General features: G+C 67.8%; 55 protein-coding genes and 2 tRNA genes (1 of these 57 cut by a window edge). 31 read left to right on the top strand and 26 right to left on the bottom strand.

Features of this window, described 5'->3' with window-relative positions:
- Positions 1-444, bottom strand: the 5' portion of a protein-coding gene (locus tag A5698_RS23950; protein ID WP_068302042.1) for an FAD-binding domain. It extends 756 nt beyond the left edge of the window; only the first 444 of its 1,200 coding nucleotides appear in the window; its start codon is at positions 442-444; its stop codon lies beyond the left edge, outside the window.
- A gap of 131 nt (positions 445-575) precedes the next feature.
- On the opposite strand from A5698_RS23950, the gene A5698_RS23945 reads away from it, so the two are divergent.
- From A5698_RS23945 to A5698_RS23935, 3 genes are all read left to right on the top strand, one after another.
- On the top strand, positions 576-1,358 hold the full coding sequence (locus A5698_RS23945; RefSeq protein ID WP_068302038.1) for an alpha/beta fold hydrolase: 783 nt from the start codon (positions 576-578) through the stop codon (positions 1,356-1,358).
- 2 nt (positions 1,359-1,360) lie between these two features.
- Positions 1,361-2,986, top strand: coding sequence for a 2-succinyl-5-enolpyruvyl-6-hydroxy-3-cyclohexene-1-carboxylic-acid synthase (gene menD / locus A5698_RS23940; RefSeq protein ID WP_068302074.1), 1,626 nt, complete (start codon positions 1,361-1,363; stop codon positions 2,984-2,986).
- Between the two features lie 77 nt (positions 2,987-3,063).
- Positions 3,064-3,621, top strand: a complete 558-nt coding sequence (locus tag A5698_RS23935) for a DUF3592 domain-containing protein (protein WP_068302034.1) — start codon at positions 3,064-3,066, stop codon at positions 3,619-3,621.
- On the opposite strand, the gene A5698_RS23930 is transcribed toward A5698_RS23935, so the two are convergent.
- Positions 3,608-4,279 carry a DsbA family protein gene (locus tag A5698_RS23930; RefSeq protein WP_068302031.1) on the bottom strand — a complete coding sequence of 224 codons (672 nt, stop codon included), beginning with the start codon at positions 4,277-4,279 and terminating at the stop codon, positions 3,608-3,610. The genes A5698_RS23935 and A5698_RS23930 overlap by 14 nt on opposite strands.
- Before the next feature lie 133 nt (positions 4,280-4,412).
- Here A5698_RS23930 and A5698_RS23925 point away from each other — a divergent pair, with 133 nt between their 5' ends.
- On the top strand, positions 4,413-5,540 hold the full coding sequence (locus A5698_RS23925; RefSeq protein ID WP_068302028.1) for a glycosyltransferase family 4 protein: 1,128 nt from the start codon (positions 4,413-4,415) through the stop codon (positions 5,538-5,540).
- Between the two features lie 111 nt (positions 5,541-5,651).
- On the opposite strand, the gene A5698_RS23920 is transcribed toward A5698_RS23925, so the two are convergent.
- On the bottom strand, positions 5,652-6,476 hold the full coding sequence (locus tag A5698_RS23920; protein WP_068302025.1) for an SDR family oxidoreductase: 825 nt from the start codon (positions 6,474-6,476) through the stop codon (positions 5,652-5,654).
- A gap of 68 nt (positions 6,477-6,544) precedes the next feature.
- Here A5698_RS23920 and A5698_RS23915 point away from each other — a divergent pair, with 68 nt between their 5' ends.
- Both A5698_RS23915 and A5698_RS23910 read left to right on the top strand, forming a co-directional pair.
- A complete protein-coding gene (locus A5698_RS23915; protein WP_068302072.1) occupies positions 6,545-7,237 on the top strand; it encodes a demethylmenaquinone methyltransferase in 693 nt (230 codons plus the stop codon).
- 40 nt (positions 7,238-7,277) lie between these two features.
- The gene (locus A5698_RS23910; protein ID WP_068302022.1) at positions 7,278-8,333 is read left to right on the top strand and encodes an alpha/beta hydrolase fold domain-containing protein; all 1,056 of its coding nucleotides are present in this window, start codon (positions 7,278-7,280) and stop codon (positions 8,331-8,333) included.
- On the opposite strand, the gene A5698_RS23905 is transcribed toward A5698_RS23910, so the two are convergent.
- Together A5698_RS23905 and A5698_RS23900 are read right to left on the bottom strand one after the other, a co-directional pair.
- The gene (locus tag A5698_RS23905; RefSeq protein ID WP_068302020.1) at positions 8,330-8,587 is read right to left on the bottom strand and encodes a hypothetical protein; all 258 of its coding nucleotides are present in this window, start codon (positions 8,585-8,587) and stop codon (positions 8,330-8,332) included. The two genes, A5698_RS23910 and A5698_RS23905, sit on opposite strands and share 4 nt — an antisense overlap.
- A gap of 106 nt (positions 8,588-8,693) precedes the next feature.
- The gene (locus A5698_RS23900; protein WP_068302014.1) at positions 8,694-9,134 is read right to left on the bottom strand and encodes a hypothetical protein; all 441 of its coding nucleotides are present in this window, start codon (positions 9,132-9,134) and stop codon (positions 8,694-8,696) included.
- Positions 9,135-9,155: 21 nt separating this feature from the next.
- Here A5698_RS23900 and A5698_RS23895 point away from each other — a divergent pair, with 21 nt between their 5' ends.
- On the top strand, positions 9,156-9,401 hold the full coding sequence (locus A5698_RS23895) for a hypothetical protein (RefSeq protein WP_068302011.1): 246 nt from the start codon (positions 9,156-9,158) through the stop codon (positions 9,399-9,401).
- Here the strand turns inward: A5698_RS23895 and menJ are convergent.
- The gene (menJ, locus tag A5698_RS23890) at positions 9,398-10,612 is read right to left on the bottom strand and encodes a menaquinone reductase MenJ (protein ID WP_068302006.1); all 1,215 of its coding nucleotides are present in this window, start codon (positions 10,610-10,612) and stop codon (positions 9,398-9,400) included. The two genes, A5698_RS23895 and menJ, sit on opposite strands and share 4 nt — an antisense overlap.
- A gap of 101 nt (positions 10,613-10,713) precedes the next feature.
- Between menJ and grcC1 the strand changes: the two genes are divergently transcribed.
- The 3 genes from grcC1 to A5698_RS23875 all read left to right on the top strand — a co-directional run bounded on the left by grcC1 (position 10,714) and on the right by A5698_RS23875 (position 13,349).
- Positions 10,714-11,721: a nonaprenyl/(2E,6E)-farnesyl/geranylgeranyl diphosphat synthase gene (gene grcC1 / locus A5698_RS23885; RefSeq protein WP_197506877.1), complete on the top strand. Its 1,008-nt coding sequence runs from the start codon at positions 10,714-10,716 to the stop codon at positions 11,719-11,721.
- A gap of 69 nt (positions 11,722-11,790) precedes the next feature.
- On the top strand, positions 11,791-12,672 hold the full coding sequence (gene htpX, locus A5698_RS23880; protein ID WP_068301997.1) for a zinc metalloprotease HtpX: 882 nt from the start codon (positions 11,791-11,793) through the stop codon (positions 12,670-12,672).
- 140 nt (positions 12,673-12,812) lie between these two features.
- Positions 12,813-13,349 (top strand): hypothetical protein, encoded by a 537-nt coding sequence (locus A5698_RS23875; RefSeq protein ID WP_068302065.1) that lies wholly within the window; start codon positions 12,813-12,815, stop codon positions 13,347-13,349.
- Positions 13,350-13,371: 22 nt separating this feature from the next.
- Here A5698_RS23875 and A5698_RS23870 read toward each other — a convergent pair whose 3' ends face one another.
- Both A5698_RS23870 and A5698_RS23865 read right to left on the bottom strand, forming a co-directional pair.
- Entirely contained in the window at positions 13,372-14,397 is a 1,026-nt protein-coding gene (locus A5698_RS23870; RefSeq protein WP_068301995.1) for an NAD(P)H-dependent glycerol-3-phosphate dehydrogenase, read from the bottom strand.
- 54 nt (positions 14,398-14,451) lie between these two features.
- A complete protein-coding gene (locus tag A5698_RS23865; RefSeq protein ID WP_068302063.1) occupies positions 14,452-15,249 on the bottom strand; it encodes a lysophospholipid acyltransferase family protein in 798 nt (265 codons plus the stop codon).
- Between the two features lie 235 nt (positions 15,250-15,484).
- On the opposite strand from A5698_RS23865, the gene A5698_RS23860 reads away from it, so the two are divergent.
- Both A5698_RS23860 and A5698_RS23855 read left to right on the top strand, forming a co-directional pair.
- Positions 15,485-16,282 carry an MlaE family ABC transporter permease gene (locus A5698_RS23860; RefSeq protein WP_068301992.1) on the top strand — a complete coding sequence of 266 codons (798 nt, stop codon included), beginning with the start codon at positions 15,485-15,487 and terminating at the stop codon, positions 16,280-16,282.
- A gap of 13 nt (positions 16,283-16,295) precedes the next feature.
- Complete coding sequence (locus A5698_RS23855) at positions 16,296-17,147, top strand: MlaE family ABC transporter permease (protein ID WP_068301989.1); 852 nt, start codon at positions 16,296-16,298, stop codon at positions 17,145-17,147.
- A 38-nt stretch (positions 17,148-17,185) separates the two neighbouring features.
- Here A5698_RS23855 and A5698_RS23850 read toward each other — a convergent pair whose 3' ends face one another.
- On the bottom strand, positions 17,186-17,677 hold the full coding sequence (locus A5698_RS23850; protein ID WP_068301984.1) for a YajQ family cyclic di-GMP-binding protein: 492 nt from the start codon (positions 17,675-17,677) through the stop codon (positions 17,186-17,188).
- Between the two features lie 106 nt (positions 17,678-17,783).
- Between A5698_RS23850 and A5698_RS23845 the strand changes: the two genes are divergently transcribed.
- Positions 17,784-17,869: transfer RNA gene (locus A5698_RS23845), tRNA-Tyr, on the top strand.
- Between the two features lie 538 nt (positions 17,870-18,407).
- On the opposite strand, the gene A5698_RS23840 is transcribed toward A5698_RS23845, so the two are convergent.
- Positions 18,408-18,980: a TetR/AcrR family transcriptional regulator gene (locus tag A5698_RS23840; protein ID WP_084792599.1), complete on the bottom strand. Its 573-nt coding sequence runs from the start codon at positions 18,978-18,980 to the stop codon at positions 18,408-18,410.
- A gap of 82 nt (positions 18,981-19,062) precedes the next feature.
- Here A5698_RS23840 and A5698_RS23835 point away from each other — a divergent pair, with 82 nt between their 5' ends.
- Together A5698_RS23835 and A5698_RS23830 are read left to right on the top strand one after the other, a co-directional pair.
- Positions 19,063-20,577 (top strand): carotenoid oxygenase family protein, encoded by a 1,515-nt coding sequence (locus A5698_RS23835; protein WP_231967511.1) that lies wholly within the window; start codon positions 19,063-19,065, stop codon positions 20,575-20,577.
- 166 nt (positions 20,578-20,743) lie between these two features.
- On the top strand, positions 20,744-21,598 hold the full coding sequence (locus A5698_RS23830; RefSeq protein WP_068301968.1) for a phytanoyl-CoA dioxygenase family protein: 855 nt from the start codon (positions 20,744-20,746) through the stop codon (positions 21,596-21,598).
- Between the two features lie 15 nt (positions 21,599-21,613).
- Here A5698_RS23830 and A5698_RS23825 read toward each other — a convergent pair whose 3' ends face one another.
- Complete coding sequence (locus A5698_RS23825; protein ID WP_068301963.1) at positions 21,614-22,096, bottom strand: hypothetical protein; 483 nt, start codon at positions 22,094-22,096, stop codon at positions 21,614-21,616.
- Positions 22,097-22,149: 53 nt separating this feature from the next.
- Entirely contained in the window at positions 22,150-22,536 is a 387-nt protein-coding gene (locus A5698_RS23820; protein WP_068301960.1) for a DUF2237 family protein, read from the bottom strand.
- 81 nt (positions 22,537-22,617) lie between these two features.
- Between A5698_RS23820 and A5698_RS23815 the strand changes: the two genes are divergently transcribed.
- On the top strand, positions 22,618-23,868 hold the full coding sequence (locus A5698_RS23815; protein ID WP_068301957.1) for a KasA/KasB family beta-ketoacyl-ACP synthase: 1,251 nt from the start codon (positions 22,618-22,620) through the stop codon (positions 23,866-23,868).
- A gap of 52 nt (positions 23,869-23,920) precedes the next feature.
- Here A5698_RS23815 and A5698_RS23810 read toward each other — a convergent pair whose 3' ends face one another.
- From A5698_RS23810 to A5698_RS23790, 5 genes are all read right to left on the bottom strand, one after another.
- A complete protein-coding gene (locus tag A5698_RS23810; RefSeq protein ID WP_067086410.1) occupies positions 23,921-24,772 on the bottom strand; it encodes a cyclopropane mycolic acid synthase family methyltransferase in 852 nt (283 codons plus the stop codon).
- 107 nt (positions 24,773-24,879) lie between these two features.
- Positions 24,880-25,824, bottom strand: a complete 945-nt coding sequence (locus tag A5698_RS23805; RefSeq protein WP_068301956.1) for a cyclopropane mycolic acid synthase family methyltransferase — start codon at positions 25,822-25,824, stop codon at positions 24,880-24,882.
- 124 nt (positions 25,825-25,948) lie between these two features.
- Positions 25,949-28,324, bottom strand: a complete 2,376-nt coding sequence (locus tag A5698_RS23800; protein WP_068301952.1) for a lysylphosphatidylglycerol synthase transmembrane domain-containing protein — start codon at positions 28,322-28,324, stop codon at positions 25,949-25,951.
- Between the two features lie 106 nt (positions 28,325-28,430).
- Positions 28,431-29,888, bottom strand: a complete 1,458-nt coding sequence (locus A5698_RS23795) for an aldehyde dehydrogenase family protein (RefSeq protein WP_068301949.1) — start codon at positions 29,886-29,888, stop codon at positions 28,431-28,433.
- Complete coding sequence (locus A5698_RS23790; RefSeq protein WP_068301947.1) at positions 29,885-30,802, bottom strand: quinone oxidoreductase family protein; 918 nt, start codon at positions 30,800-30,802, stop codon at positions 29,885-29,887. Before A5698_RS23790 ends, A5698_RS23795 begins: the two co-directional genes overlap by 4 nt.
- Before the next feature lie 126 nt (positions 30,803-30,928).
- Between A5698_RS23790 and A5698_RS23785 the strand changes: the two genes are divergently transcribed.
- The gene (locus tag A5698_RS23785; protein WP_068301945.1) at positions 30,929-32,314 is read left to right on the top strand and encodes a cytochrome P450; all 1,386 of its coding nucleotides are present in this window, start codon (positions 30,929-30,931) and stop codon (positions 32,312-32,314) included.
- On the opposite strand, the gene A5698_RS23780 is transcribed toward A5698_RS23785, so the two are convergent.
- Together A5698_RS23780 and A5698_RS23775 are read right to left on the bottom strand one after the other, a co-directional pair.
- Positions 32,315-32,809 (bottom strand): hypothetical protein, encoded by a 495-nt coding sequence (locus A5698_RS23780; RefSeq protein ID WP_068301942.1) that lies wholly within the window; start codon positions 32,807-32,809, stop codon positions 32,315-32,317. It abuts the gene before it with no gap.
- Between the two features lie 67 nt (positions 32,810-32,876).
- On the bottom strand, positions 32,877-33,464 hold the full coding sequence (locus tag A5698_RS23775; protein WP_068301940.1) for an Rv1733c family protein: 588 nt from the start codon (positions 33,462-33,464) through the stop codon (positions 32,877-32,879).
- Between the two features lie 331 nt (positions 33,465-33,795).
- Here A5698_RS23775 and stpK7 point away from each other — a divergent pair, with 331 nt between their 5' ends.
- The 3 genes from stpK7 to A5698_RS23765 all read left to right on the top strand — a co-directional run bounded on the left by stpK7 (position 33,796) and on the right by A5698_RS23765 (position 36,351).
- Entirely contained in the window at positions 33,796-35,598 is a 1,803-nt protein-coding gene (stpK7, locus tag A5698_RS23770; RefSeq protein WP_068301939.1) for a serine/threonine protein kinase StpK7, read from the top strand.
- A gap of 145 nt (positions 35,599-35,743) precedes the next feature.
- Positions 35,744-35,878 (top strand): hypothetical protein, encoded by a 135-nt coding sequence (locus A5698_RS29775; protein WP_286144614.1) that lies wholly within the window; start codon positions 35,744-35,746, stop codon positions 35,876-35,878.
- Entirely contained in the window at positions 35,875-36,351 is a 477-nt protein-coding gene (locus tag A5698_RS23765; RefSeq protein ID WP_068301937.1) for a DUF5994 family protein, read from the top strand. Before A5698_RS29775 ends, A5698_RS23765 begins: the two co-directional genes overlap by 4 nt.
- Positions 36,352-36,354: 3 nt before the next feature.
- On the opposite strand, the gene selD is transcribed toward A5698_RS23765, so the two are convergent.
- Positions 36,355-37,347: a selenide, water dikinase SelD gene (selD, locus tag A5698_RS23760; RefSeq protein WP_068302060.1), complete on the bottom strand. Its 993-nt coding sequence runs from the start codon at positions 37,345-37,347 to the stop codon at positions 36,355-36,357.
- A 51-nt stretch (positions 37,348-37,398) separates the two neighbouring features.
- On the opposite strand from selD, the gene A5698_RS23755 reads away from it, so the two are divergent.
- A tRNA-Sec gene (locus tag A5698_RS23755) sits at positions 37,399-37,493 on the top strand.
- Between the two features lie 13 nt (positions 37,494-37,506).
- Here A5698_RS23755 and A5698_RS23750 read toward each other — a convergent pair.
- The gene (locus A5698_RS23750) at positions 37,507-38,028 is read right to left on the bottom strand and encodes a DUF488 domain-containing protein (protein ID WP_068301933.1); all 522 of its coding nucleotides are present in this window, start codon (positions 38,026-38,028) and stop codon (positions 37,507-37,509) included.
- An 86-nt stretch (positions 38,029-38,114) separates the two neighbouring features.
- Between A5698_RS23750 and selA the strand changes: the two genes are divergently transcribed.
- The 3 genes from selA (at position 38,115) to A5698_RS23735 (ending at position 41,766) form a co-directional block, all read left to right on the top strand.
- Positions 38,115-39,395 (top strand): L-seryl-tRNA(Sec) selenium transferase, encoded by a 1,281-nt coding sequence (selA, locus tag A5698_RS23745; protein ID WP_068302058.1) that lies wholly within the window; start codon positions 38,115-38,117, stop codon positions 39,393-39,395.
- Complete coding sequence (locus A5698_RS23740) at positions 39,383-41,071, top strand: selenocysteine-specific translation elongation factor (RefSeq protein ID WP_068301931.1); 1,689 nt, start codon at positions 39,383-39,385, stop codon at positions 41,069-41,071. The genes selA and A5698_RS23740 overlap by 13 nt, the downstream gene beginning before the upstream one ends.
- A gap of 137 nt (positions 41,072-41,208) precedes the next feature.
- Positions 41,209-41,766, top strand: a complete 558-nt coding sequence (locus tag A5698_RS23735; RefSeq protein WP_068301929.1) for a hemerythrin domain-containing protein — start codon at positions 41,209-41,211, stop codon at positions 41,764-41,766.
- 18 nt (positions 41,767-41,784) lie between these two features.
- On the opposite strand, the gene A5698_RS23730 is transcribed toward A5698_RS23735, so the two are convergent.
- Genes A5698_RS23730 through A5698_RS23720 form a run of 3 tightly spaced genes read right to left on the bottom strand, consistent with a single transcriptional unit; the run spans position 41,785 to position 44,651 of the window.
- Entirely contained in the window at positions 41,785-42,255 is a 471-nt protein-coding gene (locus A5698_RS23730; protein ID WP_068301926.1) for a nuclear transport factor 2 family protein, read from the bottom strand.
- Between the two features lie 54 nt (positions 42,256-42,309).
- Positions 42,310-43,818 carry a glycosyltransferase family 39 protein gene (locus A5698_RS23725; RefSeq protein ID WP_068302055.1) on the bottom strand — a complete coding sequence of 503 codons (1,509 nt, stop codon included), beginning with the start codon at positions 43,816-43,818 and terminating at the stop codon, positions 42,310-42,312.
- Positions 43,812-44,651, bottom strand: a complete 840-nt coding sequence (locus A5698_RS23720) for a glycoside hydrolase family 16 protein (protein WP_068302052.1) — start codon at positions 44,649-44,651, stop codon at positions 43,812-43,814. The genes A5698_RS23725 and A5698_RS23720 overlap by 7 nt, the downstream gene beginning before the upstream one ends.
- A gap of 203 nt (positions 44,652-44,854) precedes the next feature.
- Here A5698_RS23720 and fdh point away from each other — a divergent pair, with 203 nt between their 5' ends.
- From fdh to A5698_RS23695, 4 genes are all read left to right on the top strand, one after another.
- Positions 44,855-48,106 (top strand): formate dehydrogenase, encoded by a 3,252-nt coding sequence (gene fdh / locus A5698_RS23710; protein ID WP_156670872.1) that lies wholly within the window; start codon positions 44,855-44,857, stop codon positions 48,104-48,106.
- Positions 48,103-49,005: a 4Fe-4S dicluster domain-containing protein gene (locus A5698_RS23705; protein WP_068301916.1), complete on the top strand. Its 903-nt coding sequence runs from the start codon at positions 48,103-48,105 to the stop codon at positions 49,003-49,005. Before fdh ends, A5698_RS23705 begins: the two co-directional genes overlap by 4 nt.
- On the top strand, positions 49,005-49,985 hold the full coding sequence (gene nrfD / locus A5698_RS23700) for an NrfD/PsrC family molybdoenzyme membrane anchor subunit (protein ID WP_068301911.1): 981 nt from the start codon (positions 49,005-49,007) through the stop codon (positions 49,983-49,985). Before A5698_RS23705 ends, nrfD begins: the two co-directional genes overlap by 1 nt.
- 68 nt (positions 49,986-50,053) lie before the next feature.
- Complete coding sequence (locus A5698_RS23695; protein WP_068301908.1) at positions 50,054-51,400, top strand: MFS transporter; 1,347 nt, start codon at positions 50,054-50,056, stop codon at positions 51,398-51,400.
- 127 nt (positions 51,401-51,527) lie between these two features.
- Here A5698_RS23695 and ppk2 read toward each other — a convergent pair whose 3' ends face one another.
- Positions 51,528-52,418: a polyphosphate kinase 2 gene (ppk2, locus tag A5698_RS23690; RefSeq protein ID WP_068301906.1), complete on the bottom strand. Its 891-nt coding sequence runs from the start codon at positions 52,416-52,418 to the stop codon at positions 51,528-51,530.
- Positions 52,419-52,483: 65 nt separating this feature from the next.
- On the opposite strand from ppk2, the gene A5698_RS23685 reads away from it, so the two are divergent.
- Together A5698_RS23685 and A5698_RS23680 are read left to right on the top strand one after the other, a co-directional pair.
- Positions 52,484-53,101, top strand: coding sequence for a rhomboid-like protein (locus tag A5698_RS23685; protein ID WP_068301901.1), 618 nt, complete (start codon positions 52,484-52,486; stop codon positions 53,099-53,101).
- Positions 53,102-53,156: 55 nt separating this feature from the next.
- Positions 53,157-54,086, top strand: coding sequence for an NAD(P)/FAD-dependent oxidoreductase (locus tag A5698_RS23680; protein ID WP_068301898.1), 930 nt, complete (start codon positions 53,157-53,159; stop codon positions 54,084-54,086).
- Here A5698_RS23680 and A5698_RS23675 read toward each other — a convergent pair.
- Positions 54,071-56,053 carry a xanthine dehydrogenase family protein molybdopterin-binding subunit gene (locus tag A5698_RS23675; protein WP_502688984.1) on the bottom strand — a complete coding sequence of 661 codons (1,983 nt, stop codon included), beginning with the start codon at positions 56,051-56,053 and terminating at the stop codon, positions 54,071-54,073. The genes A5698_RS23680 and A5698_RS23675 overlap by 16 nt on opposite strands.
- Between A5698_RS23675 and A5698_RS29630 the strand changes: the two genes are divergently transcribed.
- Positions 56,042-56,239: a hypothetical protein gene (locus A5698_RS29630; protein WP_231967509.1), complete on the top strand. Its 198-nt coding sequence runs from the start codon at positions 56,042-56,044 to the stop codon at positions 56,237-56,239. The two genes, A5698_RS23675 and A5698_RS29630, sit on opposite strands and share 12 nt — an antisense overlap.
- Positions 56,240-56,344 lie beyond the last annotated feature (105 nt).

Below are 56,344 nucleotides of genomic sequence, written 5' to 3'. Positions count from 1 at the left end.
GTCGAAGTGCCGCGGTGGGCAGTGCTCGAACTCGACCGCGACGCCATCGGCTCGGTTGTCCAAAGCGGTGATGCTCTCGGAGTAGACGGTCTCGATGTCGTGCTCAACGGTCCGGTAGATCGCGGCAGCCAGGTCGCCACGGGCCAGGCTGACATAGCGGTCGCCGACCGCGCGGCGCAGCGGATCGACCCGCAGCCGCGCCGACGCCCGGCCCTCGTCGTCGACGATGCGTAGTTCGCGCACGCGGTAGCCGGCCGTGAGGAGGTCGTCCTCGATGCCCATCTTCTGGGTGATCGCGTAGCCGAGGCCCCAGAAGTCGATCAGATATCCGCCGGTGCGAAAGGTCGGCGCCTTCTCGATCAGGGTGATGTCGTGCCCGGCGCGCAACATCCAGTGGGCGAAGGCCGGTCCGGCGACGCCAGCGCCGCTGATGGCGATCTTCATTTCACATTCCTCCTCGGAATCGTCGAGGGATCGGTGATAATTGATGCTACACGCAAATCGTGCGAAATGCACGATCTTCCCGACGGCCCCGGGCCGCGCCCCGCCGAGGGAACTTGAGTACCGTCGTTCGAGTGAATTTGGCCTACGACGATCGCGGTAGCGGCCCATCGGTCCTGTTCATCGCCGGTCACGGCGGTGCGGGCCGAACCTGGCACCTGAATCAGGTGCCCGAGTTCCAGCGCGCCGGCTACCGCTGCATCACGTTCGACAACCGCGGGGTGGGCGCCACCGAGAACGCCACCGGCTTCACCACCGAGACGATGGTCTCCGACACGGCGGCGCTGATCGAGAAGCTCGACGCGGCGCCGGTGCGCATCGTGGCGGTGTCGATGGGGTCGTTCATCGCCCAGGAGCTGATGGTCGCCCGTCCCGATCTGGTCGACCGCGCGGTGCTGATGGCCACGCGCGGCCGCGAGGACCGGACCCGCGAATTCTTCCGCGACGCCGAGCGCGAGCTCGCCGACTCTCGAGTCGAGCTGCCCCCGATGTACGACGCGAAAACCCGTCTGCTGGAGAGCTTTTCGCCCAAGACGCTCAACGATGACGTCAAGGTTCGCGACTGGATCGACATGTTCACCATGTGGCCGACCAAGGCCACACCGGGCGGGCGTGCGCAGATCGAGGTGCGGCCGCAGGGCAACCGGCTGCCCGCTTACCGAAGTATTACGGCGCCGACGTTGGTCATCGGGTTCGCCGACGACCTGGTGCTCCCGCCGCACCTGAGCCGGGAGGTCGCCGATGCCATCCCGAACGGCCGCTACCTGGAGATTCCCGACGCCGGTCACCTCGGTTTCCTCGAGCATCCGGACAAGGTCAACAAAGCGGCGCTCGATTTCTTCGCCGATAGGCTGTAGTGGTGAACCCCTCGACCGCGCAGGCCCGCGTGGTCGTCGACGAACTGATTCGCGGCGGCGTACGGGATGTCGTGTTGTGCCCGGGCTCGCGCAACGCCCCGCTGGCCTTCGCGCTGCAGGACGCCGACCGCGCCGGCCGGCTGCGGCTGCACGTCCGGATCGACGAGCGCACCGCGGGCTTTCTAGCCATCGGGCTGGCGATCGCCGAACGCGCCCCGGTCTGCATCGCGATGACGTCGGGGACCGCGGTGGCCAACCTCGGACCGGCCGTCGTCGAGGCGAACTACGCGCGGGTCCCGCTGGTCGTGCTGAGCGCGAACCGGCCTTATGAACTGCTGGGCACCGGCGCGAACCAGACGTTCGAACAGCTGGGGTATTTCGGCACGCAGGTGCGGGCGTCGATCAGCCTGGGCCTGGCCGAGGAGTCGCCGGAACACCTCGATTCGCTCAACGCGCAGTGGCGTTCGGCGGTGTGCCGAATCCTGGTTGCCGCCAGAGGTTCTCGATCCGCGAATGCGGGCCCGGTGCAATTCGACATTCCGCTGCGGGAGCCGCTTGTGCCCGACGCGGACGAGTCGGTGACCTACGTTCCGGAGGGCAGGCCGGGCGGCAAGCCGTGGACGTACACCCCGCCGGTGACCTTCGACCAGCCGCTCGACATCGACCTGACGCCGGACACCGTCGTGATCGCAGGGCACGGTGCGGGCGAGCACCCGAACCTCGCCGCGCTGCCGACCGTCTCTGAGCCGACGGCACCGCCCGCCGACAACCCGCTGCACCCGTTCGCGCTGCGGCTGGTGCGGCCCAAGCAGGTCATCATGCTCGGCCGCCCGACGCTGCACCGGCCGGTGTCGGCGCTGCTGGCCGACCCGTCGGTGCCGGTATACGCGCTGACCACGGGTCCCCGCTGGCCCGACGTGTCGGGGAACTCGCAGGCCACCGGCACCCGCGCCGTCACCACGGGCGCTCCGGACTCCGCCTGGCTGGACCGGTGTGCCGAGGTGCACCGGCACGCGATGGAGGCGGTCCGCTCTCAGCTGCGGGCGCATCCGCTCAAAACCGGTCTGCACGTGGCCGCCGCGGTGGCCGACGCCGTCCGGCCCGGCGATCAGCTGGTGTTGGGGGCGTCGAATCCGGTGCGCGATGCGGCGCTCGTCGGCCTGGACACCCACGGGCTGAAGGTGCGTTCGAACCGGGGCGTGGCGGGTATCGACGGGACGGTGTCGACGGCGATCGGCGCCGCGCTCGCGCACGATGGCCGAACGATCGCGCTGCTGGGTGACCTGACGTTCGTCCACGACAGTTCGGGGTTGTTGATCGGTCCGACGGAACCGACGCCGCGCAACCTGACGATCGTGGTGTCCAACGACAACGGCGGCGGCATCTTCGAATTGCTCGAACAGGGCGATCCGCGGTTCTCCGACGTGTCGTCGCGGATCTTCGGCACCCCGCACGACGTGGACGTCGGCGCGTTGTGCCGGGCGTATCACGTGGAGAGCCGACAGCTGGAGGCCGACGATCTGGTCGAGGCGCTCAACGAACCGCACGACGGGATGCGGGTGTTGGAGGTGAAGGCCGACCGGTCGTCGCTGCGAGCGCTGCACGCATCGATCAAGGCTGCCCTGTGAGCGGAGCGAACGATTCAGCCCCTGTGAGCGAAGCGAACGATTCAACCCCTGTGAGCGGAGCGGACAGGTTTGCTCCGGTGAGGGCCGCCGTCGTGGACCGCCTCGCCACCTCCACCCGGTGGGCGCGCCGGTTCCTGCCCCGGCTCACCGCCGACCCGAACGAGTCGCGCCGACAGCGGGTGTTCCGCCGGATCCGGGTGGGGATCGTGATCATCGCGTGCCTGGTGACGCTGCAGTCGGTGCTGATGGTGTTGGGCGCGTGGCGCAATGACCGCCAGATCTCGCGGCACATGGGGGTGGCCGCCGCCGAGGTGCTCGACGCCGGACCGCGCCGGTCGACGATCGAGTTCGTCACTCCGGACCGCGTGACCTATCGCCCCGAGCTCGGAGTGCTCTATCCGTCGGAGCTCGAGACGGGGATGAACATCTACGTCGAATACGACAAGAACAACCCGGATCTTGTTCGCGTGCAACACCGCAACGCGGCGTTGGCGATCATCCCGGCGAGTTCCATCGCGGTGGTGGGCTGGCTGATCGCGAGCGCCGCGCTGGCCGGGGTGACGCTGATCGAGCGCCGACGGCCGCAGCGCGCGACTCCTGATCCGGAGCCGGCCGCGGAAGTCACGACTGGATGAGCTTGTCGAGCCAGTCGTTGTCGTAGATGTCGAGCTTCTCGCTGGAGACCAGGTCGTAGACCGTCGGTGTACCAGCGGCCCCGGGATCGACGTCGAACAGGAAACCGAAGTTGTTCTCGTCCATCTCCGGCACGTTGACCGCCGACCCGCCGCTCGCGATCCGCTTGATCGCCTTGTCGGGCATGCCCGCCGAGCGCGCCATGTCGGCCATTTCGTCGTCGCTCGGTCCGGGCCCGCCCGGATCCTGGTGGGCCCAAAGCTCTTCGACGAACCGCTGGAACTGCGTGCCCGTCGCGCCGCTACCGGTCGCGAGGAACAGCGCGTTGCTCACCCGTGCCGAGTACCCATGGCTCACTTCGTCGAGGAAGATCAACGGCCGGTAGGTGACGTTGAGTTGACCGACGCCGATGTAGTAGGCGAGTTGATCGCCGAAGTCGGCTTGCAGGTCGGCGCAGTGGCTGCACTGCGGTTCGGTGAAGATCTCGATGCGGGCCGGGGCGTCATCGAAACCGGCGACCACGCCGTAACCGTCTTCGCTGACCTTCAGCGGAGGCTGCGCCGGATCGCGCTGCGCGGTCCCTGCGACGTGGCTGGTGCAGCCGACGGCCGCGAGCGCCATGATGAACGCCACGGCCGCTAGTGCCCGGGGGATTCGCATGTCAACCGCCCTTTCTTTGGTCCGCACGATACTCGACGGAAACGCTTCGCAGCGCCCGTTGGCGCACCAGCTTTTCGTGTGCCATACGCCTGCGTGCAATCTTCGCGACAGGTCGCGCTGAGACGATTCGGGCGTGCGCGTGGCAATCGTCGCAGAATCGTTCCTCCCGAATGTCAACGGCGTCACCAATTCGGTGCTGCGGGTGATCGAACACCTGCGTCGCACCGGACACGAAACCCTCGTCATCGCTCCCGACAACCCGCGAGGGCAGCCGCCCGCGGACCGTGTGCACGACGGCGTCCGCGTGCACCGTGTGCCGTCGCGGATGTTCCCGAAAGTCACGTCGCTACCGCTCGGCGTGCCGCGGCCCCGGATCGTCGGTGTGCTAAGGGGATTCGACCCCGACATCGTGCATCTGGCGTCGCCGGCGCTGCTCGGCTACGGGGGGCTGCACGCCGCACGCCGCCTCCGCGTGCCGACCGTGGCCGTATTCCAGACCGACGTCGCGGGATTCGCCGAGAGTTACGGCGTCGGCTTCACCGCCCGCGCCGCATGGGCGTGGACGCGGCACCTGCACAGCCGCGCCGACAGGACCCTCGCGCCGTCCACCGCCGCGATGGAAGACCTGACCACGCACGGCATTCCGCGGGTGCACAAGTGGGGAAGGGGTGTCGACATCACGGGGTTTGCACCCTCGGCGCGCGATGAGGCCCTGCGGCGTCGGTGGTCGCCTCTCGGCAGGCCGATTGTCGGATTTGTCGGGCGGCTGGCTCCGGAGAAACATGTCGAACGCCTGGCGGTGCTCGCACGCCGGGACGATCTGCAGTTGGTCGTCGTCGGCGATGGCGTCGACCGGCCGAAGCTCGAAAAGCTCCTGCCGTCAGCCGTTTTCACCGGCGCGCTGTACGGTGCCGAGCTGGCCGCAGCGTACGCCAGCATGGACGTGTTCGTGCATCCCGGTGAACATGAGACGTTCTGTCAGGCCGTCCAGGAGGCGATGGCGTCCGGGTTGCCGGTCGTCGCCCCGAACGCCGGCGGACCGCGAGACCTCGTCGCCCCTTACCGCACCGGGCTGCTGCTCGATGTCGACGAGTTCGAGGCCCGCCTGGCCGACTCCGTCGACCATCTGATCGCCGAGCGGCAACGCTATTCGATCGCCGCGCGCCGCAGCGTGCTGACCCGGACGTGGCCGTCGATCTGCGACGAACTCCTGGCGCACTACGAAGCCGTCATCGGCCAACGGCACCGCCGCGTCGCATAACCGCACCCCTTGCGGCGCGCCCCCCTTCCCGGCGAGTAGACGCGAAACTGCCGCAATTCCGCCGAAAAGGGGCAGGTTTACGTCTGCTCGCGGGAGGAGTCGGGCACGCTCCTAGCCCTGCGCCTCGACCGCGACCGGCTGCCATTCCTCCCACGTCTTGAGCCGGTTCTCGTAGTCAGCCTTGGCCAACTGCAGCGGCAACTCGCCGAAAAACACCCGCAGCGGCGGGTTTTCGGCGTCGACGACCTTGAGCAGCGCCCGCGACGACGCCTGCGGATCACCCGGCTTGGCCACCCGCTGGCTGCGGATCCGGTCGGCTTCCTCGTGCACCTCTTTGTAATCGGGCAGCGGCGTCGACCGGCGCGACGACGAGCCCGCCCAGTCTGTCGCGAACCCGCCCGGCTCGATCAACGTGACGTGCACCCCGAACGCCGCCACTTCCTGGGCCAGCGCCTGTGAGAACCCTTCCAGCGCCCACTTTGACGCGTGATAGATACCGACGTTCTGGAACGCGACGATCCCGCCGATCGACGACACCTGGATGATGTGCCCGCTGCGCTGCGCTCGCAGATACGGCAACGCGGCCTGCGTGATCCACAGCGCGCCGAAGACGTTCGTCTCGATCTGGTCGCGCGCCTCCCGCTCGGTCACCTCCTCGATGAAGCCGAAGTGCCCGTAGCCAGCGTTGTTGACGACGATGTCCAGTCGGCCGAAGTGATCGTGGGCCTGCTTGACCGCCGCGAAGTCCGCGTCGCGGTCGGTCACGTCCAGAGCCAGGGGCAGCAACGAGTCGCCGTACTCCTCGACCAGATCGTCCAGCGAGGAGACGTTGCGGGCCGTGGCCGCGACCTTGTCGCCGCGCTCCAGCGCCGCGATCGTCCATTCGCGTCCGAAGCCCCGCGATGTCCCGGTGATGAACCAAACCTTTTCGCTCATGCTCCTATATCCCCTGTCGACGGGCTCTGCATTCCCGCTTGGAGCATCTTCACAGCTACGGTGGCCTCATGAGCCGCGCGACGCTGGAGAAGGACCCCCGCGATGTGGCGTCGATGTTCGACGCGGTGGCGCGGCGCTACGACCTGACCAACACCGTGATGTCGCTGGGTCAGGACCGGTTCTGGCGGCGAGCGACGCGTGCCGCACTGGGCATCGGCCCACAGGACATCGTCCTCGACCTCGCGGCGGGCACCGCTGTGTCGACGGTCGAGTTGGCCAGTTCAGGGGCGTGGTGCGTGGCCGCGGATTTCTCCGTCGGCATGCTGGCCGCCGGGGCCGACCGCGACGTGCCGAAGGTCGCAGGTGACGCGACGCGACTGCCGTTCGGCGACGGTGTGTTCGACGCGGTAACCATCAGCTTCGGTCTGCGCAACGTGGTCGACCACGTGGCTGGTCTGCGCGAGATGGCGCGCGTCACCCGGCCCGGCGGGCGGTTGGTGGTGTGCGAGTTCTCCACGCCGACGAACGGGCTGTTCGCGACGGTGTACAAGGAGTACCTGATGCAGGCGCTGCCGAGGATCGCCCGTGCGGTGTCCTCAAATCCGGAGGCCTACGTCTACCTGGCCGAGTCGATCCGCGCATGGCCCGACCAGACGCACCTGGCGCGTCAGATCGCCGATGCCGGTTGGTCGTCGGTGCGCTGGCGCAACCTCACCGGCGGCATCGTCGCCCTGCACGCCGCCACCAAGCCGCTGCGCTGATTACCGGTCGGGCGCCGCGACGCCGCGCTACGGTCTGGGCATGCACGGACGCCTGATCGACCCGGACGCCACCCTCGCCACCGATCCCCGCGCAGACCCGCGAATGGTGAAGGCGTTCGCGCAGTTCGGCCTCGACGGCCGGCTGCCGGCCGCGCCGCTGACCGTCGACTCACCGCTCGAGGAACGCATCGCGTTCGCGACCATGAGCGAGCAGGGAATGGGCGCGATCCTCGAAGCGATGGCCAAGGATCTGCCCGAGGTGTCCGGCGTGGCCACGTCGACGACGACGATCCCCGGGCCCGACGGCAACGACATCACGCTCTACGTCAGCCGCCCCGACGATGCGAGCGACCCGCTGCCCGCGGTCGTGCATCTGCACGGAGGCGGGATGGCGCTCGGGAGCGCGGCCGACATCGGCTACATCAGGATCCGCGAATGCGTCGCCGCCACCGGCCTCGTCGTGGTCGGCGTCGAGTTCCGCAACTCCGGAGGCGAACTCGGTCCGCATCCGTTCCCGGCCGGTCTCAACGACTGTGCGGCCGCGGTGCGCTGGGTGGCCGCCCATCGCGCCGAACTCGGTGTCGCCCATCTGATCGTGTCGGGGGAGTCCGGCGGTGGCAACCTCACACTGACCGTCGCGCACAAGGCCAAACGTGAGGGCTGGCTGGACGAGATCGCCGGGTTCTACGCGCAGTGCCCATACATTTCCAACCGCTGGCTCGAGGAGTGTGAGGATTTGCCGTCGCTGGCCGAGAACGACGAGTACTTCGTCAGTCGCCAACAGCTCGCGCTGCTGGGTTCGATCTACAACCCCGACGGTTCCCATGCCGACGACGCGACGTGTTGGGCGTCCGTGGCCACCGATGAGGAGCTCAACGGTCTACCGCCCCATGTTATTTCGGTCAACGAGCTGGACCCGCTCCGCGACGAGGGTCTGGCGTACTACCGCCGCTTGGTGCGGGCTGGCGTACCCGCGGTGGGTCGAGTGGTCGCGGGCACCTGTCACGGCGGAGACCTGCTCTGCGGCGCTTACATGCCCGAGGTGTTCGACGCATCCATCCGCGACGTCAGCGGATTCGCGAAATCGTTGGGTTAATCCTCGTCGGCCGCGATCGCGGCCTGCTGGCCGCCGTTGGCCGGTGGAGCGCTGTTGACTGCCGGTAGGGGCGGTTCCGACTTGGCGTTCGACGACGGCTTTCCGGTCGCCCCTCGATACGGTGTGCACACCCCGATGTAAGGCACGTCCTGACACGGTCCTTGCGGTAATGCGGGCGCAGCGGGGGCAGAGAACAGTGCGGCAGCGCCGACCGCGAACGCCGCGACCGCCGACCGAACCGTCAGAGCGAGCATCGTTGGTTTCCTTCCGCTGATGCCTATGTGAACGCCGTTGCGCTTCAGGGTAATCCCTGCGCGACGCCGAAAATAGGTAATCTAGCTGGGCTTACAGTTAGCCTGCTTATGAATCCTCGTCGCTGCGGGTGTCCCACAGTCGCTCCGTCTGCGGCCCGACGTCAGGGTCGTGCGTCTGCTGGAAGTTGCGTCCACCGCGCCCGAAGGTCGCGAGAACCGCTGGGGGAACGTCGGGTTCGAGTATCGGCTCGCCGAGCCAGTGGCACGGCCGCACATGCACCAAGTCGACCGCGACGGCGGCAGCGTCGTCGTCGCGGCGGTACGGGCCGTCGATGCGCCCCAGCCAGTACAGCCCGTCCGCATCGCGGGTCCACACGAACGCGCCGCTTTCGACATCGGCCAACCGTTCGATACGCCGAGCCAGCCGCTCGCCGAACCCCACGTCGCCGAACCCGACGACGCCCGTCGCCAGCGCCCTGTCCAGCGACGCCTGCGGGTCGATGTCGTCATCGCGGGATCGCATCGGAGCCCGGTACACGGCGGCCATCCGCGTTATTCTGCCTGCGACATGGAGACGTTCAAGCGCTACCTGATGTTTCAGGGCATGATGTTCGTCTTCGGCATCGTCGGGCCGATCTTCCTCATCATGTACTTCGCGTCCCAACCGGATCCGACGGTGCGGTGGGCGTACTGGATCGGGCTCTTCATCACGACCGCCGATGTCCTGATTGCCTTGGGGCTCACGGCTTCTACCCAGACGAATGAGAAGTCCGGCGTCGCGGTGAAGCTGCTCGAGCGCGGCGAGAGAGACTAGCCGAACGGCGCCCGCTCGTCGATACGCCGCGACAGCCGGCCGGCACCGCGCCACACCCTGGCGGTCCAGTCCTCGTCCTCGTCGGTCACGAAGTTGCCCATCACCCGCACCGCGATGTTCATCAGAGCCGCCGACCGCATGGCGAGCGGTCCCGTCGACGGCAGGAACCGCGGGAACGTCAACAGCAGCGCGAGCCGTCGGGCCACCGAGAACCCGCGGGCGTAGTGCGCGGAGAGCACCGCGGGCCACGCCTGCGAGAGGTCACCGGTGCCCAGCAGTTCGGCCGCCAGCCGTCCGGTCTCCAGCCCGTAGTCGATGCCCTCGCCGTTCAGCGGATTGACGCAAGCCGCAGCGTCGCCGATCAACATCCAGTTGGGCCCGGCCACACCGGAGACCGCGCCGCCCATCGGCAACAGCGCCGACAGCCCGGCGCGCGGCTCCCCGACGAAGCCCCACTCCTCGCGACGCAGGCCCGTGTAATAGGACATCAACGGCCGCAACGCGGCGTCGGCCGGTCGCTTCGCCGTCGCCAGCGCGCCGACGCCGATGTTCACCTCGCCGTTGCCCAGCGGGAAGATCCAGCCGTAGCCCGGCAGCACCTTGCCCTCCGGCGAGCGCAGTTCCAGATGCGACGTGATCCACGGTTCGGCGGCCCGCGGCGTGGCGATGTAGCCGCGGATCGCCACGCCGTACACCGTCTCCTGATGCCACTCGCGGCCCAGCACGCGGCCCAATGTCGAGCGGGCGCCGTCGGCGACGATCAGCTCGGAGCATCCGATCGAGGCGCCCGAGTCGAGCACCACCGACTCCACGCGACCGGAGGAATCATGGCGCACGTCAACGGCTTTCACGCCGAGCATCATCTTGGCGCCCTCGTCGACGGCGACCATGCGGATGCGGTCGTCGAGTTCGGTGCGCGGAACGGCGCTCGAGGTGGACGGGAACGACGGGCCCGGCCACGCGATCTCGACGTCGGCGCCGAAGCCGGACAACCGCAGACCCCGGTGCCGTACCCGCCCGTCCAGCCACGAGCCCAGGCCGAGTCGCTGCATCTCCAACACCGCGCGCGGGGTCAGCCCGTCGCCGCAGGCCTTGTCGCGCGGGAACTGCGCCTTGTCGATCACGAGCACCTCGCGGCCGTTGCGCGCCGCCCACGCAGCGGCGGCCGAACCCGCGGGCCCGGCCCCGACCACGACCACGTCCGCCTTCATCGATCCCCCTGCCCTCCGGGCGTGGGCCCATCGCTCTCCCCTGGCCTTCGGCCGTGGGCCCAACCCGCCGGTAAGTCCATGGTTCCCAGTATGTTGGCAGGGTGAGGACGCCAGCGACGGTGGTAGCCGGGGTGGACTTCGGAGATCCCGAATTTGCGCAGGAAGTGCGTGACGGGGTCGCCCGCATCGAGGACCTGATGGCCACTGAGCTCGGCAAAGCCGACGAGCTGATGGCCGAGGCGGTGCAACACCTGTTCCAGGCCGGCGGCAAGCGGTTCCGCCCGCTGTTCACGGTGCTCTCAGCCCGGCTGGGCCCGGACCCGGACGCCTGGCAGGTCACCGTCGCAGGCGCGGTCATCGAACTGGTCCACCTGGCGACGCTCTATCACGACGACGTGATGGACGAGGCGCAGGTCCGCCGGGGTGCTGACAGCGCCAACGCCCGCTGGGGCAACAACATCGCGATCCTCGCGGGCGACTACCTGTTCGCCACCGCGTCGCGCCTCGTCAGCCGGCTCGGTCCGGAGGCCGTGCGCATCATCGCCGACACGTTCGCCCAGCTGGTCACCGGTCAGATGCGCGAGACCCGCGGCGCGGCCGAACACGTCGACTCCGTCGAGCACTACCTCAAGGTCGTCTACGAGAAGACCGCCTGCCTGATCGCGGCCTCCGGACGGTTCGGGGCGACGTTCTCCGGCGCCGACGAGGAGCAGATCGAGCGGTTGAGCCGCCTCGGCGGCATCGTCGGGACCGCCTTCCAGATCAGCGACGACATCATCGACATCGACAGCGATCCGGAGGAATCCGGCAAGGTGCCGGGCACCGACCTGCGGGAAGGCGTGCACACGCTGCCGGTGCTGTATGCGCTGCGCGACGACGGCCCCGAGGCCGACCGGCTGCGCGAGCTGCTGGCCGGGCCGGTGGAGAACGACGACGACGTGGCCGAGGCGCTGCGGCTGCTGCGCGCCTCGCCCGGTATGGCGAAGGCCAAGGAGACGGTCGCGCAGTACGCGGTGCAGGCCCGCGAGGAGCTCGCGCAGCTGCCCGACGGACCCGGCCGCCAGGCCCTGGCGACGCTGGTGGACTACACCGTCAACCGGCACGGCTGAACAGCCGGAACTTGCGGAGCCCGACTAAGCGTTGACTCATCGGAGTCTCTGGGTCTGAAGGAGGAAGCGATGACTTGGCATCCGCACGCGAACACCGCCAAGACGTTCGCTCTGCTGGTGGGGTTCTCGGCGCTGATCGTGTTCATCGCCTCGCTGTTCCGCAATACCGCGCTCATCGGCCTAGCGGTCCTGTTCGCCGTCGGCATGAACGCCTACATGTACTTCAACAGCGACAAGCTCTCGCTTCGGGCGATGCACGCCCAGCCGGTCACCGAGATGCAGGCCCCGGTCATGTACCGGATCGTGCGGGAACTGGCGACGACGGCGCGCCAGCCGATGCCGCGGCTGTACATCAGCGACACCGACGCCCCTAACGCGTTCGCCACGGGCCGCAATCCGCGCAACGCCGCGGTGTGCTGTACGACCGGCATCCTGCAGATCCTCAACGAACGCGAACTGCGCGCGGTGCTGGGTCACGAACTGTCGCACGTCTACAACCGCGACATCTTGATCTCCAGCGTCGCCGGCGCGATGGCCGCGGTCATCACCGCGCTGGCCAACATCGCCTACTTCGCGACGCTGTTCGGCGGTAACCGGGAAGGTGGCGCGAATCCCTTTGCGATTCTGCTGGTTTCGATGCTCGGCCCGATCGCGGCGACCGTGATCCGGATGGCGGTGTCGCGCTCGCGGGAGTACCAGGCCGACCAGTCGGGTGCGGAGCTGACGGGCGACCCGCTGGCGTTGGCCAGCGCGCTGCGCAAGATCAGCGTCGGCGTCGAGCAGGCGCCGTTGCCACCCGACCCGAAGCTCGCCGATCAGGCGCACCTGATGATCGCCAACCCGTTCCGGGCCGGCGAGAAGATCGGCAAGCTGTTCTCGACGCACCCGCCGATCGGCGACCGCATCGCGCGCCTGGAGTCAATGGCCGGCCGCGGACCGGGCTACTACTGACCGCCTCTTGGCGATTTCGGTGCGCTACCTGTCGCCCATCGATAGGTATTGCACCGAAATCACCCCGTAACAGCGCGCCGACCTGCGGCGATGTGATCTGTGTGCTGCGATTCTCCTCGCCACCCCTTAGGGTGTGGACCGTGCTGAACAGGGTGTTGATCGGCGTCGTCGGGTCTGCGGGGGCGGCCCTGATCGGCGCACAGGGTATCGCCGCGGCGCAGCCGTCGGAACCGCCGCCACCACCGGCGCCGAACGTTAACGCGTTCGCGCCGGTGAAGCTGTCGGAGTTCGCGAAGATGGACGGCAACTGGTACGCGTTCAAAACGCCGGACGGGTTGACCTGCGTGCTGCAGCGCAACGGCGGCTACGGCTGCAGTGGCGCGATCCCCGCGGCGCCGAACGGCGCGAACTTCGTCAGCGGCGGCCCGGGCGTGCCGCAGTTCTCCGCGACGACGGGCGACGTGTTCGCCGTCGTCGCCGATGCTCAACCGCTGCCGGCCGGCTCGCGGATCAGCTTCCAGACCGTCAGTTGCGGTAGCGACGGCGGCGTGACGACGTGCTCGGACAGCCGCAATCAGTCGGGCTTCGTGCTGAGCCCGGCGGGCAGCTACATCATCAACGGCGGCAGGGATCCGCTGCTGGAGCGGCCCGAGGGCACGAACCCGTTCTTCAACTGATCTCCGCGAGGCGACCGAGCCGTTAGAACCCGGCGCCGTGCACCTCGTGGCCGGGCTTTTCGACCATCAGGCCGCGATACGCATCTTCGACGGTGGCGCCGTGGTTGACCACGGCGTCGACCTCACGCGCGATCGGCATCGAAATGCCGTACTGGTCGGCGAATTCCATGATGACGCTCGCGGCCTTGACGCCCTCGGCGACCTGGTTCATCGACGCGATGATCTCGTCGATCGGCTTGCCCGCCCCCAGCTGCTCGCCGACGTGGCGGTTGCGGCTGCGCTGGCTGGTGCACGTGACGATGAGGTCGCCTATGCCCGCCAGGCCGGCGAACGTGTCGCGGTGCCCGCCTGTCGCCTCGCCGAGCTTGGACATCTCGCGGATCGCCCGAGCCATCACCATCGCGCGGGTGTTCTCCCCGATGCCGAGCGAGTAGCCCATGCCGACCGCGATCGCGTAGACGTTCTTCAATGCCCCGGCCATCTCCACGCCGACCACGTCGTCGGTGGTGTAGGTACGAAACCGCTTGGTGCGGAACAGTCTTGCCAGATCCGCCGCGAGTTGCTGGTCGGGCATCGCGAGCACCGACGCCGCGGCGTACCCCTCGGCCACCTCGCGCGCGATGTTCGGCCCGGCCAGGATCCCGGCCGGATGCCCGGGCAGCACCTCGGCGACGACCTGGCTCATCCGGAAGTTCGTGCCCTGTTCGAGGCCCTTGACAAGCGACACCACCGGAACCCACGGCCGCAGCTCCTTGGCGAGCTCGGTGAGCACGCCGCGGAAGCCGTGGGACGGAACGCCCATGACGATGACGTCGGCGCACGACGCCGCCTCGGTGAAATCCGTCGTCGCCTTCAGACTCTCCGGAAGCGCGACCTCGTTGCCCAGGTACTTCGTATTGCGGTGGTTGACGTTGATGTCGTCGGCGGTCTCCGCCGAGCGCACCCACTGCAGCGTCGGCCCGCGGCGAGCACAGATGGACGCCACCGTGGTGCCCCACGAGCCTCCACCGAGAACGACGACTTGGGGTACACGTTGCTGAGGTGCCATGCCGATCAGGGTAGGTCGGACGGCGGATGTTCAAGGGCATTTCGTGGACCCCGGTCAGCCCAGCACCGGGAACCGTCGCTCCTGCGCAAGGCCGTCGAGGGCCGTCTGCATGACGGACCGGACATGGGCATCGAGCGCGCCGGCGTTGCCGCCGAACATCCGGACGTCGATCGGTTCGAGCACCTGGTCGACGATCTTCGCAGGCAATGGCATGTTGGCCGGAAAGAACGACGTCACGCCGAATGGAAAGCCCGCACTCAACGGCAGGATGTCCAGCCGGATCCGATGCAGGCCCAGCCTCTTCGCCCACCGATCACCCCGAGTCAGAAACAGTTGAGTCTCCTGCCCTCCGATCGACACCACGGGCACGATCGGCACACCGGTCTCGATCGCGAGCCTGGCGTAGCCCGTGCGGCCCTCGAAGTCGATCACGTTCGCGCTCAGTGTCGATCGATACGCGTCGTAGTCCCCGCCGGGATACACCAGCACGACCGCGTCCGCCCGCAATGCCTTGGCGGCGTTCTCCGGGTTTGCATGCACGACGCCGATGCGGCTCAGGTAACTCCGCAGGGGAGTGAAGAACACACCGTAGTGGGCGAGCGTGTACACCGGCCGGCCATAACCGAACCTCTTGTAGAAGGCCGGGGCGAAGACGAGGACATCCGGTGTCAGCATTCCACCGGAGTGGTTGGACACCACCAGCACCCCGCCGGCGGGCGGAAAGAATTCCAGGCCGCGAACTTCGACGCGGAAGTAGCGGTTGATCACCGGCGCAGTGAGTTTCGTCGCTCGCTCAGTGAAATCCGGATCCCACTTGGCGAGTTCGGAGCGGTCGACATCGCTGGCGTTCATCGTTTCCTCCGCGCGCTGTGCTTGCATCTTCGACGGTATCCCAAGGCGCCGGGCTGAATTCGGTTGCCGCGCATCAGGGGACCAACGCCCACCGAACCGGTGACCAAGGACTCCTAGCGAGGCGGTGACCGCGCCCTAGCGTCCCTGATAGTCGCTGAACCGGACCGGCTTTGATGGCCCGCGAATCGCCGGGCTGCGCATTTCACAGGAGGAGTCCCGACCGATGATTTGGCGAATGCTGGGCCCCTCGCCGCAAGCGCCGGCGTCCGATCGGGATGCCTCCAACGCGCTCGTGGCGGTCGGCGGTCTGTTCGTGATGTCGGTCGACGCAGTGAAATTCATCTTCCGCCGACCCTTCCAGGCGCGAGAGTTCTTGGAGCAGTCGGTGTTCATCGTGCGCGTGGCGCTCCTGCCGACGATGCTGGTGGCTGTCCCGTTGACCGTTCTGGTCAACTTCACGCTGAACATTCTGTTGCGCGAACTCGGTGCGGCTGACTTGAGTGGTGCGGGCGCCGCGTTCGGGGCGGTGACGCAGGTCGGGCCCATCGTGACCGTGCTCGTGGTGGCCGGTGCCGGGGCGACGGCCATGTGCGCCGACCTGGGTTCGCGCACCGTCCGCGACGAGATCGCGGCGTTGGAGGTCCTGGGGATCAACCCGGTCCAGCGGTTGGTGACCCCTCGGATACTCGCCGCCGGACTGGTGGCGCTTCTGCTGAACAGCCTGGTCGTGATCATCGGCGTAGGGGGCGGCTATGTCTTCTCGGTTTTCGTCCAGGACGTCAACCCAGGCGCATTCGCCGGTGGCATCACGCTGCTGACCGGGATCCCGGAGCTGATCATCTCGGGGATCAAGGCGGCGCTGTTCGGCCTCATCGCGAGCATCGTCGCCTGCTACCGGGGACTGACCGTGCGCAGAGGCGGCGCACAGGCCGTGGGCAACGCGGTCAACGAGACGGTCGTCTACGCGTTCATGGCGCTGTTCGTGGTGAACGTGGTCGTCACCGCGATCGGTATCCAGTTCACGGCCAAGTGAAGGTGAGTCCGACATGCCCCCGCGCCTGCCGACCGTCTATCCACGGGTCCACAAGCAGATCAGCCGTCCGATCGGGGTCCTGGGCCGACTCGGCGATCAGGCCCTGTTCTGGGGGCGGTCGCTGGCCGGTGTGCCGTACGCGGTGAGGTACTACAGGACCGACATCGCTCGCATCATCGCCGAGATCGGCATGGGCGCAGGCACCTTGGCGATGATCGGCGGCACGGTGGTGATCATCGGCTTCCTGACCCTGGCGACGGGCGGGACCCTTGCAGTGCAGGGCTACAGCTCGCTCGGAGACATCGGCATCGAGGCCTTGGTCGGCTTCCTGGCGGCGTTCATCAACGTCCGGATCTCGGTTCCGGTTGTCGCCGGGATAGGCCTGGCCGCCACCGTCGGCGCAGGCGTGACCGCGCAACTGGGCGCCATGCGCATCAGCGAGGAGATCGATGCTTTGGAGGCGATGGCGATCCGCCCGGTCTCCTTCTTGATCAGCACCAGGCTCGTCGCCGGCATGATCGCTGTCACACCGCTGTACACGGTCGCCGTCATCCTGTCCTTCGTGGCGAGCCGGTTTACCACGGTCGCCCTGCTGGGGCAGTCGTCGGGGCTCTACGACCATTACTTCTCGACGTTTTTGAGCCCGGTCGACCTGCTGTGGTCGTTCCTGCAAGCCATTCTCGTGGCGCTCACGATCCTGTTGATCCACACGTATTACGGCTACTTCGCCACCGGAGGCCCGGCCGGCGTCGGAGTCGCGACCGGCAACGCGGTGCGGGCATCGCTTGTGGTGGTCGTGTCGGTGACCCTGCTGGTGTCGCTGGCCGTCTACGGAACGGCCGGCAACTTCAACCTGTCGGGGTGAGCGCGCGGCGCCAGCGGCCGCGTCGTCGGCCGAGCCGCTCAGCGGTAGTTGGCGAACTGCAATGCCACGTCGAGGTCGGCGCCCTTGAGCAGTGCGATCACGGCCTGCAGGTCGTCGCGCTTCTTTGAGCTGACGCGGATTTCATCGCCCTGGATCTGCGCCTTGACACCCTTGGGTCCCTCGTCGCGGATGATCTTGGTGATCTTCTTGGCCTGCTCGCTGCTGATGCCCTGCTTGATCTGGCCACTGACCTTGTAGGTCTTGCCCGACGCCTGCGGGTCGCCGGCGTCGAACGCCTTCATCGAGATGTCGCGGCGGACCAGCTTCTCCTTGAAGACGTCGACGGCGGCTTTGACGCGCTCCTCGGTCGAGCTGGTGATGACGACCGTCTCCTCGCCCTGCCACTCGATGGACGTATCGGTGCCGCGGAAGTCGTATCGGGTGGCCAGCTCCTTGGCGGCCTGGTTCAGAGCGTTGTCCACCTCCTGGCGGTCGACCTTGCTCACGACGTCGAACGATGAATCCGCCATTGGATCCGTCCTCCCTGATGGTCTGGTGCCGTTTTCGTCTTAGGCCCATCCTCGTTGTACCCTGCAAGTCGCACCAAACCGGGTCGCCCGGCCGGTGCAGCACCCAGGCAGGTTGCCCGAGCGGCCAATGGGAGCGGACTGTAAATCCGTCGGCTTACGCCTACGCAGGTTCGAATCCTGCACCTGCCACCATGCATGTCAGGTCCGCCTTCGAGCGGGCCTGATTGCGCTTCTGAGGCAACGACCGAACGCCTCCTAGCAAATGAGAGTCGCCAATCATAGGGAAATCCCTGATTCCCGGTCGGGAATCGAGGCTGCTCCGGACACCTCGCCCGCGAGCTCGGCGGCAGATGCGGTCGTGGCACGAGTCCAGGCCTACCGCGAGATCAAGAGCCAGATCCAGCTCGCCCGCGATTCATGCTGAGCATCAGCGACTCCCGGGCAGAACGACTACGTCAAGGGCGGGCCCTGACGCCCGTGTGGTCGCGAAAAACATAGCCGCATACGGAGACTCGCGGTTATCGCGACGCAACGTCCGGCTCACAGTGCGTCGGCCGGAAAGACCTCGTCGGCCAGCGTGAGCCAATCGATGCTGCCCGTCTCGGTCGTCTCGTCGACGGTCGAGACCTTGGTCGTGACGGTTCTGGTCATGGCATCGATCGTCGCGCCCGGCCGGTGTACCGCGGAATCGCCGGAAAGCCAGACTTCACGCCCCGGAGGTCAGCTTTTCCTATCCTTCAGGTAAGCCCGACGCCCGTGTGATGGCGCGGCTGACCACCTCGGCCACTTCATCGTCGGTCAACGCGCTGTCCTCGATCAGCGTGTGCGACAGGACAGTCCGGACGACGACTTCGGCCGCGGCGACCGGGGTCAGCGCGAGCTGGTCGGAATCCGGAATCGCCTGCGCAACCATCGCCGCCACCGTCCGCACCAGATTCAGTCGATCGTTGCCGACGGGCAGCCCGGCATCGAGCAGCCAGTGGGGTTCGTGATCGCGGATGTAGACGAACGCCCGGTGATTGCGCAGGTACCGCAGCGTCGTGGTGACGACAGCGGACGTCTGCGCACTGGGATCGGCGTCGGGGTCGAACGCCGCGAGCGTCGCGGCGATCATCGCACCGATCTCCTGCTCGGCGATCGCGCCCAGCAGGCCGTCCTTGTCGCCGAACTCGCGGTAGGCCGTTGCGCGCGATACGCCGGCGCGCTCCGCGACCTGGCTCAGCGTCAGCCGATCCAGGCCGGATTCGCTGATCAACTCCAGTGCGGCCTGCACCAGTTGTGACGACGAACGAGTCCTGGCCACCGACTCTTTGTACCGCAGCACCATTGCGCCCGCCCCCGAACTGAGACTAGATTCCGGATTAGTCTCAGTAGAGGAGCGCGCGGTGACCCAAACGTCCATGCCCGGCGCGTCGACCGGCGGGCCCCATCTCCCCGAACTCCACCGCTATCTCGGGACCCTGCAGGTCAGCGAGCGCGACCAGCTGATGACCCAACTCGCGACCCTCAACGATGCCGACCTCCGAAGCCTCGGCGTCAGCGAGCCGCAACTAACCGAATACGACTACCGGGTCGACGACATCGGCGGGACCATCCCGGCCGAGCTCGACGGAACCCTGTACCGCAACGGCCCCGGCCGCTGGCAGGACCACAGCGGTCGGCCTCTATATCACCTCTTCGACGGCGACGGCATGCTGTCGGCCTTCACCATTGCCGACGGCGCCGTTCACTACAAGAACCGGTACGTGCGGACCAACCACTATCTCGGCAAGACCGGCCTCAACCACATGGGCACTGCCGCGCCCGGCGGCATCAAGTCCAACATCGGTCGCCTCCCACCGAATCTGGCCAATACCAACGTCGTCGAGCACGCCGGCCGGCTGTACGCCTTGTGGGAAGGCGGACCGCCGCACGAGATCGATCCCGAGACACTGGAAACCATCGGTGTCCGCCGGTTCGGCGGCGAATTGCGCTGGGTGGGTTCGTATTCAGCGCACCCGTGCTTCTGCCCGCGATCCGGCGAGATGTTCAACTTCGGCGTCGAGTTCATCCCGAGGCCGCACCTACGGATCTATCGCACCGATCCGACGGGTCGGCTGAAGCACTTCCGCTCGGCGCGGCTGCCCTACGTCGCCATGGTGCACGACTTCGCGCTGACGGAAAGCCATCTGGTGTTCGTGGTTTCACCGATCATCCCGGCCGCGCTGCCGGTCGTGTTGGGGCTCAAGCCGATGGGCGACGCCATGCGGTACCGACCCGAGCGCGGCAGCGTATTCGTCCTGGTGCCGCGGGACGGCGGCAAGATCCGCACCATCGAATACGACGCCGTCCTGATGTTCCACCTCAGCAACGCCTACGACGACGACGGCGACACCGTCATCGACGCGATCACTTACGACGACGGCCGACTCCTACAGCGGCTCAACCGCTTCCACGTCGCACCCCTCGACGACGCCCCTTCGACGTTCATGCGCTACCGCCTCACACGGTCGGGACGCGTCATCGCCGAAGCGCTGTCCGATCTTCCCTGCGAATTCCCCCGTCACAACGACGCAGTCGAAGGTCGTCAACATCGGTACGCCTACGTCAACACGCGCCACCATCTGGTTTCGTTCTACGACTCGATCACCAGACTCGACCTGAGCGACTCCTCCGCGTCGACATACACCACGCCCGAGGCCGGAAACAGCTTCTGCGAGCCGGTATTCGCCGCCAAACCCAACGCGACCGCAGAGGACGACGGCTGGGTGCTCTCCGTCGAATACCAGGCGCGCACGCACACGTCGCGCCTGGTAATCTTCGACGCCGCCGACATCGCCGCCGGTCCGATCGCCGCCGCCAACCTGCGCCACCACATCCCGCAGGGCTTCCACGGCAACTTCGCCCCGCGCCCCCGCTGAAACCGTTGTAGCGGGCGCCGTTTGTGAATCTGACGACGTTCTCGCACCCAAGTCCGTCGTCATATTCACAAACGAGCCCCCAGGCCCAGCCCCCGAGGTCCTTGACCCGTGCCGCAGCGAGGTTCAGTGTTTGCATAGGCCGACCGAACGCAGGGGAGGGCTGCTGATGAGCATCGACGACGAACCCGTCACCACACTCGAGGACCTGCGCGGCGATCTGGCACGCCGATACAAGTGGACTCCGACCGGCGGCGCCGAGGTGGACCAGGCGGTCGTCGACGCCGACATGGCGTCCCTCGACCGCGACGGCTACCTCATCTGGGAGAACCTGCTCAGCGCCGACGAGTGCCGGCAGATCAAAGAGACGGTCGCGCCGTGGCTCGCGCACACCGGGCGCAACGCGTTCGAGGGGCGGCACACCCAGCGCGTCTACAGCCTGCTGAGCAGGACGCGGGTCTGCGATCGGCTGGTCGACCATCCGCGGGTGCTGGCGGTCCTCGACCGGTTGCTCATGGACAACTACCTGCTGTCGGCGTTGCAGGCCATCAACATCCAGCCTGGTGAGACCGCCCAGATGGCCCACCACGACGACGGCTTCTATCCGATCCCGCGGCCGCGCGACCCGCTTGCGGCCGCGACGATCTGGGCGATCGACGACTTCACCGCCGACAACGGCGCCACCGTGCTCTATCCCGGCAGCCACCGCTGGGGCAGGCGCCGCCCCGAACCGGACGACCCAGCGATGCCCGTCGTCATGCCCGCGGGCTCGTGCGTCTTCTTCGTCGGCACGCTCTGGCACGGCGGCGGCGCGAACACCACCGACACCGACCGACTCGCCGTCACCGCCCAGTACTGCCAGCCGTGGCTTCGGCCGATGGAGGCGTTCACCCTGTCGATACCTCGCGACACCGCGCGGGCGGTGTCCGACGACATCCGTCGGATGATCGGCTACAGCATCCACCCGCCGTTCGTCGGCGCGGTCGACGGGCTGCATCCGCTGAGGCTCCTCGAAGAGCCCTGACCGCAACCCAATTCGCTACACGGGACTGAACCGCACCGCGGCCATCCGCTCCCGGCGGACCACGTCGGCGAAATCCTCGACCGACGGAATGCCGCCGTCGCGGAACTTCAGCCCCATCATCGCCGGCGCGCGCTTGGGTCCCCAGGCCTTCGCGCAGCGGTGCGACAACTCGGCGACGAGCGCGGTGTCGGTCAGCAGTTCACCGCGCATCTTCGTCGTCCGGCCGTCGAGCACCACGTCGGCGGTGGCCCCGTCGCGGAAGTTGTTCTTCCAGGACGCCGCGGTCAGCGCATACAGCTCCCCGTCAATCCTGTGCGCGCTCACCGGAATTGAGTACTGACGCCCGCTCTTGCGGCCGACGACGTCGATCACCATCATGCGACTGCGCAGCGGCCCCGCCAAGGGAGTCCGCAGCAATCTGCCGATCAGCGGATTCACGATTCGCAGCACCTTGTCCGGTGGATGCGACGGCTCCACAGCGGGGGATTGTTCTGCCATGGGTTCACGGTAGGACGGGCCGGTCGCGCTGACGCCGTTCTGACGAAAGTGGGCTACAGCGACCCGAGGTCGTCGGGCACGTCGACGGCGTGTTCGCGCAGCGCCTCGAGCGAGATGATCTCGAGCGTGCGCTCATGCGTCGACGCCAGGACCACCGGCGCGGCGAAGCCGTCCTGATAGGCCTTGAGCCAGTTCACCGCGGTGACGCACCACCGGTCACCCGGCTGCAGACCGGGAAAGCGGTACTCCGGGCGCGGGGTCGACAGGTCGTTGCCGATCGACCGCTGATGCAGCAGGAACTCCGCGGTCACCACGGCGCAGATGGTGTGGCTGCCGAGATCCTCCGGGCCGGTCGAGCAGCACCCGTCGCGGTAGAACCCGGTCAGCGGGTCGGAACTGCACGGCTCCAGCGGCTCGCCGAGCACATTGAGTTCAACCACGATTCGTCCATCGTCTCAGAGGGGTCCTAATATTCAGTACTACCCGAAAGTTTTCAGGCGATCAGACGAGGAGCATCCGGCATGGCCGCGCTCAGGACTGGCGACGGATTCCCCGACATCGTTGTGACCGCGGTCGTCTCGACGACATCGCTGGCCACCGACGCCGAAGAGACCTGGCAGCTGCTCCAGCAGGGCCGCAGCGGCATCCGGGCGCTCGACAAGTGGTTCATCGACGAGTTCGACTCTCCGGTGCGCATCGGGGGCACGATCCTCGAGGATCTCGACGAACAGCTCGACCGCGTCGAGCGCCGCCGTACGTCGTACATGCAGAAGATGTCCACGGTCTTGAGCCGTCGGCTCTGGGACATCGCGGGCAACCCCGACGTCGACACTCGCAGGCTGGCGGTATCGGTCGGGCTCGCGCTGGGCAGCACCGAGGAGATCCCGCTACAGCACGACCTCTGGCGGCAGAAGGGCCTGCGCGCGGTGTCCCCGCTGACGATCCAGATGTACATGCCCAACGGCGCGGCCGCCGCAGTCGGGCTGGACCGCAAGGCGAAAGCCGGCGTCATATCGCCGGTGATGGCCGATGCCTCGGGCGCCGCGGCCATCGCGCTGGCGTGGCGACAGCTCGTCCTCGGCGAGGCCGACGTGGTGATCTGCGGCGGGGTCGAGACCCACATCGAGGCGGTGCCGGTCGCGGCGTTCGACCTGCAGAATCTGTTGTCGACCAACAACGACGACCCCTCGGGCGCCTGCCGGCCCTTCGACAAGGACCGCGACGGCATGGTGTTCGGTGAGGGCGGCGCGCTGATGCTCATCGAAACCGAGGAGCACGCCAAGGCGCGCGGGGCAAAGCCGCTGGCCCGTCTGATGGGCGCGGGGATGACCTCAGACGCTTATGACATCACCGAACCCGACCCCGACGGGGAACGGGCCAGCGACGCGATCAGCCGGGCGATTGACCTGGCCGGCCTGGCACCGGCCGACATCGACCACATCAACGCGCACGCCACCGGCACCGTCCACGGAGACCTGGCGGAGGCGCGGGCCATCCGCAAGGCGTTCGGTGAACATTCCCCGGCGGTGTACGCGCCCAAGGCGGCGCTGGGCCACTCCCTGGGTGCCGCGGGCGCCATCGAGGCCGTGCTGACGGTTCAGGCGCTGCGCGACGGGGTTGTCCCGCCCACGCTCAACCTCAAGGATCTCGACCCGCAGATCGACCTCGACGTCGTCGCCGAGAACCCACGCAGCAGCGACTACCGCTACGCGGTCACCAACTCGTTCGGGCTCGGCGGCTACAACGTCTCCCTGGCGTTCGGCGCTTACTAGGGACTTGTGTGCGTTTCCGAGCGCTCACCGCGCCGAAACGCACACAAATCGCTTACTTGGTCAGCGTGAACTGACCGACGTAGCTGACGTTTCGCGAGAAGAAGTCCGAGCAGCCGCGCAGGTACTTCATGTAGCGGTCGTAGACCTCCTGCGACGTGGCCGCGATCGCCTTGTCCTTGGCGGCCTCCAGGTCGTCGGCCCACGTGTCCAGCGTCCGCACGTAGTGCGTGGTCATGTCGTCGAAGTCCGCGACCGTGAAGCCGGCGTTCCCGCCGTATTCGTAGACGTCCTCGTCGCACGGCACGGCGCCGCCGGGGAAGATCTCCTTGGCGATGAACCGCATGAACTTCAGGTCCGACATCACGATCGGGATGCCGAGCTCGGGCCAGCGCTTGAGCGGGTGCCCCATGATCGTCTGCAGCACCATCCGGCCGTCGTCGGGCATCACGCGGTAGCAGGTGTCGAAGAACGCCTTGTACTTCGACTTCGGCCATGCCTCGAACGCCTCGATCGACACGATGCGGTCGACGGGCTCGTCGAACTCCTCCCAGCCCTTGAGCAGCACGCGCCGGGAGCGGTTCGTGTCGACCGCGTCGAGGATCTGCTGGCCGAGCGCGTGCTGGTTGCGGCTCAGCGTCAGCCCGACGACGTTGACGTCGTAGGTCTCGATCGCGCGTTTCATCACCGAGCCCCAGCCGCAACCGACGTCGAGCAGCGTCATCCCCGGCTTCAGGTCGAGCTTGCGAAGGGCACGATCGATCTTGGCGTACTGCGCCTCTTCGAGCGTCATGTCATCGCGCTCGTAGTACGCACAGCTGTAGGTCCGCGTCGGGTCCTGGAAGAGACCAAAGAAATCGTTCGAGAGGTCGTAGTGGGCTTGTACGTCTTCGTACGCGACCTTCATCGTCGTCATCCCCGAACCATCCGACATCTCTTTGGCCTCCTATGCGATTACGCGACCCCGACGACCCCGTAACGACCAAGTTTTATATCGCACTTTCGCTAACCCGGCTAAGCAGCCGCCTTCTCGCACGTGAACTGAGCGACGTCGGTGTACCCGTCGCGGAAAAGATCGGCGCAACCGGTCAGGTATTTGCGGAAACGCTCGTAGATCTGCTCGGAGGTGATCGCGATCGCCTCGTCCTTCTTGGCTTCCAGGTTCGCTGCCCAGGTATCGAGCGTCTTGACGTAGTGCGGCTGCAGGTGCTGCTCGCGGGTGACGGTGTAGCCCGCCTTGTTTGCGTGCTCACGCACCATCGATGCCAGTGGCAAACGTCCGCCGGGGTAGATCTCGTCCATGATGAACTTGATGAATCTCACCCGGGACATGGTCAGCGGCAGGCCTTTTGCCTTGATCTCCTCATCCTCGGGAATGATGATCGTGTGTAGCATCATCACGCCGTCGTCGGGCATCCAGCTGAAGGTCTTCTTGAAGTAGTCGTCGTACTTGTTGAAGCCGAAGTGCTCGAACGCACCGATCGACACGATCCGGTCGACCCGGCCCTCGAACTCCTCCCACGGCTGCAGGCGAACTTCCATCTTGCGGTCGCTCTTGATGTTGGCGAACCGGTTTTCCTCGATATGGCGCTTCTGGTTCTCCGAGAGCGTCAAACCGATCACGTTGACGTCGTACTTCTCCACCGCCCGCTGGATCGTCGAGCCCCAGCCGCAGCCGATGTCCAGCAGCGTCATACCTGGCTGCAGGCCCAGCTTTCCGAGCGAGAGATCGACCTTCGCCTGCTGCGCCTGTTCGAGGGTGTAGTCGTCCTTCTCGAAGTACGCGCAGCTGTAGGTCTGCGAGGGGTCTTGCCACAGCCTGAAGAATTCGTTGGAGATGTCGTAGTGGAACTGGACTTCCTTCTTGTCCGAGCCACGGGTCTCCGACGCGGATTTGGACAGCCACTTCGACTGCGCCTGCAGTGTCGAGCTCTGCTGTGTATCTGAGGTTCCTGCCACGGTCCACCCTTAAAACTGATCGACGGACGAATATTCGGCTAATCGCGCAGTTCTGTTCGACACGATGTGAGAAACAGTACCTCCGACGATGACGGTGTCGGGGGGTGGCACCACGACATTTGCCCTAGATTTTCGAATTCCTGGTCATCCAGCGCATCACCTGCCAACCGACGAACACCGGCAGCCACGTCGTCAGCACCCGATACAGCAGAACCGACGGCACGGCGACCGATGCGGCCATGCCGAACGCGGCCAATCCGCCGATCAGCGCCGCCTCGACGGCCCCGATACCGCCGGGCGTCGGCGCGGCCGAGGCCAGCGTGCCGCCCACCATCGTCACCACCGTCACGGTGATGAACGAGGTGTCGCCCCCGAACGCCTCGATCGCCGCCCACAGGGCGAACGCGTTGCCCAGCGTCGTGGCCGCACACCCGGCCATTATCACCGCCAGCCGCCGCGGTTCCCGCGCGAGCGCGATGAGGTGGCCGACTACCTCCTCGAGCCGCGGCCGCACCGCCGTCGCCAACCACCGCCGCAGCTTCGGCACCAACAGGAACGTGCCGACCAGCCCGAGCAGCAGCCCGCCGATCAGATACAGCAGCGTCACGTTCGGAACGAAGCGCGACAGGTCCGCCGACACGCCCGCCGCGGTGGAGAAGAAGATGAGCAGCCCCAGGTGGGTGATCACCTGAACCGACTGCTGCAGTGCGACGGCGGTGGTTGCGCGCATCGGGCTGACGCCGCCCTTCTGCAGATAGCGAGCCGACAGCGCCAGTCCTCCCACACCGGCGGGCGTCGTCGTTGCGGCGAACTTGTTGGCCACCTGCATGACGACCAGCCCCCACAGGGTGACCAGCCCGTCGGCGCATGCCCAAAGTGCCGCTGCCGCACCGAGATACGTCAAACTCGACGCGGCAAGGCCCAGCAGTGCCCACCACCAGTTCGCCGTGCGCAGTTCGGTGATAAACGTCGGCACCGAGGACAGGAACGGGTAGGCGACGTAGACCAGTGCGGCCAGCAGCACCAGCTGGATCACCTGGCTGCGGGTGAAGCGTGTGACCGTCTCGGCGCGGATCTCGTCGACGCGGGCCTGGCGCTTGACCTCCTCGCGTGCGGCGGAGATGACGGCCTTGGCGCCGGTCACCGAACTGCGGATCCGCAACGGCACCGCGGCCATGGTCAGCCGCCGCGACGCGCTCAGCACCGTGTCCTTGCCGAAGGCGTCGATCGCGGCCCGCACCGCCGACTGCGCGTCGTAGAGATGTGTCGTCGTCACCAACAGCTGGGCGATGTCGCTGCGCAACTGGGCGTCGGTGGCGCCGTACTCAGCGTTGTCGAAGCCACTGAACAGCACCGCGTCGTCGTCGACGGTGATCTCGCTGCTGCGCAGGTCACCATGCGAGATCTGGCAGTCGTGCAGTTCGCGTAGCGACTCCCACACCCGGCTGACGGGCATCGAGTCCACACAGTCGCTGATCGGGATGCCGCGGGGCGGGGTGTGCGCGTACAGCGTCCAGCCGCGATCCAGGGCGGCGACGGCGATCGTGGAGGTGTTGGCGATCTTGAGCTCGCCGATCGCGATGGCCATCAGCGCGCGGTGTTCGACGAGGCGGCGCATCGACGCGTGCAGCGGCGCGGTCTCGCGGTCGCGGAACCGCACCTTGCGCCACAGCTGCAGCAGCACACCGCCGCCGCGCTGGTGCGGGCCGTACAGCTCCATCACTGCCGTGGCCTGCTGCTCCTCGCAGGTCGCGTTGAGCACCAGTGGTCCGGCGCCGGCCGGCCGCAGCACCCGTAGACCGGTGACGACGCAACCGCGCCCTGCCATCGCCCGCACGGCGCCGTCGAGCGGCACCTCCAGCCCGGGGGTGCCCACGACGAGCACCACCAGCGCGCCGACGAACCAGCCGGCGGCCAACCCCACGAGTGAGCGGGCCGGAACGACCGCGCTGACCACCAGGTGGATCGGCACGAACGCCAGCAGCAGCGTCCACCACCAGCGTCGCCAGCGAGCCGGCAGCCACGGACCGGAGACGGTGAGCACCGCGGCGAGCATCGCGATCCAACGAGGGTCGTCGACGAACTGCGAGGCGAAGGTGTCAAGCCGGTCCGACAGGTCGAAGTGCCAGCGCGGCGCGGTCAGCCCGAAACCGCTGATGGACAGCGCGGATCCGGCGATGGCGGCGGCCGCGGCGTACGCGCCGAGCAGCTTCCACTGGCGCGAGAGGATCAGGCTGACCAGGATCACGAACGGCAGCGCGACGATCGCGACGCCGTAGACGAGGTAGACCAGGTTGGCTTGGGTCGGGGTCAGCACCGCGACGATCTCGGAGATCGAACGTTCGAGCGCCACCCACTCGTTGCGGGTGATCACGGATCCGGTGATGACGACCGCGAGGAACAGCGCGGCCAGCACGACGCGAACGATGTCGTTGGTGCGCCGCGTCAACGGTTGCAGCAGGCTGCCCGAGACGGTGATGTCCCGTCCGTCAACGCGCATGTATCAACGATCTTCCCGATCCGGGGCCACGTCGGTAGCGACCCGCCGACAACTTAGCCGTTGACCGTTCGGAAACGGCTCATTGGCCGATCGGGGGACCTCGAGATCAGATCGCGTACTGCCTCGGCTCGTGCTGGACGGAGATCCAGTGTTCGGTGGTGAACTCGTCGACGGCCCACTGGCCGCCGAACCGGCCGATGCCGGACGCCTTCTCCCCGCCGAACGCGGTGTTGGCGTCGTCGTTGACCGGCGCGTCGTTGACATGGGTCATGCCGGTGTCGATGCGGCGGGCGAAGCGCACGGCGCGCTCGACGTCGCGGCTGAAGACCGCCGACGACAGCCCGTACTCGGTGGCGTTGGCCAGCCGCAGCGCGTCCTCGTCGCCGTCGGCGCGGATGACGGTCATCACCGGCCCGAACACCTCCTCGCGCGCGGTCGCCACATCGTTGGAGCCGGTGAGGATGTGCGGGGGCAGGCACTGGCCGGTCGGACCGAAGGGATCGCCGCCGGTCAGCACGGACGCGCCGTCGCGGCGGGCGCGCTCGAGCTTGTCCTGGATGGACTCGAGCTGCGAGGTGTTGATGATCGGCCCGAGCTGGGTGTCCGGATCGCGGGGATCGCCGACCGTCAGCTGTTTGGTCCGGTCGACGAAGCGCTCGAGGAACTCGTCGAACACGCGAGCGTCGACGATCGTGCGGTTGCCGATCATGCAGATCTGGCCCTGGTGGAAGAACGAGCCGAACACCGCCGCACCCACGGCGAGGTCCAGGTCGGCGTCCTCGAGCACGACGATCGGACCGTTGCCGCCCAGTTCGAGCGCGGTGCGCTTGATGCCGGCCTTCGCGGCGATGCCCTCGCCGACGGGCGTCGACCCGGTGAACGAGACAACGCGCGGTGTCGGGTGCGCCACGATCGCATCGCCGATGTCCGAGCCGGAGCCGACGACCACGGACAACAGGCCCGGCGGCAGGCCGGCTTCTTCGAGGATTCGCGCGAGCAGCAGGCCGCCGGTGACCGGGGTGTCGCCCGCCGGTTTGAGCACCACCGCGTTGCCGACCGCCAGCGCGGGCGCCACGGAGCGGTTGGACAGCTGCATCGGGAAGTTCCACGGCGAGATCACCGCGACGACCCCGACGGGCTCGCGGTAGATGCGACTCTCCTTGCCCGGGATGTCGGAGGGCATGATCTTGCCCTCGACGTGGTGGGGCATCGAGGCGGCCTCCCACAGGACCGAACGCACCAGGCTCCACTCGAGTTCGGCCTTGGCGACGGTGCCGCCGGACTCGCGGATGAGCCAGTCGGTGATCTCGTCCTTGCGGGCGCCCATCACATCGGCGGCGTTGCGCATCACCTCCGCGCGGGCCATGGGTGGATGTGCGGCCCAATCCCGTTGCGCGTCTTCAGCAATCGCGTAGGCCTCGTCGAGGTCGTCGGCGTCGGCCTGTGGGATCTCGGTCAGCACGTCGCCGGTGTAGGGGTCGGTGTCCTGCTTGGTCCTGCCGGACGAGCCGCCGCGCCACTGCTTGCCGATCGGCATGGTGTCGAAATCGGGGTAGGTGCTCATGAGATCTCGATTCCGATCTTGGTGTGCGGGCCGTCGGCCTGGGCCTGCCAGGCGCGGGGAGCCTCGTCGAGGGGATAGCGCTCGGTGTCGACGGCGATGCGCCCGTCGGCGGCGTGCTCGAGGAGTTCTTCGTAGCCTGAGCGCATCACGTCGGCGCCCATCAGGTTGTTCATGTGGCCGATGTGGGTGCGGCCCATCAGCTTGGCGAACGGGGCGGCCGCGGTCGGTCCGGCGCCCTGCCCGACGGTGATCAGCGTCGCGCCGACGGCGGTCGCGTCGAGCGCCGCGAGAAACGGGTCGCCGTAGATCATGTCGAGGACGACGTCGTAGCCGTCGCCGGCCTCTTTCTCGAGCGCCGCTGCGTCGTCGCCCTCACCGAGGCGGACCACGGCGTCGGCACCGAGACCGCGCGCCTTGTCCAGTGCGTCGGGGTTGCGGCCGGCGCCGACCACCCGGCCTGCGCCGAGCAGCTTGGCGGCCTGCACGGCGATGTGGCCAACCACCCCGGTGGCGCCGAGCACCAGGACGGTCTTGCCGCCCGAGACGTCGGCGTGCCGGGTCAACGGCAGCCACGCCGCCAGGCCCGCGATGCCGAGCGCTACGGCCAGGTCGTCGTCGACGCCGTCGGGAACGGGAAACGTCAGCGCAGGATCGACGCGACATCGCTGGGCCCAGGACCCGAACGGCGCCGGTGGCGAATCGAAATACACTCGCTTGCCGTCGGATGTGGTGCCGATGCCTTCCTTGCCTACGACCGACGGGGTGACGGGTTCGCCCATCTGGCCAGACGCCAGAGCCAAATCGACCGGATTGCAGCCGGCGAGGCGGACGTCGACGACGTCGGTGCCGTCGGGTTCGTCGAAGTCCTTGACCGTCGGTGTCTCTCCGGGCGCTTCGAGCACTGCGGCGCGCATGTGTTTCCTTCCGTATTGGTTCACGAGCGGGCTACCCGGTGCTGACGGTGTTATGCGGGGGATGCGTCACAAAGCGATGCGCGTCAGCTGTTCCATTTCGCGCGCGCCGCTCGTACGCTATTAGGCATGAGTCCAACAACGCCGTCGGCTCTACCGCCGGGTCCTCGGCTGCCATCGTTCGCGATCCTGTTGCTGATGATGCGGTGGTGGCCGCAAATGGTCTCGCTGTGCCAGCGCCGCTACGGCAACGTGTTCACGTTGACGAATTCCATGGTCGGCTCGATGGTCTACCTCGCCGACCCGGCCGACATCAAGACCGTCTTCGCCGGTGATCCGCGGATCTACCATGCGGGCGAAGCGAATTCGATGCTGGGCGGGCTGCTGGGGGAGAGTTCGGTGCTGGTCGTCGACGACGAGGTGCACCGCGAGCGCCGACGGTTGATGATGGCGCCGTTCCACCGTGACGCGGTGGCGCGCCAGGCGGGTGTGATGGCCGAGATCGCCGCGCAGAACATCGCCGGATGGCCGGTGGGCAAGCCGTTTCCGGTGGCGCCGAAGATGTCGGAGATCACCCTCGAGGTGATCCTGCGGACCGTGATAGGCGCCAGCGACCCCGAGCGACTGGCCGTGTTGCGTGAGGTGATGCCGAAGCTGCTGAACATCGGGCCGTGGGCGTCGATGGCGATCGCGAAACCAAAACTGTTGAAACACCGCCTGTGGCAACGGTTGCGGAGCAACATGGACCACGCCGACGAGCTGTTGTACGCCGAGATCGCCGACCGGCGTGCCGATCCCGACCTCGACTCGCGCACCGATGCGCTCGCGATGCTGGTGCGGGCCGGGGTGGACGACGGGGCCGGGATGAGCGACCGCGAGCTGCGCGACCAGTTGATGACGCTGCTGGTCGCCGGGCATGACACCACGGCGACCGGGTTGTCCTGGGCCTTGGAGCGATTGACCCGTCACCCGGATGTGCTCGCAAAAGCGGTGCGGGCGGCGGAATCCGGCGACGACGAGTATCTCGACGCGATCGCCAAGGAGACTCTGCGCAACCGCCCGGTCGTACCCGACGTCGGTCGAATCCTCACCGAGCCGGTCGAGATCGCCGGCCACCGGCTACCCGCGGGCGTCATGGTGGTTCCGAGCATCACGCTGGTGCACGACGACGCCGATATCTATCCCGAGCCCGACCGTTTCGACCCGGATCGGATGGTCGGCGCGACGCTGAGCCCGACGACGTGGCTGCCGTTCGGCGGCGGCAATCGGCGTTGTCTGGGTGCGGGATTCGCGATGGTGGAAATGCGCGTGGTGCTGGGGGAGGTGCTACGCCGCGTCGAGCTGACGACCACCACTTCCGCCGGGGAGCGGCAGAAGCTCAAGCACGTTATCATGACGCCGCACCGCGGCGCCCGAATCACCGTGTCGGCGAAGAAGATTGCCGTGCCGACGGCAGCGGGTCAAGCTGCATCAAGACCCGCCACCGCCGACACGTCACCCGCGAATCAGAACTGATCAGGGAACGTCGGTCGCCGGCACGCTGCCGCAACCGACTCCGGGGATGCAGCCGGCGGCGCCCTGCGGGCCTGCTGCGCCGGACGGTCCGCCGGGAATCGCACCCGCGGCGCCCTGCGGTCCGGCCGTACCGCCCGGTCCGCCCGGAATGGCGCCGGTCGCGCCTTCCGGTCCGGCAGCACCCGCGGGGCCGCCGGGAATGGCACCCGCAGCGCCCTCGGGTCCGGCAACACCGGCCGGTCCACCCGGGACGGCGCCCGCAGCAGCGGGAGCACCGGGAGGCGGCGGCGTCCACACACCCGGCGCGGGGGCCGGAGCGGGTGCGGGCGCCGGCGCGGGAGCCGCGCAACCCGTGCCTGCGGAGTCGACGCAGCCCGAGGGGCCACCGGTCGGAACGAACGACGGCGAAGCAAAGCCAGCAGGCGCGGCTGCGATCGCGGCTGCCGCCGCGCCGGCCACCAAAAGCGGTGAATACTTCTTCAGGTTGGTCAACATGCCGGTGCTTTTACCACCGAGGGCAAAGCTCAAACCTCGAATGCCTCGCGGGGCGCGGGCGGTGCGGTCAGGGGCGTCGGTGCTGCGTGCCGCCACCGTCGGCGAGGCTGGCGATGTCGCGGTCCCAGGCCGCATACCGCACACGCCTCAGGCATGGCCTGGCGACGGCGACGAGCATCGCCGACACCGCCGTCACCGCGAGCCAGAACGACACCGCCGCGACCGAGGCGTCGACCCCTGCGCGCCACCACGGGTCCAGTGGCGGCGCCCGCCGACCGTCGGGATAGACCGAGATCTGGATCGTCTGCCCCGCCTTGACCGGCTGGTCCCAGCGGAAGCGCTCCGTGCGCTGAACACCCGCGAACTGCCAATTGGCTTGTACGACAGCCACATCGGTGCCTCGAAGCGTGGCGCTCGTCGCGGTGACGGTGGCCGTGACGGCTTGCCGGTGCTGCGCTTCGGCGACATACGCGCGGCCCCGCTCTTCGTGGATCGCGGTGGCCATCGCCCCGGCCACCGGTATGGCGATCAGCGACGCCATCACCGCCATCACCATCACGAAGGTCTCGACGCGGTCGGTCATCCGGACCAGGGGATTGCGACCGATCGCCTGGGTCATCCGCCAGTGCCACCATCCGCATTGGACCGTCTGCATGGTGCCTCCCTCGGTCGCCCGAGGAATTGACCGCCCCCGCCCATCCAAACCTGTTGCCCACCTTCCGCGAGCGTGCGTGTCTGCACACGACATACCGCGAAAGAACAGCACTCTGCGCACTTTCGCGGCCCCGCGACCGTGCGCACACTGCCGGCAATGCGCAGCAACCTCACCCGCAGACCCCAGCCACCCCGCCGGAAACCGGAGCGCGGCAGGCCCGAGGCCGCACCCGCGGAACGGCCGGGATTATTAAGAGATTCTGGCAAACATGATGTAACTTCAATCGACACACGATGCGGGGTTGGCCGCTGTCGAGGGGTTAATAGAGACGGTGGACGCAACACCATTCGGGCACTACCAGCTGCAGGAATTGATCGGCCGCGGCGGTATGGGCGAGGTCTATCGCGCTTACGACACCAAGACCGACCGCGTCGTCGCGCTCAAGGTGCTGCCGCCCAGCATGGCCGCCGACGAGACCTTCCAGCAGCGGTTCCGGCGCGAATCACAGGCCGCAGCGGGGCTCAACGACCCGCACGTCGTGCCCATCCACGGCTTCGGCGAGATCGATGGCCGTCTCTATCTCGACATGCGCCTCATCGAGGGCCGCAACCTCGGCACGATCCTCAACGAGGCCGGTAAGAAACCGCTCGACACGACGCTGGCGGTCAAGATCGTCGAGCAGGTGGCGATGGCCCTCGACTCCGCGCACGCGACGGGCCTGATCCACCGCGACATCAAACCGTCGAACATCCTGGTCACCGAACACCAATTCGTGTACCTCATCGACTTCGGGCTGGCGCGCAGCGCGGGCGATAAGGGGCTGACCACCGCGGGCAGCACCCTCGGCACGATGGCGTACATGGCCCCCGAGCGCTTCGAGGGCAAACCGGTCGACCAGACCGCCGACATCTACGCGTTGGCCTGCGTGCTCTACGAATGCCTGACCGGCGTGCGGCCCTATCCCGCCGACAGCCTCGAGCAGCAGATCGCCGGCCACATGAACAAGGACGTGCCGAAGCCCTCGGCGGTCGATCCGCGGTTGGCGGCCTTCGACGAGGTCATCGCCAAGGGCATGGCCAAGTCGCCGGCCAAGCGCTACCAGACGGCCGGTGGCCTTGCCGCCGCCGCCCGCCGGGCGCTCAACGCGCCGGTGCGCACCGCGGGCAGCGGCAGGCACCAGGCGCGACGGGCACCGGCACGCGAGAGGCGGGTGCCGCGCAGGGCGTTGGCGGTGGCCGCGGCCGTGGTGCTGCTCGCGGCGTTGGGCACGTTCGGTGTGCTGCAGTGGCGCGGCGGCCAGGACGGCAGCGCGAAAGCGGCCGGCATCGAGGAGACCACGACGCCGCCGACCGCCGCCGACGGTGCGGTGGAGTCGATCGCGGCGACGGTGCCCGAGGAGATCCGGTCCACGGGCAAGCTCGTCATCGGCGTCAACACTCCTTATGCGCCAAACGAATTCAAGGACGCGGACGGTCAGATCGTCGGCTTCGACGTCGATCTGATGAATGCGATCGCGCGGACACTGGGCCTGGTCCCCGAATACCGCGAAACCGCGTTCGAGGCGATCCTGCCGTCGGTGCGGGCCGGCGACTTCAACGTCGGCATGTCGTCGGTGACCGACACCAAGGAACGCGAGGAGTCGGTCGACTTCGTCACCTACTTCCAGGCGGGCACGCTGTGGGCACAGCGGGCCGGTTCCGACATCACTCCCGCCGACGCGTGCGGCCTTCGCATCGGCGTCGCCTACGCGACGCTTCAGGAGACCGAGGAGATCCCGGACAAGAGCGAGGACTGCGTCGCCGACGGGTCGGCCCCGATTGACAAGGTCGTCTACGTGACGCAGGACGACCTGACGAAGGCGCTGATCAACGGCGAGGTCGACGCCATGGCCACCGACTCGCCGGTCGCCGGATTCGCGATCAAGACCTCTGGCGGCGCGCTGGAGGCCGCCGGAGACGTGTTCTACTCGGCGCCGTACGGCTGGCCGGTGCCCAAGGGGTCCGCGCTGGCCGAGTCGCTGCGCCAGGCGTTGGCGCACCTGATCTCCACCGGCGAGTACCGCACGATCGCGGTGATGTGGGGCGTCGAGAAGGGCATGATCTCGACACCGCAGATCAACGGCGCCACCCGCTGACCGCCACCGGTCGAAGCGCTACGTGTAGCCTGGAGTCAGACCGTCTCCGGTTAGCAGCCATCTCTCGACACGTTGGAACTGCGAAATTGATACCGCGCGCCCCTTCCGACTCGGCCGCTGCGGAACGTAACGAAGGACTTGCTCTATGCAGTCGAACGACCTGTTCTCACACCCTCAGGAGCCTGAGTTCGTCTCGAACCACGACCGCTCCACCGAACCCGTCACCAATCCTGTGTTCTCCGACCGCCCCGATCGCGGTTCGTCCAACCCGTCGTCGTGAACGGCCTGACGGGCACGCGTCGGCTGGCCCGGCCGGTCCGGCTTGTGCTCGCATCGCAGCTCGGCTCCGATATCGACGGTGCCTGGTGGCCCCACACGGGCTCGGTGGCCGGTGAACTGCCCGAGCTGATCGAGACCCTGCACAAGACACTCGGCGAGGTCGTCGATCTCCGAGTGAACTGGGCGGCCACCGACGGCACGCTGGACTTCAACTCGATCCTGTCGAGCACGCGAACCAAGAATCCCGGACCCCGCCGCGCACATCGCCTGATGGTCGTCGTTGGACGCTCAGCGTCGGCGAAACTCCTTGTGATACCGCATATGATAACACCCGCGCTCGGCGCGATGGTCATGCGGTGCGCGGTCGGCAGGCCGGGTGACGGTTCGCCGGAATGCCACCAGTGGCTCGAAGCCGCCGGCACCGTCATCCGCGACGCGCAGTCCGACAGCGCGGCGTGGGCCGCCCGCGCATAGGCCTCAGCGCACGACGATCGTGTGCTCACCCCGCGGCACCAGTTCGCCGATCACCGGCGCGCCCGGAATCTCCCCGGCGACCAGCAATCCGCCCGACGTCTGCGCATCCGCCAGCAGCAGCGCCTCGTCTTTGTCGACCGCGCTCAGGTCGACGTGCGGTGCCACCCACTCGAGGTTGCGCCGCGTCCCACCGCTGACATAGCCCTGCGCCAACGCATCTCGCGCGCCGTCGATGTATGGCACCGCCGCACTGTCGATCACCGCGGTCACGCCGCTGGCGCGGGCCAACTTGTGCAGGTGCCCGAGAAGCCCGAAACCCGTTACGTCGGTGGCGCATTCGGCACCGGAATCGACGGCGGCTTGTGCGGCGTCGGCGTTGAGTGTCGTCATCACCGCGATCGCCTCCGGGAACCGCTCGCCCGTATTCTTGTGCCGACTGTTGAGCACCCCGACGCCAAGCGGCTTCGTCAACGACAACGGAACCCCGGGCTTGCCTGCATCGTTGCGCAGCAACCGATTCGGATCCGCGATACCCGTGACGGCCAGCCCGTACTTCGGTTCGGGGTCGTCGACGCTGTGCCCGCCGGCCAAATGACAACCCGCGGCCCCGCACACGTCCAGCCCGCCCCGCAACACCTCGCCGACCAACTCGAACGGCAGCACCTCGCGCGGCCAGCCCAGTAGGTTCAGCGCGACGACCGGCCGCCCGCCCATTGCGTACACGTCCGACAGCGCGTTGGTCGCCGCGATCCGGCCCCAGTCGTACGGGTCGTCGACGACCGGGGTGAAGAAGTCCGTCGTCGCGATCAACGCCACGTCCCCGTCGATGCGCACCGCGGCCGCATCGTCGCCGTCGTCGAGGCCCACCAGCAGTTCACCGACCGGATCGCGCGGCGCCGCGCCCGTCAGGCCACGCACCGCGTCCTCGAGCTCACCGGGCGGGATCTTGCACGCGCAGCCGCCGCCGTGCGCGTACTGGGTCAGTCGGTAGGTCATCTGCTCCGTCACAGCCTCTATGCTGCCTGGCATGATCGTGCGGTGGGTCAGGGAGGCGTATCCGGTCTGGTGACCGGCGCGGTCTTCAAAATCGCTGAGCGGCAGATCCTGTCGCTGGCGGGTTCGATTCCCGTCCGCCTCCGCCACCTTCGAGGCTGATCACCCGTCCCACACCACGAGCCCGTCGCCGCGGATTCGCGCGCCCTCCGACGGCGTGTGCGGTACGAGACGGCCATCGTGCATGAGATGAGCGACCGGCACCTCGAACCGCAGCACCGCCACGTCGGCGACGATGCGTCGGTGGCAGCGCCACCACACCGACTCGCTGCACATCATCGCGGTGTGCCGGTCCTGCGACTGCTCCACCAGCTCGCCCAGCGCGTCTGCGAACTCGTCGGTGCGCGTGTATGCGGCGTACGCGGCGAACTGCTTGACGCGCCACCACGGGTCCTCGGGCTCGGCGCCGGCGGGCAGGCTGCGGCGTCCGCCGAGCCGCTGCTCCCAGCGGTAGGCCAGCCCGGCGTCTGCGGCCCACTCGGTGATCGCGGCGGTCGCCACGTCGGGGTTGTGCCGGCTGTTCGGGTAGCGACGGATGTCGACGAGCGCCTCGACCTCCGCCCCGCCCAACAGTCGGACGAGCTCCGACCTGTCGAGCGCACCGTGGCCCACCGACGTCAACACACCACCGTGTGTACCCGATCGACCGCGTTGCGCCATGATGGCTGCATGCGACCGTCGCATTGCGCACGTACGTCGCGGGGGTGCCGGTGACCGACCCACGACGACGGGTACCACGCACCGACGCGCTGCTCGCCGACCCGCGCCTTGCCGAAGCATCGCGAGTGCTGGGTCGTACACTGGTGAAAACCGTTGTGGGACAGTCGCAGCAGCGGGCGCGCACCGGTGAGATCGAGCCGGAGCGGGTGGCCGACGACGCGGTCGCCTCGCTGCCGACGAGCGCGGCCACCCTGCGGCCGGTCATCAACGCCACCGGGGTCGTCGTGCACACCAACCTGGGGCGGGCGCCGTTGTCGCGGGCGGCGGTCGACGCGGTCGTCACCGCCAGCGGCGCCACCGACGTGGAATTCGACCTCGAGACCGGCCGACGGGCGCGGCGCGGCCGCGGTGCGCTGGCCGCGTTGGCCCGGGCCGTCCCGACCGCCGGAGGCGTGCACGTCGTCAACAACAACGCCGCCGCGCTGCTGCTCACCGCGATGACGTTGGCGCCCGGCAAGGAGATCATCGTCAGCCGTGGTGAGCTGATCGAGATCGGCGACGGCTTCCGGCTGCCCGAGTTGATGGAGTCGACCGGCTCGCGCATCCGCGAGGTCGGCACCACCAATCGCACCCACCTGCGCGACTACGCCGACGCGCTCGGGCCCGACACCGGCTTCATTCTCAAGGTGCACCCGTCGAACTACTCGGTCAGCGGGTTCACCTCGACGGTCGAGGTGCCCGAGCTCGCCACGCTCGACGTTCCCGTCGTCGCCGACATCGGCTCCGGCCTGCTCACCCCGCACCCGCTGCTGCCCGACGAGCCCGACGCGACGACGATGCTGCGCGACGGCGCCGATCTCGTCACCGCCAGCGGCGACAAGCTGCTCGGCGGTCCCCAGGCGGGCCTGATGTTCGGCGCGGCCGAGCTGATCGAACGGCTGCGGCGCCATCCCGCGGCGCGGGCGCTGCGGGTAGACAAGCTGACCCTCGCCGCGCTGGAGGCGACGCTGGTTGGCCCGCCGCCGCCGGTGATGCAGGCGCTCGACGCCGCCGTCGCCGATCTGCGGGCCCGCGCGCAGAAATTGGCCGTCCAGCTGCCGGATGCCGAGGCCGTCGACTGCACCGCCGCCGTCGGCGGTGGGGGCGCACCGGACGTCGCGTTGCCCAGCGCCGCGGTCAGCCTGCCGGAGTCCTACGCCGCGCCGTTGCGCACCGGTGCGCCAGCGGTGGTCGGGCGGCTGGAGGGCGGCCGGTGCCTGCTGGACCTGCGGACGGTGGCTCCTGACGACGACGGCCTGCTCGCCCAGGCGGTGCTGGCGTGTACGTCGTAGCGACCGCGGGCCACGTCGACCACGGCAAGTCCACGCTCGTCGAGCGCCTCACCGGCATGTGGCCCGACCGGCTGGCCGAGGAGCAGCGCCGCGGCCTGACCATCGACCTCGGGTTCGCATGGACGACGCTCGACGGCCGCGAGGTCGCGTTCGTCGACGTGCCGGGCCACGAGCGGTTCGTCGCGAACATGTTGGCTGGATGTGGGCCGATGCCCCAAGAAAGCCCAGTGATGTTCGTCGTGGCCGCGACCGAGGGCTGGATGCCGCAGTCCGACGAACATCTCGACGCATTACGCGCGCTCGGGGTCCGGCGCCTGCTGGTGGTGATCAGCAAGGCCGATGTCGCCAACCCCGCGACTGCTCTTGAGCAGGTGCGCGAGCGGCTCCCCGATGCGCCGGTGGTACTCGGGACCGACCTGGAAGCCGTTCGCGCTGTGGTGGTTTCGCTTGTCGACGGGTTGCCTGCGCCGGCGCGGGATGCCGATGTGCGGTTGTGGGTGGACCGGTCGTTCACCGTCCGCGGCGCGGGCACCGTGGTGACGGGGACGCTGGCGGCGGGCACGCTGCGCGTGGGCGACGAGCTCGAGCACGGCGGCCAAAAGGTCACAATCCGGGGCCTGCAGTCGCTGGGCCGGGACCGTCGCGAGGTCGGCGCGATCGCGCGGGTGGCGGTGAACCTGCGCGGCGTCGACCGCCAGCAGATCGGCCGCGGGGACACCATCCGTACGCCGGGTGCGTGGCTGGACACCACCGAAATCGACGTCTTGCTAAGGGAATCCGGTGAACTACACCGACAACTGGTACTGCACATCGGATCGGCGGCGGTGCCGGTGCACGTGCGACCGCTCGGCGCGAAAGGCGCCCGACTTCGGTTGGCGCGTCCGCTGCCGCTGCGGATCGGCGACATCGGGCTGCTGCGCGACCCCGGCGAACATCGCATCGCGGCCGGCATCGAGGTGCTCGATGTGCGGCCGCCGGCGCTGCGGCGTCGCGGGGCGGCCCGCGAGCGTGGCGACGAATTGGCGACAGGACGCGTCCGCCCGCCACTGTGCGCGCGCGTAACCGAACTGCGCGCCATGGGTTTTGACGCCGACGGCACACGCGTCGGTGACTGGGTGGTCGACGACGAGTGGTGGGCTCAGCGCCGGCGACAGATGACAGCGGCGCTCGACGGCTGGACGGCCGGACACGACGTCGCGGCCGGGATGCCGCTGGAGGCCCTACGTCAACAGGCCGGCCTGCCCGCCGCGGAGCTGCTAGCCGCGCTGTTGGACGGCACCGAGCTCCAGGTGGTCGACGGCGTCGTGCGACGACCGGACGCCGAGTTGCCCGCGCGCGTCGACAAGGCCGTGCGCACTGTCGAGGAGTGGTTGGCGGCCGAGCCGTTTCGCGCACCGGAGGCCGACGAACTCGCCGACTTGAACCTGGGACCACGCGAACTCGCGGCGGCGGTCCGCGCTGGCCGGCTGAGCCGGATCGCCGACGGCGTGGTCCTCGGACCCGATGCGGTCGACCGCGCAGCGGAGGTACTCGCGACTCTGCCGCAACCGTTCACCGTCGCCGAGGCCAAGCGCGCGCTCAACACCACCCGACGGGTCGCGGTGCCGCTGCTCGAACACCTCGACGCGCGCAAGGTCACCCGCCGCGCCGCCGACGGCACCCGCACGCTGCTGTAACCCCTGCCCCTAACCCCGCGAGCGCTCACCCTTGTACGTCAAGGCCGCGAAATCTGTACATAACTGAGCGCTCGGCCCTGGTGAGCGTTTGGTCTCCCGACGTCCGGGTACGCCGCGCGGGTACGGAAGGAGCGACCATGGCCGACATCAAGACAGGCAACATCGTCGACGACATCATCGCCGACCACCGCGAATTCGAGAGCGTCTTCACCGAGATCGAATCCGCAGGGGACCCGCACAGCCAGCCCGAGCTCGTCGAGCATGTGATCGCCGGGATCGTCAGGCATGCGGTCGCCGAGGAGGAGTACGTCTATCCGGCGGCACGGGAGACGGTGCCCGACGGCGACGAGATGGTCAGCCACGAGATCGAAGAGCATTCTGAGGCCGAAGAGATCATGAAGGAGATCGAGAAGGTCGGCCCCGAGGACGCCAAGTACGACGAACTCGTGCGCAAGTTGATCGCCGACATCCGCCATCACGTCGAGGACGAGGAGAACGATCTGTTGTCAAAGATGCGGATCGCGGCGACGTCGGATCAGCTTCGTGACCTCAGCGAGAAGTTCCACCGCGCCAAGAAGATGGCACCGACGCGGCCGCATCCGCAGGCGCCGGACCACCCGCCGGCCAACCGGATCCTCGCACCGGGAGCCGGGCTCGTGGACCGGCTGCGCGACGCGTTGTCGGGGCGGAACTAACCGGCGGTCCGCTCACGCTCACAGGCCCAAATCGCTGAGACCCGGATGGTCGGCCGGTCGCGGGCCTGACCGGTCCCATCCGAACAGCCGCTGTCCCTCGCTGATCGGCACGTCGTTGATGCTGGCGTGACGCGCCTTCATCAGCCCGTCGGCGGCGAACTCCCAGTTCTCGTTGCCGTACGCGCGGAACCATCGCCCCTCGACGTCGTGGTACTCATAGGCGAACCGAACGGCGATGCGGTCGTCCCCGTAGGCCCAGAGCTCCTTGATCAGCCGATACTCGAGCTCCTGGCGCCACTTGCCGGTCAGAAACTCGATGATCTGCTCGCGGCCCTTGATGAACGTCGACCGGTTGCGCCACCAACTGTCCGGCGTGTACCCCAGCGCGACGCGTGCGGGGTCGCGTGTGTTCCAGTTGTCCTCGGCAGCACGAACTTTCGCGATAGCGGTGTCGTGGGTAAACGGTGGCACCAGCGGTGTCGAGCTCATCGCGTGTCCTTCCCGAAGCCTTTACGTACAGAACCGTACGCTCGGCGCCTTTATTCAGCGCTCCGATTTGATCACCTGCGCCAGGCTGAACTGCCACCGCTCGACGAGCCGGAAACCCATGTCGTGGCTGACTGCGAAGGCGCGCGTCCCGCCGAACAAGGGCCCCGGCGGGATCGCCACGCCCTCTTCGTGTTCCGGGGCGTTCGGGTCGGCCTGCGTGATGATCCAGACGACGTCGCAGTGTTCGAGCGGCCCGACCGACGCCTCCGGGATCAGGTTCGTGTCGAACACGTTGCGGCGGTCGACGGCGCGCTGCCACAGGCTGACGTCGACCAGGCCGAGGTAGGCGTCGGGACGCGCCGCCATCAGCGGCCGCATCGGGGCCGGGTGGAAGGTGACGGTGTCGTTGACCAACAGGCAGTCACCCGCAGCGGCCTTGGCGCTGATCAGGTCGGCGACCTGGCTGTAGTCCATGTCGTACTTCGCATACGGGCCTCGTTGCACCGCAATGAAAGTAGGCGTCGCGACCAGCGCGAACACCACCACGACGACCGCCGCCACCCACGCCCGACGCGCCACCACCATGATGCAGACGCCCAGCAGCAACGCCATCGCGGGCGCGGTGAAGCACAGATACCGCGGCGTGTAGAGCGGTTCGCGCACAGCCGAGTACGCAACGATCAACGCCGTCGGAATGATCAACCAGGCGACCGCCAGCACGGCCGCTTCGCGGTCCCCGACACTCGGTCGCCTGGCGAAGATCCACACCGCGAGAGCCGCCAGCACCACCACCGCCGCCAACGCCGCGAAGTACGGATTGCGATCGAAATACTGTTGGACGGCAACGTCTTCGAACGTACGCGTGCCGATCGGCGTGATCCAGCTGATCTGCTGTGCCTGCCCCGCGACCACCTTGACGAACGGCGCCGTCACCGCGACGCCCACGCCCGCGGCGATCGCAAACGGCAGCACCACCGCGCGTCGTCGCCGGAAGGCCAGCACGAACACCGCGTGTGCGGGGACAAGGAGCGCCAGGTAGACGTCGAACAGAATCGATACGGCCAGCAGAGCGCCGTATCCTGTCCACGCCCAACGTGATTCGCGCCCCGACGCCCACACCAGCACCACGGTCAGCCACACCGCGAGCACCATCGTCAGCGCGTACGGTCGCGCCTCGATACCCGCCCATGTCGCGCGGGGCAGGATCGCGCACACGACGCCGGCGGTCAGCCCAACTCCGCCCGACGACAACTGCCGCCCCAGCACCACGACACCCGCCGCGGCCACGCCGACGGCCAGACCGCTGGGCACCCGCGACCAGAACTCCGTCGGCGGCGCGATGGTGAACCAGCCGTGCATCAGGACGTAGTACAGGCCGTGCACGGCGTCGACGTCGCCGAGCATCTGCCACAGCGCAATCAGGGGTCGGCTGTAAGACGCCGAGATCGTCGCGGCCTCGTCGTACCAGAACGACGGGCGTCCGGCGCCCGCGAGGCTCACCGCAGCGCCGAGGATGCCGACGAGCAGCGGTCCCAGCCACGCGGACCGCTCGCGGTCTACCAGACGCGGATCCAGTCGACGAGCATGACCGACGGATAGGGCGCCCGACGCGGGTCGCCGCCACCCGAACCACCGACCGCCAGGTTGAAGATCGCCTGCAACCAGTAGCCGGGGATCCCGAACGGCCATCGCAGGTCGTCGGGCCGGCCGTGAACCGGAATCGGCTTGGCCGGAACGGTGAAGTACGGCTTGGCGCCGTCGGTGTAGTCACGCCAGAAGCGGAACCCGTCCTCGCTCCACTCGGTGCGCCAGGTGTGCCATGCGGGATCCACCAACTGCGGAATCGACATGCCCTCCCAGGTCTTGCCGTTCGAGGCGGCGTGGACGGTGGTTCCGGGCGGCCACGACTCGTTGCCGTAGTACTCGACGATGTCGATCTCACCGTCGGGTAGCGGATCCTGGTTCAGCAGCCAGTACGCCGGCCAGAGACCGGGGTGCATGCAATCGAGCTTGATGCGCGCTTCCCACGTCGTGCCGATCTGGCCGCGGAAGTGGCTGAGCACCTTGCCGCTGAAGTACTGGTCGCCTTCCTGGGTGGCGCACAGCACGAGGTTGGAGTTGCCGTCGACGAACACATTGCGGCGGTCGTCGCGGTAAATCCCCACTACCGGGGGCCAAACGTCGTCCTGCCAGTTCTGGACGAGCCACTTCGACGGGTCGGGCGCCGAACCGGCCGGACCATCGAATTCGTCCTGGAAGAGGTAGCCGCCGGAAGCCGCATCGGGCGGCGGCTGCACCGGTGCCGGCTGCTGCGGCGAGGCGTTCACCAGCGGCGCGGGTAGGGCCGCGCCGAGCGCGGCGACTCCGGTCATCTTCATCAGGGTGCGACGGTCGATTTCGGCCACAGCAGCACCTTAGAGGGTGCGAACCTTGATCACGTCGGGTTCCGACCACCGTGGTGTCAGCGGCGGTCATCCGGCGGCGCCGCGCGCTTGGAGCAAACCACTCCTGACGAGCCGCAACGCCGACATAAGTCCGCTTCGTGGCAACAGGCTCGTGTTCACGGTTTGATGGGAGGCACGTCGGGTAAGGAGGCACTGTGGACCTCAAGGGGTTGTTCCAGTCGTGGCCGGTGTACCGGCAGCTCACGGGCGAGGACCGGCTGGGACGCGGCCAGGCCGCCCAGTCCAAGCGCTCATCGACGCTGACGCCGCGCACCACCGCAGCCGACCGGGTCGCGCACTCCGTGTGCCCTTACTGCGCGGTCGGCTGCGCGCAGAAGGTCTACGTCAAAGACGAGAAGGTCATCCAGATCGAGGGCAACCCCGACAGCCCGATATCGCGAGGTCGCCTGTGCCCCAAGGGGTCTGCGAGCAAGCAGCTCGTCACCGGCCCGCAGCGGCTGACCAAGGTACGCTACCGCCCGCCGTACGCCACCGAGTGGCAGGAGATCGATCTCGAGACCGCGATGGACATGGTCGCCGACCGGGTTCTCGATGCGCGCGAGAAGGGCTGGCAGCAGTTCGACGCGGACCGCAACACGCTGCGCCGCACCATGGGCATCGCGAGCCTGGGCGGCGCGACGCTGGACAACGAAGAGAACTACCTGATCAAGAAGCTATTCACCGCGCTGGGGGCCCTACAGATCGAGAACCAGGCGCGTATTTGACACAGCGCCACGGTTCCCGGTCTGGGAGCCTCCTTCGGTCGCGGCGGGGCGACGGACTATCAGCAAGACCTCGCCAACGCGGACTTCATCGTGATCATGGGTTCGAACATGGCCGAAGCCCATCCGGTCGGCTTCCAGTGGGTGGTCGAGGCCAAGGCGCGCGGAGCCAAGGTCGTCCACATCGATCCGCGGTTCACCCGCACGAGTGCGCTGGCCGACCGGCATCTCACGCTGCGGGCCGGCAGTGACATCGCGTTCCTCGGCGGCGTCATCAACTACATCCTGAGTAACGACCTCGACTTCCGCGAGTACGTCACCGCCTACACCAACGCCGCGTTCATTGTCGACGAGCAGTTCCGGGACGCCGAGGACCTCGACGGCCTGTTCTCCGGCTACGACGACGAAACCGCCTCCTACGACCCGTCGACGTGGCAGTACGAAAGCACCGACCCCGAGAGCGGCGGCTCTGAGGCCAAAGAGCACGCGGCCGCCGATGAAAGTGGTTCCGGCGGACCGCCGGTCGGGGGCGGGGCGGGCCAGATCCCGAGCGACCCGACACTGCAGCATCCGCGCTGCGTCTACCAGATCCTCAAACGGCATTACGCCCGCTACACGCCGGAGATGGTGGAGCGGGTATGCGGTGTTCCCCGCGACGACTTCCTCGACATCGCCCGGGCGTGGACCGAGAACTCCGGGCGCGAACGCACCGCCGCCCTGGTCTACAGCGTCGGGTGGACCCAGCACACGATGGGTGCTCAGTTCATCCGCGCCGGCGCGATCATCCAACTGCTGCTCGGCAACATCGGCCGCCCCGGGGGAGGCGTGTTCGCCTTGCGCGGGCACGCCAGCATCCAGGGTTCGACCGACGTGCCGACGCTGTTCAACCTGCTGCCCGGTTACCTCGCCATGCCGCACGCCGGTCAGGAGACGCTGGCCGACTACCTCGACGACATCAAGAGCCAAAACCAGAAAGGCTTCTGGCACAACGCCGATGCCTACATGGTGTCGCTGCTCAAGGAGTACTGGGGCGAACACGCAACCGCCGACAACGACTTCTGCTTCGACTACATGCCCCGCATCAACGGCGACCACGGCACGTACCGCACGGTGATGGACATGGTCGACGGCAAGGTGTTCGGCTACTTCCTGCTCGGCCAGAACCCCGCCGTCGGATCGGCACACGGTCGCCTGCAACGCCTCGGCATGGCGAACCTCGACTGGTTGGTGGTGCGCGACCTCGTCGAGATCGAGAGCGCGACGTTCTGGAAGTCGGCCCCCGAGATCGAAACCGGGGAGATCAGCCCAGAGACGTGTCGCACCGAGGTGTTCCTGTTCCCCGCCGCCTCGCATGTCGAGAAGTCCGGCACGTTCACCCAGACCCAGCGCAAGCTGCAGTGGCGCGAACAAGCGGTCGAGCCGCAAGGCGACGCCCGATCCGAGCTGTGGTTCTTCTATCACCTCGGCCGGATCCTGCGCGAAAAGCTCTCCGGCTCAACAGATGAACGCGACCGTCCGCTGCTGGACCTGTCGTGGGACTACCGGATGGACGGTGACGAGCCGTTGGCCGACGACGTGCTGCGACGCATCAGCGGCGTGGATCTGACCACGGGCCGAGCCGTCGACAACTACCTGTCGCTGAAGGCCGACGGCTCCACGATGTGCGGCTGCTGGATCTACAGCGGCGTATACGCCGACGAGGTCAACCAGGCCGCGCGGCGTGAACCGCACGACGACGCCCAGTGGGGCTGGGTGTGGCCGATGAACCGGCGCGTGCTCTACAACCGCGCCTCGGCCGACCCGCAGGGCAGGCCGTGGAGCGAGCGCAAGAAGCTCATCTGGTGGGACGCCGAGAAGGGGGAGTGGACGGGTTATGACGTCCCCGACTTCGAGAAGACCAAACCGCCGGACTACGAACCACCCTCGGACGCAGTCGGTGTCGAGGCGCTGCGCGGCGACGACGCGTTCGTCATGCAGGCCGACGGCAAGGCGTGGCTGTTCGCGCCCAACGGTGTGCGCGACGGGCCGCTGCCGACGCACTACGAACCGCACGAGTCGCCGATGGCCAACGCGTTGTACAAACAGCAGGGCAATCCGGCGCGCAAGGTGTACGGGCGTGCGGACAACCCGTCGAACCCGTCGCCGCCCGAGTTGCACGGCGAGGTGTTCCCGTTCGTCTTCACCGCTGCCCGGCTGACCGAACACCACACCGCCGGCGGCATGAGCCGTCAGCTGCCGTACCTCAGCGAGCTGCAACCGGGGCTGTTCGTCGAGGTGTCGCCGGCGCTGGCCGCCGAACGCGGTCTGACGCACATGGATTGGGCGCACGTGGTGACCAGCCGGTCGGCTGTCGACGCGCGGGTGTTCGTGACGGACCGGATGCGGCCGCTGCGCGTCGAGGACCGGGTGGTGCACCAGGTGTGGATGCCGTACCACTGGGGCAACGTCGGGTTGATCGACGGTGACGTCGTCAACGACCTGCTCGGCGTGGTGGCAGATCCGAACGTGTTCATCCAGGAGAGCAAGGTCGCGACGTGCGACATCCAGCCGGGACGCCGGCCCAGGGGTGCGGCGCTGTTGCAGTACATCGCGATGTACCGCGAGCGGGCGCGCATCACCCCGGAGACGGGTACCAACCTGGACACGACCGGGGCGTCGGCCGATCACACCGAGGAGACGCCATGAGCAACAACAGTTTCTACGGTCCTCTCGACGATGTGGCCGCCGACGCGGGATACGGCGAACACCCGCCACGGATGGGGTTTTTCACCGACACGTCGGTGTGCATCGGCTGCAAGGCGTGCGAGGTCGCGTGCAAAGAGTGGAACGAGGTTCCCATCTCTGGGGACGGGGACGGGTTCAACCTGCTGGGCATGTCGTTCGACAACACTGGCGAACTGGGCGCGAATTCGTGGCGCCATGTGGCGTTCATCGAGCAGCCGTCTCGGGAACGCGTCGACCTCGGCATGCCGGGTTTCGAGCGGCCGGGCGACACCATGAGCGCCGAAACAAGGCAGGACTTTCGCTGGTTGATGAGCAGCGACGTCTGCAAGCACTGCACCCACGCCGGCTGCCTGGACGTGTGCCCGACGGGCGCGCTGTTTCGCACCGAGTTCGGGACCGTCGTTGTGCAGCAGGACATCTGCAACGGCTGTGGCTACTGCGTCTCGGGATGCCCGTACGGGGTGATCGAGCGGCGCGAGGGTGACGGTCGGGCGTGGAAGTGCACGCTGTGCTACGACCGCTTGCGTGACGGGCTCGAACCGGCCTGCGCGAAGGCGTGCCCGACGGACTCCATCCAGTTCGGTGTCCTCGACGAGCTGCGCGAACGAGCAGCCCTGCGCGTCAACGAGTTACACGAACGCGGTATCACTGAGGCGCGGCTGTACGGCGAAGACCCGAACGACGGTGTCGGCGGCGACGGTGCGTTCTTCCTTCTGCTCGACGAACCGGAGGTGTACGGATTGCCGCCGGATCCGGTGGTGCCGACCCGCGATGCCGGGGCGATGTGGCGCTATGCGGGCATGGCGGCCTCGGCGATGATCGGCATCGCGATGTCGTCGTTCCTGGGCAGGCGACGCTGATGCCCCGCGAGCAACTCAACGTGCCGAAGGCCGAGTTCCGGTCGTACTACGGCAAGCAGATTCTCAAGAGCCCGGTGTGGAACTGGATGATCGCGGCGTACCTGTTCTGCGGCGGACTGTCCGCAGGCTCGGCGATGCTGGCCGCCGGGGCCGACTTGACGGGACGCACGCAGCTGCGCAAGGTGACCCGAATCGGTTCGCTGGTCAGCATTTTGGCGAGCCTGTACTTCCTGATCGCCGACCTCGGCCGCCCGGAGCGGTTCCACCACATGCTGCGGGTGGCCAAGCCGAGCTCGCCGATGAGCATGGGCACCTGGATCCTCTCGGCGTACGGCCCGGGGTCGGGGGTGATCGCGGTGGCGGAGCTGATGCCGCGGCGGCTGCGACGCACGGCGCTGGGCCGGCTGGTCGACTGGGTGGCGCGACCGGCCGGGCTCTGGGCGGCGGGGACGGCGCCGGGGGTGGCGTCGTACACGGCAGTTCTGTTGTCGCAGACGGCGGTTCCGGCCTGGCGGGAGGCGCACCCGTATCTGCCGTTCGTGTTCACGGGTTCGGCGGCGGCCAGCGGTGCGGGCCTGGGGATGATGCTGGCGCCCTACGGCGAGAGCGGTCCAGCCCGACGAATGGCTGTCCTGGGCGCGGGTATGGAAGTCGTGGCGTCGCGGACGATGGAGCGGCGGCTGGGCGTGGAGGGCGAGGCGTATACGACCGGACGACCACATCGTTTGCGCCAACTGTCGGAGGTGCTGACCGTCGGCGGAGCCGTCGGCGCGGCGCTCGGGCGGAACCGCTCGACGATGGTCGCGTCCGGGGCGGCGCTGCTCGTCGGCAGCGCACTGCAGCGGTTCGGCGTGTTCGAGGCCGGCGTGGCGTCGACGCAGGACCCCAAGTACGTCGTGGTCCCGCAACGAGAGCGCCTCAACTCTTCCCGGCGAGACTCTTCCCCGCGAGCAGACGCAAACCTGCCCGAAAACGCGTGAAAATGGGCGAGTTCGCGTCTGCTCGCGGATAGGGTGGCCCGGGCACCCGGCTCGGTGGGAGGTTGACGATGGCGACGACAACCCAAGCGGAACCGCCGCGGTCGACAGCCGCGGAAACCCGGCGGGCGATCTGGAACACGATCCGCGGCTCGTTGGGCAACCTCGTCGAGTGGTACGACGTCTACATCTACACGGTGTTCGCCTCGTACTTCGAAGGCCAGTTCTTCGCCGAGTCCGAGAAGAACTCGACGGTGTACGTGTACGCGATCTTCGCGGTGACGTTCGTGATGCGGCCTGTTGGCTCGTGGTTCTTCGGACGTTTCGCCGACCGGAGAGGTCGACGCGCCGCGCTGACGGTCAGCGTGTCGCTGATGGCGCTGTGTTCCATGGTGATCGCGCTGGTGCCGTCGCAGGCGACGATCGGGGCGGCGGCGCCGATCGTACTGGTCCTCGCGCGCCTGGTGCAGGGGTTCGCGACCGGAGGCGAGTACGGGACGTCGGCGACATACATGTCGGAGGCGGCGACCCGCGAGCGCCGCGGCTTCTTCTCGTCGTTCCAGTACGTGACGCTGGTGGGCGGTCACGTGCTGGCGCAGTTCACGCTGCTGGTGCTCGACGCGTTCCTCGACGAGGATCAGCTGCGCGACTTCGGCTGGCGCATCGGTTTCGCGATCGGCGGTGTCGCGGCGGTCGTGGTGTTCTGGCTGCGGCGCACGATGGACGAATCGCTCAGCGAGGACGTCATCGAGGCGACGAAGGCCGGCGAGGACAAGGGCGCCGGGTCGATGCGCGAGCTGTTCACCCGCTACTGGAAGCCGCTGCTCATCTGCTTCCTGATCACGATGGGCGGCACCGTCGCGTTCTACACCTACAGCGTCAACGCGCCCGCGATCGTGAAGACGGCGTACAAGGGCGAGGGGATGACGGGCACCTGGATCAACCTGATCGGGCTGATCTTCTTGATGCTGCTGCAACCGGTCGGCGGGATGATCAGCGACAAGGTGGGGCGCAAGCCGCTGCTGCTGTGGTTCGGTTTCGGCGGGGTGGTATACACCTACATCCTGATCACCTATCTGCCCGAAACCCGTTCTCCGCTCACGTCTTTCCTGCTGGTTGCGGTTGGATACATCATCCTCACCGGCTACACCTCGATCAATGCGCTGGTCAAGTCGGAGCTGTTCCCGGTGCACGTGAGGGCGCTCGGCGTGGGCGTGGGCTACGCGTTGGCGAATTCGATGTTCGGCGGCACGGCGCCGCTGATCTACCAGGCGCTCAAGGCGCGCGATCAGGTGCCGCTGTTCATCGGGTACGTGACGGTGTGCATCGCGATCTCGCTTCTGGTGTACATCTTCGCCTTGAAGAACAAGTCGGAGACGTTCCTGGACCGGGAGCGCGGTTCGGCGTTCGTGCGCTGATTTCACGCGCGCGTGAGACTGTTACCATCTAGACGAATCATGTGATGTGCCAGCGCCCTAGCCTCGCCGAGGGATTCGGGGGTTGAGTGGTTCGCCGTCACAGAAGGGTCCGACAAGTCATGCGCCGTCAATCCTCCAGCGCGCGCCCGACGATCAGCGGATCGGGCTCGCCGACCACCGCGTGGTCCTTGTCGTCATAGTCGAAGCGCGACAACAGGTATCGCATCGCGTTGATCCGGCCGCGCTTCTTGTCGTTGCTCTTGACCACGATCCACGGGGCGTAGTCGGTGTCGGTGGCGACGAACATGTCCTCCTTGGCCCGGGTGTAGGCCTCCCACCGGTTGACCGCTTCCATGTCCATCGACGAGAACTTCCATTGCCGCAGCGGATCGACGAGCCGGATCGCGAACCGCGTCCTCTGCTCGGAGGGTGACACCGAGAACCAGAACTTGGTGAGATGCAGTCCCGAGTTGACCAGCATCTCCTCGAATGCCGGTGCCTGCCGCATGAACTCGGCGTGTTGTTCAGGTGTGCAAAAACCCATGACCCGCTCCACGCCTGCGCGGTTGTACCAGGAGCGGTCGAAGAGCACCATCTCCCCGGCGGTGGGCAGATGTTTGACGTATCGCTGGAAGTACCACTGCGACTTCTCTTCTTCGGTCGGCTTCTCCAGCGCGACGACGCGGGCACCCCGAGGGTTGAGGTGCTCCATGAAGCGCTGGATCGAGCCGCCCTTGCCCGCCGCGTCTCGACCCTCGAACACAATGACGTGTCGTGCGCCGGTGCGCTTGCTCCAGTTCTGCAGCTTGAGCAGTTCGATCTGCAGGCGCCGCTTGGTGCGCTCGTATTCGTCGCGGCTCATTCGCTCGTCGTACGGGTAGCGCTCGCGCCAGGTCTGGATCGGATTTTCGTCACGGTCCAGCAGCACCGGGTCGTCTTCGTCCTCGTCGTTGACGGTGTATCCGTGGTTGTCGGTCGCGAGGGCGTCCAGGTCGATCTCTGAGTCTGCAGTCGTCATCACCGGCTCCTAATGAGCCTCGCCTACCCGCATGCCTGCGCGGCTAACCGCGCTAACCTCAGCGGGTGCGGCTTCTCCGCGCCGTGGCCGGCGCCCCGTTGAGTTTCGTGTGGCTGCTCGTTCTGCTCGTCACGACGCGTGTGCAGCGCTCGGCCGGTCGTCGGGGTTCGCGACGGATCCAGCGCCGAAACTCCACGAACCTGCGCCGACTGCGGTCAGAACCGCATCGGGTACTCACCACCAGCCTGTTCTGGCTCGACGACCACAGGTGGTGGCCCTACGTCCCGGTGTTCGTCACCGTCGTCGCGCCTGCGGAGCGACGATTGCGTTGGTGGCGTTGGCTTCTCGTGGGCATCTGCGCTCACGTCATCGGCACCTACCTCGGGCAGAGCTACCTGCGGTTGCTGATCCGGACGGGCCGAGCGCCGCAGCGGCTCGAGAACGCACGCGATGTCGGGGTGAGCTACTTCGTCCTCGGGGTGGCCGGCGCGCTGTCGGGCTACACCCGCAGGCAATGGCGACCCGGCGCCCAGGCCGTCGCGACGCTGGCGCTCACGGGGAACGCCGCCGCCCGGCCGACGTTCACCGAAGTCGGGCACCTGACCGCGTTCCTCGTCGGCCTCGCCGCGGTCCCGCTCACGCCGGACCGCGACTCGCAGCCCTATCCGCCGCTACCGCGCTGACCTCGGCGAATCCGCGCCGAGGTTTCGCGATTGCCACCTCGGGAACGATGTGGCCATGGATTGGGAATGTGCCGTCGTCGGGGGCGGGGCCGCCGGGCTGAGCGCCGCCCTCGTGTTGGGACGCGCGAGACGTCGGACGGTCGTCATCGACGCCGACGAACAGAGCAACCGCGCCGCCAACGTCATCGGCGGCATGCTCGGCTATGACCAGCGTCCGCCCGCCGAGCTGTACGCCCAGGGGCGCCGCGAGCTGACCGCCTACCCCAGCGTCGAGTACCGCCACGGGAAGATCGTCAGCGGCCGCCCTGCCGACAACTGCTTCATCCTCGAACCTGACGACGGCGATCCGATCCTCGCCAAACGGGTTCTGCTCGCCACCGGCATGCAGTACTGCCCACCCGACCTGCCCGGCCTCGCGGAGCTGTGGGGCACCTCTGTGTTCCAATGCCCGTTCTGCCACGGCTGGGAGATGCGCGACAGGCGCCTCGCCACCATGGCGGCCGGCGAAGAGGCCATGCATTCGGCGCTGATGCTGCGGGGCTGGAGCGACGACGTCGTTCTGCTCACCGATGGACGCACCGACCTGTCGCCGACCGACAAGGAGGTGCTGGAAGCCGCCAACGTCACGATCGAAGACCGTCGTGTCGTCGAATTGCTCAGCGAAAACGGACAACTCAGTGCCATCGCCTTCGCCGACGGCGACCGCCTGGCTCGCGACGGTCTGCTGGTCGAGGCTCCGCTCAAACAACGCTCACAGCTTGCCGACCAGTTGGGCGCCGCCTGCACTCCCGGGCCGCTGGCGGCCGACACCATCAGCATCGACCCGATCCACCGCACGGAGGCCAGCGGCGTGTTCGCCGCAGGCGACCTGTGTAGTGAACAGCCCTACGTCGCAGGCGCGATCGCGGCGGGATCGAAGGCGGCGATGATCATCGTGCAGAGCCTGCTCGCCGACGAGTTCAGCCTGCCCTATCCGCCGATCTGACCCAGCAGCGCGTCGCACGTCACCGGCAGATCCCGAACCCTAACCCCGGTGGCGTGGTAGACCGCATTGACGACCGCAGCGGGCGAGCCGACGATACCGATCTCTCCGGCACCGCGGGAACCCATCGGATTCGAATGCGGGTCAATGTCATCGAGCCAGATCGCGTCGATGTTTGGGACGTCGGCGTGCGAGCTGATGTGGTAGGTGGCGAGGTCGCGGGTGACGACGTGACCGAACCGATGATCGCGCACGCTCTCCTCGTGCAGCGCCATCGACAGTCCCATCGTCATTCCGCCGATCAGCTGTGACCGCAGCGTGGTCGGGTTGATCGCCCGGCCGATCGAGAACACGCCGAGCATCCGCGACATGTGGATCTCGCCGGTGTAGCGGCTCACGCGAACCTCGGCGAAGTGCGCGCCGAACGAGTACATCGCATGGTCCTGCGCCTCTTCGTTTTCCGGAGCCTCGGTGAGCGTCGCGGTCCCGACCTCCGGGTCATCGCCGTGGTCGTGACGGAACTGCCGCGCGGCCGCCACGATCGCGCGGCCCCACGAGCTGATGCCTGACGATCCGCCCTCCACCGACGCGGCGGGTAGTGCGGTGTCACCGATCTGCAGCTCGACCGCGGACAACTCGCATCCGAGTGCGTCCGCCGCGATCTGCGACAAGGCGGTCCAGGTGCCGGTGCCGATGTCGACAGCGCCGATCTGTACCGCATAGCGCTGCGGGGCAACACATTCGATACGAGCATTGTTGCCGGGCTGGATCATCGCCGGATACACCGCCGACGCCACACCGGTGCCGATCAGCCATTCGCCGTCGCCGCGGCTGCGGGGCTTCGGATCGCGCGGCGCCCAGCCGAACCGGTCGGCGCCGGTCAACAGGCACTCGACCAGCCGACGGTCCGACCACGGATTGCCGGTCTCGGGGTCGACGTCGGGCTCGTTGCGGATGCGCAGCTCGATCGGGTCGACACCACACTCCACGGCCAGCTCGTCCATCGCGACCTCGAGCGCGTACGTACCCGGACATTCGCCCGGTGCACGCATCCAGAACGGTACGGGGACATCGAGTTTCGCCAACCGGTGCGAGGTCTTGCGGTTGGCGCCGGCGTACATCATGCGCGACGGCACAGCGGTCTGCTCGGCGAACTCCTTGACCGTCGCGGTCTGCTCGACCACCTCGTGGCTGACCGCGGTGATCTTCCCGTCGCGATCCGCACCGAGGCGGATGTGCTGGATCGTCGGGGTGCGGTATCCGACGACGTCGAACATCTGCTGGCGCGTCAACGCGAGCTTGACTGGGCGACCCGCGGCGCGTTGCGCGGCCATAACAGCGAGCGTGTTGTGCGAATGCGGTGCACCCTTGGAGCCGAATCCACCGCCGATGTGCTTGGCGATCACGCGGACCTGCTCCTTGTCCCGCCCGAACATCGTCGCCATCTGCTCACGCGCGACGTGCACGCCCTGCGTCGAATCCCACAGCGTCAGACCGTCCTTGTCCCACTGAGCAATACAGGCATGCGGCTCCATGGGGTTGTTGTGCTCGTGCGGCGTCGTGTACGTCTGGTCGACGGTGATGGCCGCCGAACGCAGCGCGGACTCCACGTCGCCCTCGGAGGTGTCGGTCGGAAACGACGGGTTCACCTGCTCGGGCGCGTACAGCCCGGGGTGTTCACCGCGAATCTTCGTATCGTGGTCGGCGGCGTCATAGGAGACCCGCACGAGACTCGCTGCGTGGCATGCTGTTTCGGCGCTCGACGCGATGGCACCGCCGATGATCTGCCCGCGATAGCTCACCCGATCGTCCTGCAGGATCGTCAGGTCACCGTCGGATGCGTCGGCAAGCCGGGGAGCGTCGAACACGGTCAACACGGCGGTGACCCCATCCAGCGCTACCGCCGCCGAGGTATCCATCGCGGTGACGCGTCCCTTGGCGATCGTCGCTTGGACGGGGTGCACATACAGCGGTGCGTCGACGCGGTGCTCGAACGCGTAGGGGGCCGTCCCGGTGACCTTGGCCGGGCCGTCGAGGCGGGTGACGCGGAGCTGGACCAGGCGCAGCCGTTGTCCGGCAACGAGTTCAAGGTCGAGCTGACGCGCGGCGCCATCGTCGCCACACTCGCCGCGCTGACAAACGGAGCGCAGCGATGACCGCGCTGGAACCCCGCACCATCGGCACCCGCGTCACCCGCCTCGACGGCCCGGCCAAGGTCACCGGGACGGCCCCCTACGCGTTCGAGCACCGCGTCGACGCAC

This window comes from Mycobacterium sp. E136 (genome assembly GCF_001666865.1).
Classification (GTDB): domain Bacteria; phylum Actinomycetota; class Actinomycetes; order Mycobacteriales; family Mycobacteriaceae; genus Mycobacterium.
This window is presented reverse-complemented; position numbering and strand designations above follow the sequence as displayed.

Coding starts and splice junctions, on each gene's coding strand:
- A5698_RS23930 (WP_068302031.1), bottom strand. CDS start 4,279: ATGCGAATCCCCCGGGCACTAGCGGCCGTGGCGTTCATCATGGCGCTC.
- A5698_RS23920 (WP_068302025.1), bottom strand. CDS start 6,476: ATGAGCGAAAAGGTTTGGTTCATCACCGGGACATCGCGGGGCTTCGGA.
- A5698_RS23915 (WP_068302072.1), top strand. CDS start 6,545: ATGAGCCGCGCGACGCTGGAGAAGGACCCCCGCGATGTGGCGTCGATG.
- A5698_RS23910 (WP_068302022.1), top strand. CDS start 7,278: ATGCACGGACGCCTGATCGACCCGGACGCCACCCTCGCCACCGATCCC.
- A5698_RS23905 (WP_068302020.1), bottom strand. CDS start 8,587: ATGCTCGCTCTGACGGTTCGGTCGGCGGTCGCGGCGTTCGCGGTCGGC.
- A5698_RS23900 (WP_068302014.1), bottom strand. CDS start 9,134: ATGGCCGCCGTGTACCGGGCTCCGATGCGATCCCGCGATGACGACATC.
- A5698_RS23895 (WP_068302011.1), top strand. CDS start 9,156: ATGGAGACGTTCAAGCGCTACCTGATGTTTCAGGGCATGATGTTCGTC.
- menJ (WP_068302006.1), bottom strand. CDS start 10,612: ATGAAGGCGGACGTGGTCGTGGTCGGGGCCGGGCCCGCGGGTTCGGCC.
- htpX (WP_068301997.1), top strand. CDS start 11,791: ATGACTTGGCATCCGCACGCGAACACCGCCAAGACGTTCGCTCTGCTG.
- A5698_RS23870 (WP_068301995.1), bottom strand. CDS start 14,397: ATGGCACCTCAGCAACGTGTACCCCAAGTCGTCGTTCTCGGTGGAGGC.
- A5698_RS23865 (WP_068302063.1), bottom strand. CDS start 15,249: ATGAACGCCAGCGATGTCGACCGCTCCGAACTCGCCAAGTGGGATCCG.
- A5698_RS23860 (WP_068301992.1), top strand. CDS start 15,485: ATGCTGGGCCCCTCGCCGCAAGCGCCGGCGTCCGATCGGGATGCCTCC.
- A5698_RS23855 (WP_068301989.1), top strand. CDS start 16,296: ATGCCCCCGCGCCTGCCGACCGTCTATCCACGGGTCCACAAGCAGATC.
- A5698_RS23850 (WP_068301984.1), bottom strand. CDS start 17,677: ATGGCGGATTCATCGTTCGACGTCGTGAGCAAGGTCGACCGCCAGGAG.
- A5698_RS23830 (WP_068301968.1), top strand. CDS start 20,744: ATGAGCATCGACGACGAACCCGTCACCACACTCGAGGACCTGCGCGGC.
- A5698_RS23825 (WP_068301963.1), bottom strand. CDS start 22,096: ATGGCAGAACAATCCCCCGCTGTGGAGCCGTCGCATCCACCGGACAAG.
- A5698_RS23815 (WP_068301957.1), top strand. CDS start 22,618: ATGGCCGCGCTCAGGACTGGCGACGGATTCCCCGACATCGTTGTGACC.
- A5698_RS23810 (WP_067086410.1), bottom strand. CDS start 24,772: ATGAAGGTCGCGTACGAAGACGTACAAGCCCACTACGACCTCTCGAAC.
- A5698_RS23800 (WP_068301952.1), bottom strand. CDS start 28,324: ATGCGCGTTGACGGACGGGACATCACCGTCTCGGGCAGCCTGCTGCAA.
- A5698_RS23795 (WP_068301949.1), bottom strand. CDS start 29,888: ATGAGCACCTACCCCGATTTCGACACCATGCCGATCGGCAAGCAGTGG.
- A5698_RS23790 (WP_068301947.1), bottom strand. CDS start 30,802: ATGCGCGCCGCAGTGCTCGAAGCGCCCGGAGAGACACCGACGGTCAAG.
- A5698_RS23785 (WP_068301945.1), top strand. CDS start 30,929: ATGAGTCCAACAACGCCGTCGGCTCTACCGCCGGGTCCTCGGCTGCCA.
- A5698_RS23780 (WP_068301942.1), bottom strand. CDS start 32,809: ATGTTGACCAACCTGAAGAAGTATTCACCGCTTTTGGTGGCCGGCGCG.
- A5698_RS23775 (WP_068301940.1), bottom strand. CDS start 33,464: ATGCAGACGGTCCAATGCGGATGGTGGCACTGGCGGATGACCCAGGCG.
- A5698_RS29775 (WP_286144614.1), top strand. CDS start 35,744: ATGCAGTCGAACGACCTGTTCTCACACCCTCAGGAGCCTGAGTTCGTC.
- selD (WP_068302060.1), bottom strand. CDS start 37,347: ATGACCTACCGACTGACCCAGTACGCGCACGGCGGCGGCTGCGCGTGC.
- A5698_RS23735 (WP_068301929.1), top strand. CDS start 41,209: ATGGCCGACATCAAGACAGGCAACATCGTCGACGACATCATCGCCGAC.
- A5698_RS23730 (WP_068301926.1), bottom strand. CDS start 42,255: ATGAGCTCGACACCGCTGGTGCCACCGTTTACCCACGACACCGCTATC.
- A5698_RS23705 (WP_068301916.1), top strand. CDS start 48,103: ATGAGCAACAACAGTTTCTACGGTCCTCTCGACGATGTGGCCGCCGAC.
- nrfD (WP_068301911.1), top strand. CDS start 49,005: ATGCCCCGCGAGCAACTCAACGTGCCGAAGGCCGAGTTCCGGTCGTAC.
- A5698_RS23695 (WP_068301908.1), top strand. CDS start 50,054: ATGGCGACGACAACCCAAGCGGAACCGCCGCGGTCGACAGCCGCGGAA.
- ppk2 (WP_068301906.1), bottom strand. CDS start 52,418: ATGACGACTGCAGACTCAGAGATCGACCTGGACGCCCTCGCGACCGAC.
- A5698_RS23680 (WP_068301898.1), top strand. CDS start 53,157: ATGGATTGGGAATGTGCCGTCGTCGGGGGCGGGGCCGCCGGGCTGAGC.